51 protein-coding genes and 1 other annotated feature (1 of these 52 running past the window's edge) are annotated in these 57,671 nt (G+C 36.9%); of the genes, 36 read left to right on the forward strand and 15 right to left on the reverse strand.

Features of this window, described 5'->3' with window-relative positions; translation table 11 throughout:
• Positions 1–200: 200 nt before the first annotated feature.
• Positions 201–2,348, reverse strand: a complete 2,148-nt coding sequence (locus tag SNE38_RS13045; RefSeq protein ID WP_336046647.1) for a cell division FtsA domain-containing protein — start codon at positions 2,346–2,348, stop codon at positions 201–203.
• A 179-nt stretch (positions 2,349–2,527) separates the two neighbouring features.
• Here SNE38_RS13045 and SNE38_RS13050 point away from each other — a divergent pair, with 179 nt between their 5' ends.
• From SNE38_RS13050 to ccpA, 3 genes are all read left to right on the forward strand, one after another.
• Positions 2,528–3,613 carry a bifunctional 3-deoxy-7-phosphoheptulonate synthase/chorismate mutase gene (locus SNE38_RS13050; protein ID WP_191700610.1) on the forward strand — a complete coding sequence of 362 codons (1,086 nt, stop codon included), beginning with the start codon at positions 2,528–2,530 and terminating at the stop codon, positions 3,611–3,613.
• A 126-nt stretch (positions 3,614–3,739) separates the two neighbouring features.
• Complete coding sequence (locus SNE38_RS13055; protein WP_336046648.1) at positions 3,740–4,501, forward strand: 3-hydroxybutyrate dehydrogenase; 762 nt, start codon at positions 3,740–3,742, stop codon at positions 4,499–4,501.
• Positions 4,502–4,659: 158 nt separating this feature from the next.
• Positions 4,660–5,658, forward strand: coding sequence for a catabolite control protein A (gene ccpA, locus SNE38_RS13060; protein ID WP_191705492.1), 999 nt, complete (start codon positions 4,660–4,662; stop codon positions 5,656–5,658).
• A 70-nt stretch (positions 5,659–5,728) separates the two neighbouring features.
• On the opposite strand, the gene SNE38_RS13065 is transcribed toward ccpA, so the two are convergent.
• The 4 genes from SNE38_RS13065 to SNE38_RS13080 all read right to left on the reverse strand — a co-directional run bounded on the left by SNE38_RS13065 (position 5,729) and on the right by SNE38_RS13080 (position 8,713).
• On the reverse strand, positions 5,729–6,142 hold the full coding sequence (locus SNE38_RS13065; protein WP_336046649.1) for a universal stress protein: 414 nt from the start codon (positions 6,140–6,142) through the stop codon (positions 5,729–5,731).
• Between the two features lie 105 nt (positions 6,143–6,247).
• Positions 6,248–7,411: an acetoin utilization protein AcuC gene (locus tag SNE38_RS13070; protein WP_336046683.1), complete on the reverse strand. Its 1,164-nt coding sequence runs from the start codon at positions 7,409–7,411 to the stop codon at positions 6,248–6,250.
• Positions 7,408–8,055 carry an acetoin utilization AcuB family protein gene (locus tag SNE38_RS13075; protein ID WP_191705490.1) on the reverse strand — a complete coding sequence of 216 codons (648 nt, stop codon included), beginning with the start codon at positions 8,053–8,055 and terminating at the stop codon, positions 7,408–7,410. Before SNE38_RS13075 ends, SNE38_RS13070 begins: the two co-directional genes overlap by 4 nt.
• Before the next feature lie 25 nt (positions 8,056–8,080).
• A complete protein-coding gene (locus SNE38_RS13080) occupies positions 8,081–8,713 on the reverse strand; it encodes a GNAT family N-acetyltransferase (RefSeq protein WP_191705495.1) in 633 nt (210 codons plus the stop codon).
• Between the two features lie 164 nt (positions 8,714–8,877).
• On the opposite strand from SNE38_RS13080, the gene acsA reads away from it, so the two are divergent.
• The 5 genes from acsA to SNE38_RS13105 all read left to right on the forward strand — a co-directional run bounded on the left by acsA (position 8,878) and on the right by SNE38_RS13105 (position 15,034).
• Positions 8,878–10,605, forward strand: coding sequence for an acetate--CoA ligase (gene acsA / locus SNE38_RS13085; protein ID WP_336046650.1), 1,728 nt, complete (start codon positions 8,878–8,880; stop codon positions 10,603–10,605).
• A 261-nt stretch (positions 10,606–10,866) separates the two neighbouring features.
• Positions 10,867–11,901: an N-acetyl-gamma-glutamyl-phosphate reductase gene (argC, locus tag SNE38_RS13090; protein ID WP_336046651.1), complete on the forward strand. Its 1,035-nt coding sequence runs from the start codon at positions 10,867–10,869 to the stop codon at positions 11,899–11,901.
• A 19-nt stretch (positions 11,902–11,920) separates the two neighbouring features.
• Positions 11,921–13,144, forward strand: a complete 1,224-nt coding sequence (gene argJ, locus SNE38_RS13095) for a bifunctional ornithine acetyltransferase/N-acetylglutamate synthase (RefSeq protein WP_191705487.1) — start codon at positions 11,921–11,923, stop codon at positions 13,142–13,144.
• Positions 13,107–13,883, forward strand: a complete 777-nt coding sequence (argB, locus tag SNE38_RS13100; protein ID WP_336046652.1) for an acetylglutamate kinase — start codon at positions 13,107–13,109, stop codon at positions 13,881–13,883. The genes argJ and argB overlap by 38 nt, the downstream gene beginning before the upstream one ends.
• The gene (locus SNE38_RS13105) at positions 13,880–15,034 is read left to right on the forward strand and encodes an acetylornithine transaminase (RefSeq protein ID WP_336046653.1); all 1,155 of its coding nucleotides are present in this window, start codon (positions 13,880–13,882) and stop codon (positions 15,032–15,034) included. Before argB ends, SNE38_RS13105 begins: the two co-directional genes overlap by 4 nt.
• A 55-nt stretch (positions 15,035–15,089) precedes the next feature.
• Here the strand turns inward: SNE38_RS13105 and SNE38_RS13110 are convergent, their stop codons facing one another.
• Positions 15,090–17,933, reverse strand: coding sequence for a transglycosylase domain-containing protein (locus SNE38_RS13110; protein WP_191705484.1), 2,844 nt, complete (start codon positions 17,931–17,933; stop codon positions 15,090–15,092).
• A 102-nt stretch (positions 17,934–18,035) separates the two neighbouring features.
• Positions 18,036–18,243 (forward strand) — a binding site (T-box leader).
• Between the two features lie 74 nt (positions 18,244–18,317).
• On the opposite strand from SNE38_RS13110, the gene tyrS reads away from it, so the two are divergent.
• The 4 genes from tyrS to SNE38_RS13130 all read left to right on the forward strand — a co-directional run bounded on the left by tyrS (position 18,318) and on the right by SNE38_RS13130 (position 23,061).
• Positions 18,318–19,589 carry a tyrosine--tRNA ligase gene (gene tyrS / locus SNE38_RS13115; protein WP_191705483.1) on the forward strand — a complete coding sequence of 424 codons (1,272 nt, stop codon included), beginning with the start codon at positions 18,318–18,320 and terminating at the stop codon, positions 19,587–19,589.
• Between the two features lie 102 nt (positions 19,590–19,691).
• Positions 19,692–20,864 (forward strand): PstS family phosphate ABC transporter substrate-binding protein, encoded by a 1,173-nt coding sequence (locus tag SNE38_RS13120; protein WP_191705482.1) that lies wholly within the window; start codon positions 19,692–19,694, stop codon positions 20,862–20,864.
• 103 nt (positions 20,865–20,967) lie between these two features.
• A complete protein-coding gene (locus tag SNE38_RS13125) occupies positions 20,968–21,585 on the forward strand; it encodes a YIP1 family protein (protein ID WP_191705481.1) in 618 nt (205 codons plus the stop codon).
• A 145-nt stretch (positions 21,586–21,730) separates the two neighbouring features.
• A protein-coding gene (locus SNE38_RS13130; RefSeq protein ID WP_191705564.1) for an IS3 family transposase occupies positions 21,731–23,061 on the forward strand; the annotation gives its coding sequence in 2 pieces (ribosomal slippage) (positions 21,731–22,109 and positions 22,109–23,061; 1,332 coding nt in all).
• Positions 23,062–23,152: 91 nt separating this feature from the next.
• Here the strand turns inward: SNE38_RS13130 and SNE38_RS13135 are convergent.
• Complete coding sequence (locus tag SNE38_RS13135) at positions 23,153–23,311, reverse strand: uroporphyrinogen-III decarboxylase (protein ID WP_191702916.1); 159 nt, start codon at positions 23,309–23,311, stop codon at positions 23,153–23,155.
• Between the two features lie 252 nt (positions 23,312–23,563).
• Here SNE38_RS13135 and SNE38_RS13140 point away from each other — a divergent pair, with 252 nt between their 5' ends.
• Entirely contained in the window at positions 23,564–23,770 is a 207-nt protein-coding gene (locus tag SNE38_RS13140; RefSeq protein ID WP_191702915.1) for a hypothetical protein, read from the forward strand.
• 157 nt (positions 23,771–23,927) lie between these two features.
• Here SNE38_RS13140 and rpsD read toward each other — a convergent pair whose 3' ends face one another.
• A complete protein-coding gene (rpsD, locus tag SNE38_RS13145; RefSeq protein ID WP_191702914.1) occupies positions 23,928–24,530 on the reverse strand; it encodes a 30S ribosomal protein S4 in 603 nt (200 codons plus the stop codon).
• Between the two features lie 547 nt (positions 24,531–25,077).
• On the opposite strand from rpsD, the gene SNE38_RS13150 reads away from it, so the two are divergent.
• Positions 25,078–26,931, forward strand: coding sequence for a sensor domain-containing diguanylate cyclase (locus SNE38_RS13150; RefSeq protein ID WP_225223673.1), 1,854 nt, complete (start codon positions 25,078–25,080; stop codon positions 26,929–26,931).
• A 38-nt stretch (positions 26,932–26,969) separates the two neighbouring features.
• Here SNE38_RS13150 and SNE38_RS13155 read toward each other — a convergent pair whose 3' ends face one another.
• Both SNE38_RS13155 and hisJ read right to left on the reverse strand, forming a co-directional pair.
• The gene (locus SNE38_RS13155) at positions 26,970–27,452 is read right to left on the reverse strand and encodes a GAF domain-containing protein (protein ID WP_191702912.1); all 483 of its coding nucleotides are present in this window, start codon (positions 27,450–27,452) and stop codon (positions 26,970–26,972) included.
• 12 nt (positions 27,453–27,464) lie between these two features.
• The gene (hisJ, locus tag SNE38_RS13160) at positions 27,465–28,268 is read right to left on the reverse strand and encodes a histidinol-phosphatase HisJ (protein ID WP_191702911.1); all 804 of its coding nucleotides are present in this window, start codon (positions 28,266–28,268) and stop codon (positions 27,465–27,467) included.
• A gap of 140 nt (positions 28,269–28,408) precedes the next feature.
• Here hisJ and ezrA point away from each other — a divergent pair, with 140 nt between their 5' ends.
• The 9 genes from ezrA (at position 28,409) to SNE38_RS13205 (ending at position 38,223) form a co-directional block, all read left to right on the forward strand.
• Positions 28,409–30,112 (forward strand): septation ring formation regulator EzrA, encoded by a 1,704-nt coding sequence (gene ezrA / locus SNE38_RS13165; RefSeq protein WP_336046654.1) that lies wholly within the window; start codon positions 28,409–28,411, stop codon positions 30,110–30,112.
• A gap of 207 nt (positions 30,113–30,319) precedes the next feature.
• A complete protein-coding gene (locus SNE38_RS13170; protein WP_191702909.1) occupies positions 30,320–31,468 on the forward strand; it encodes a cysteine desulfurase family protein in 1,149 nt (382 codons plus the stop codon).
• Positions 31,465–32,676: a tRNA uracil 4-sulfurtransferase ThiI gene (gene thiI / locus SNE38_RS13175; protein ID WP_191702908.1), complete on the forward strand. Its 1,212-nt coding sequence runs from the start codon at positions 31,465–31,467 to the stop codon at positions 32,674–32,676. The genes SNE38_RS13170 and thiI overlap by 4 nt, the downstream gene beginning before the upstream one ends.
• A gap of 109 nt (positions 32,677–32,785) precedes the next feature.
• Positions 32,786–32,989, forward strand: coding sequence for an alpha/beta-type small acid-soluble spore protein (locus SNE38_RS13180; RefSeq protein WP_191702907.1), 204 nt, complete (start codon positions 32,786–32,788; stop codon positions 32,987–32,989).
• Positions 32,990–33,154: 165 nt separating this feature from the next.
• Positions 33,155–34,726: an acyl-CoA synthetase MbcS gene (gene mbcS / locus SNE38_RS13185; RefSeq protein ID WP_191702906.1), complete on the forward strand. Its 1,572-nt coding sequence runs from the start codon at positions 33,155–33,157 to the stop codon at positions 34,724–34,726.
• Between the two features lie 160 nt (positions 34,727–34,886).
• On the forward strand, positions 34,887–35,897 hold the full coding sequence (gene sppA / locus SNE38_RS13190) for a signal peptide peptidase SppA (protein ID WP_191702905.1): 1,011 nt from the start codon (positions 34,887–34,889) through the stop codon (positions 35,895–35,897).
• A 14-nt stretch (positions 35,898–35,911) separates the two neighbouring features.
• Entirely contained in the window at positions 35,912–36,403 is a 492-nt protein-coding gene (locus tag SNE38_RS13195) for an RDD family protein (RefSeq protein WP_191702904.1), read from the forward strand.
• Positions 36,404–36,585: 182 nt separating this feature from the next.
• Positions 36,586–37,092 carry a thiol peroxidase gene (gene tpx / locus SNE38_RS13200; RefSeq protein WP_191702903.1) on the forward strand — a complete coding sequence of 169 codons (507 nt, stop codon included), beginning with the start codon at positions 36,586–36,588 and terminating at the stop codon, positions 37,090–37,092.
• A 189-nt stretch (positions 37,093–37,281) separates the two neighbouring features.
• Positions 37,282–38,223: a class I SAM-dependent methyltransferase gene (locus SNE38_RS13205; protein WP_191702902.1), complete on the forward strand. Its 942-nt coding sequence runs from the start codon at positions 37,282–37,284 to the stop codon at positions 38,221–38,223.
• Between the two features lie 103 nt (positions 38,224–38,326).
• Here the strand turns inward: SNE38_RS13205 and SNE38_RS13210 are convergent, their stop codons facing one another.
• The gene (locus tag SNE38_RS13210; RefSeq protein WP_191702901.1) at positions 38,327–38,773 is read right to left on the reverse strand and encodes a universal stress protein; all 447 of its coding nucleotides are present in this window, start codon (positions 38,771–38,773) and stop codon (positions 38,327–38,329) included.
• Positions 38,774–39,097: 324 nt separating this feature from the next.
• Between SNE38_RS13210 and ald the strand changes: the two genes are divergently transcribed.
• On the forward strand, positions 39,098–40,234 hold the full coding sequence (gene ald, locus SNE38_RS13215; protein ID WP_191702900.1) for an alanine dehydrogenase: 1,137 nt from the start codon (positions 39,098–39,100) through the stop codon (positions 40,232–40,234).
• 76 nt (positions 40,235–40,310) lie between these two features.
• Here the strand turns inward: ald and SNE38_RS13220 are convergent, their stop codons facing one another.
• Complete coding sequence (locus tag SNE38_RS13220; protein ID WP_336046656.1) at positions 40,311–41,084, reverse strand: SH3 domain-containing protein; 774 nt, start codon at positions 41,082–41,084, stop codon at positions 40,311–40,313.
• Positions 41,085–41,573: 489 nt separating this feature from the next.
• Positions 41,574–42,662: a M24 family metallopeptidase gene (locus SNE38_RS13225; protein ID WP_191702898.1), complete on the reverse strand. Its 1,089-nt coding sequence runs from the start codon at positions 42,660–42,662 to the stop codon at positions 41,574–41,576.
• A gap of 121 nt (positions 42,663–42,783) precedes the next feature.
• Between SNE38_RS13225 and SNE38_RS13230 the strand changes: the two genes are divergently transcribed.
• Positions 42,784–43,464, forward strand: coding sequence for a metal-dependent hydrolase (locus tag SNE38_RS13230; RefSeq protein WP_191702897.1), 681 nt, complete (start codon positions 42,784–42,786; stop codon positions 43,462–43,464).
• Between the two features lie 170 nt (positions 43,465–43,634).
• Positions 43,635–44,942, forward strand: coding sequence for a DRTGG domain-containing protein (locus tag SNE38_RS13235; RefSeq protein ID WP_191702896.1), 1,308 nt, complete (start codon positions 43,635–43,637; stop codon positions 44,940–44,942).
• Between the two features lie 76 nt (positions 44,943–45,018).
• On the opposite strand, the gene SNE38_RS13240 is transcribed toward SNE38_RS13235, so the two are convergent.
• Entirely contained in the window at positions 45,019–45,330 is a 312-nt protein-coding gene (locus SNE38_RS13240; RefSeq protein ID WP_191702895.1) for a YtpI family protein, read from the reverse strand.
• Positions 45,331–45,422: 92 nt separating this feature from the next.
• Here SNE38_RS13240 and SNE38_RS13245 point away from each other — a divergent pair, with 92 nt between their 5' ends.
• The 9 genes from SNE38_RS13245 to SNE38_RS13285 all read left to right on the forward strand — a co-directional run bounded on the left by SNE38_RS13245 (position 45,423) and on the right by SNE38_RS13285 (position 55,585).
• Complete coding sequence (locus SNE38_RS13245; protein WP_191702894.1) at positions 45,423–46,367, forward strand: DHH family phosphoesterase; 945 nt, start codon at positions 45,423–45,425, stop codon at positions 46,365–46,367.
• Between the two features lie 19 nt (positions 46,368–46,386).
• Positions 46,387–49,461, forward strand: a complete 3,075-nt coding sequence (gene dnaE / locus SNE38_RS13250) for a DNA polymerase III subunit alpha (protein WP_191702893.1) — start codon at positions 46,387–46,389, stop codon at positions 49,459–49,461.
• 233 nt (positions 49,462–49,694) lie between these two features.
• Positions 49,695–49,931, forward strand: coding sequence for a FadR/GntR family transcriptional regulator (locus SNE38_RS13255; protein ID WP_336046659.1), 237 nt, complete (start codon positions 49,695–49,697; stop codon positions 49,929–49,931).
• A gap of 72 nt (positions 49,932–50,003) precedes the next feature.
• Positions 50,004–50,327 (forward strand): hypothetical protein, encoded by a 324-nt coding sequence (locus tag SNE38_RS13260; protein ID WP_336046661.1) that lies wholly within the window; start codon positions 50,004–50,006, stop codon positions 50,325–50,327.
• A gap of 33 nt (positions 50,328–50,360) precedes the next feature.
• A complete protein-coding gene (gene accD, locus SNE38_RS13265; protein WP_191702891.1) occupies positions 50,361–51,233 on the forward strand; it encodes an acetyl-CoA carboxylase, carboxyltransferase subunit beta in 873 nt (290 codons plus the stop codon).
• Complete coding sequence (locus tag SNE38_RS13270) at positions 51,226–52,182, forward strand: acetyl-CoA carboxylase carboxyltransferase subunit alpha (protein ID WP_191702890.1); 957 nt, start codon at positions 51,226–51,228, stop codon at positions 52,180–52,182. Before accD ends, SNE38_RS13270 begins: the two co-directional genes overlap by 8 nt.
• A 157-nt stretch (positions 52,183–52,339) precedes the next feature.
• Complete coding sequence (gene pfkA, locus SNE38_RS13275) at positions 52,340–53,299, forward strand: 6-phosphofructokinase (protein WP_191702889.1); 960 nt, start codon at positions 52,340–52,342, stop codon at positions 53,297–53,299.
• A 27-nt stretch (positions 53,300–53,326) separates the two neighbouring features.
• Positions 53,327–55,087 (forward strand): pyruvate kinase, encoded by a 1,761-nt coding sequence (gene pyk / locus SNE38_RS13280; protein ID WP_191702888.1) that lies wholly within the window; start codon positions 53,327–53,329, stop codon positions 55,085–55,087.
• Between the two features lie 108 nt (positions 55,088–55,195).
• Complete coding sequence (locus SNE38_RS13285; RefSeq protein ID WP_191702887.1) at positions 55,196–55,585, forward strand: FxsA family protein; 390 nt, start codon at positions 55,196–55,198, stop codon at positions 55,583–55,585.
• Here the strand turns inward: SNE38_RS13285 and SNE38_RS13290 are convergent.
• The gene (locus tag SNE38_RS13290; protein ID WP_336046664.1) at positions 55,569–56,546 is read right to left on the reverse strand and encodes an AI-2E family transporter; all 978 of its coding nucleotides are present in this window, start codon (positions 56,544–56,546) and stop codon (positions 55,569–55,571) included. The two genes, SNE38_RS13285 and SNE38_RS13290, sit on opposite strands and share 17 nt — an antisense overlap.
• A 252-nt stretch (positions 56,547–56,798) precedes the next feature.
• On the opposite strand from SNE38_RS13290, the gene citZ reads away from it, so the two are divergent.
• On the forward strand, positions 56,799–57,671 hold the 5' portion of the coding sequence (gene citZ, locus SNE38_RS13295; protein WP_191702885.1) for a citrate synthase. The gene runs 243 nt beyond the window's last position; only the first 873 of its 1,116 coding nucleotides appear in the window; it begins with the start codon at positions 56,799–56,801; the stop codon falls past the right edge of the window.

Below are 57,671 nucleotides of genomic sequence, written 5' to 3' on the forward strand. Positions count from 1 at the left end.
CGCAGGAGCGTAGCGACGAGGAGGATTGGCACCCGCCCGCGAAACGCGTCCCCTGGAATGGAAATCAACGGTTTTCATCAGTTAACTTTATTTTAAAACAAAAAAGACTGTAGGCAAACTCAAATTTCTTCGAGTTTGTCTACAGTCTGAGGCTTCCAATAAATGTTGGAAGCCTTTTTTATATTGTTAAAATTCTATGATTATTTAATTTCTGAGAGCTGAATTTCTAACTGGTCACCACCGAATATTTCCGCATCAAATGTAGAAGGCTGTCCATTTCGTAAAATCGTGAAAGAACCTTTAAATGCGGTAGGAAGCTGCCAAGTTGAAAAGCGGAAAACATCCTGGTAAATCCACTTCCCCGTGTCCTTTTCAATAATTTTAATCGTAGCACCATTTGGTACAGTTGTAGTGCTTTGAACAATTTGACCATTGACGTAAAACTCCCGAGCCGTTTTGGCAAGCTCTACTTTTTCCTGCTGAAACGTGACAATCACTTTTTCCTCCAAGAGTAAATTTAAGGATGCCGCTATTTGTTCTGCAGAAGGCGATGTAATTTGCTCAAAGGTAATTACATCCCCTGTTTGGATAGGGTAATGAGTTTTACCAGGCTTTCCATTAATAAAAAGTTGCGAAGAAAATTCTGGTAAATAGACGGGTTTACCATCTAGATGGACACAATAGGAACTAAACTGTTGGAGGTGCTTTGTATTATTCGTACTGCTGAAAGCGTCTTCTACCGTTGCAATTGTTTGAACAACAATAACATCACGATCCTGTATGGGTGTATCCAATTTTACTACTTTTTCATTAATGATTACTTTAGGCTCTATTATGTATTTTTCCTTACCTATAGTTATCTTTTTAACGGCTGCCTCATCAATAATTTCACGAACTGTGGCATAAGCATCAGCACCATCTTTTCCAGGAATAAGCTGAATTATATCGCCATTTTTTATTTGTGTTTTAGTGGAAGCTGTTTCCCCATTTAATACTATTTTTGCGGGCTGTCCATGTTCTCCCGGTACGAATACATTTTGACCATTCACTGTAATAGATAAACCGTGACCTAACTTACCATACAACTGTTTTGCACGGATATTCGCTGCTAAAAAGGCATCACCAACGGTCATTTCTTTTAATTCGAATAAACGAACTACTTGATCATTTACTGTGATAGACATGTAATGAATCGGTGATTTTTGTGCTGCGATTGCAATTCCAATCGGTGTTACGAGTTCAGGTGTTGCAGGAATATGTTCTGCACGTGTTAAATTCTGAATGGCATTTACATCTCGAACTGCTACACGATTCGCAGGCAAATTCAATACTTTTCCAAGCTCTTCCGGGAGATGGGGGGTTAAGCTTCCACCACCTACAAGCATAACGGCTTTAGGAGGAACATAATTATTTAAACGTAAAATTTCCTCACCAATAGATTTTGCTAGATTTCCAATTGCTGGATAAATTGCTTTTACGACTTCTGCACGCGGGATATATGCGTCAAACCCTAAAATATCCTGAATTAAAATTTCTTCACTTGTATGCATTTGACGTTTTGTTATTTCAGCTATCGGAAAGTCCAATAAGTAATGGTCACTTAAACTTTCAGTAATCTCATCGCCGGCAGTTGGGACCATTCCGTATGCAACAACAGTACTTTTATCTGTAATTGCAATGTCCGAAGTTCCTGCACCAATATCGACGAGCGCCACATTCAATCGACGCATTGTTGGAGGGATAAGTACATTAATCGCCGCAATCGGTTCTAAAGTTAATGCCTCCATTTCTAAATCTGCACGTTTTAATGCAGCTAGAAGTGATTCTACAACTACCCGCGGGAGAAATGTTGCAATAACTTCTACAGAAGCTTCGTCACCTTGTTGATCGAGTAGGCTACCAATTTCTTCACCGTCTAATCGGAAATATAAAACAGAATAACCGACACAATAATAATGATTGTTTTTTACATCGTCTTTATGCTGTAATAATTGCTGCTGGGCTTGTTGGACAGCTTGCAGCTCCAACCTATTAATATCCTCTTCAGTAAAAATCGGTCTGTTTTTAATTGAAAGTGTGACAAGTGCTTGCTCAGTTTTTAATGCTCGACCCGCTGCTGCAACACTGACTTTTTTCAATGGACCGTGGGTTTCTTCCAATATAATTTTTATCTCCTGTATGAGCTCTGCAACATACAGGACGTTATGTATTTGACCATCAACCATTGCACGTTCTTTATGTTCTTTCACTAAAATATCAGCGACATGATATTTATCTTCGTGTTGCTCTAGAATAATACCAACAACGGAGCGCGTTCCGATATCAAGTGCAAACAATTTATTTGTCATATGATAACGCTTCCTTTCAATTTATTATTAAAATATACTTTAGCGAGTTGAATCGCTAAATTAAAAAGACGTGACTTTCTACAGTAGATTGATTATAATAAGTTTATTACTTAAAAATGTATCATACTTTTAAGTTATCTGAAAGAGTTGGATACGTAAAGAAGAGGGGTAAGAGGAATATGAGTCAACAGGATTTAGAAAGCTTACGTAGTCAGATTGACAGCTTAAACTTGGAAATTTTACGATTGATTAACGAACGTGCAACCGTTGTAGAGGAAATAGGTAAAATAAAAGAGAAACAGGGCGTAAATCGCTATGACCCGTTACGTGAGCGCCATATGCTTGATTTAATTAAAAAGAATAACAATGGTCCATTAAATCAAATGACAGTTGATTATATTTTTAAACAAATCTTCAAAACAGCATTAAAACAATTAGAAGCAGAAAAGAAAAAAGAATTACTAGTATCACGAAAAGAAAAGTCAGAAGATACTGTCATTAATATTAACGGTGAGCTAGTTGGCTCAGGTACACCTTCTTTTGTATTTGGACCGTGTGCAGTTGAGTCATATGAGCAAGTTGCTGCAGTAGCTGCCTCTATCCAAGAAAAAGGATTGAAATTAATTCGTGGCGGTGCATACAAGCCGCGTACATCTCCATATGATTTCCAAGGTTTAGGGTTGGATGGACTAAAAATATTAAAAGAAGTCTCAAAAGAGTATGGTTTAGGGGTTATTACAGAAATCGTAACACCTTCAGACTTAGAGCATGCACTGGATTATATCGATGTAATTCAAATTGGTGCCCGCAATATGCAAAACTTTGAGCTATTAAAAGCAGCAGGCTCAACAAATAAACCTGTCTTATTAAAACGTGGTTTAGCAGCGACAATCGATGAGTTCATCCACGCTGCAGAATACATTATGTCAAAAGGAAATGAAAATATTATTTTATGTGAACGTGGTATTCGTACATACGAAAAAGCAACACGTAACACTTTAGATATTTCTGCAGTTCCTATTTTAAAGCAAGAAACACATTTACCAGTCATGGTAGACGTTACACACTCAACAGGACGTCGTGATTTACTGTTACCATGTTCTAAAGCGGCAATCGCTATTGGAGCAGACGGTGTCATGGCAGAAGTGCATCCAGACCCATCGATAGCATTATCTGATCAACAACAACAAATGGATATTCCTACGTTCAATGCGTATTATGATGAAATCTTAAAATTCATGAAGCAATATGAAGTGTCAAAATAATAATTTGAAAATGGCTATGTTGAATTTATTCAACATAGCCATTTTTTTACATAGCAATATATATTTGACGGAAGCTACATATTAAATTACAATTTTTTCTAAATAGTTTTATAAAGGGGAAGTTGTATGGAGCAAAAGATAGCATTAATTACAGGGGCAGCACAAGGGATTGGGTTTGAAATTGCGAAAGAACTGTCAAACAATGGAGTTAAGGTCATAATTTCCGATAAAAATGAAGAAAGATTAAAACAGGCAGTTGAAGAGCAGCCTAGTTTAGGCTATTTATTATGTGATGTCAGTGATGAACTACAAATACAACAATCGATTGACGCTGTAATTGCCCAATATGGTGCACTCCATATTGTTATAAACAATGCAGGCTTTCAACATGTGTCGATGATTGAGCAGTTTGATACGGAAATTTTTGAATTGATGCAGAAGGTAATGGTTGTCGCACCATTTATATTCATGAAATATGCTTTCCCCATTATGAAACAACAAAAATTTGGCAGAATAATTAATATCGCTTCTATCAATGGTTTAGTCGGTTTTGCAGGAAAAGCCGGTTATAATACTGCAAAGCACGGAGTTATTGGATTAACAAAAGTAGCAGCACTAGAAACAGCTACAAACGGAATAACGGTAAACGCTATTTGTCCTGGCTATGTGGATACTGAACTTGTAAGAAATCAATTTGAAGATTTAGCTAAAACAAGAAATATAGCGGTTGAGGATGTATTAGAGCAAGTGCTGTATCCTTTAGTACCACAAAAACGACTGATAAATGTTTCTGAAATAGCCGCATTGGTCGTATATTTATGTAGTGATGCAGCAAAAGGCATGACAGGACAAGCAATTGTCTTGGATGGAGGGTATACAGTGCAGTAAAATAGTTTTTTTGCAAGAATTTATAGGTAAAACTAGTTATTCACTAGGTTTTGGATTGAAAAAAGAAATAAAAATATTATATGATTAAACTATACATATTATTAGTCAATCAACTTTAAAAAATAAAAATCGTATAACATGATAAAGGGGGAGATTTTTTGACTGTCACAATTTATGATGTTGCGCGTGAAGCAAATGTTTCAATGGCAACGGTATCCCGTGTAGTGAATGGAAATCAAAATGTTAAGCCAGCTACAAGGAAAAAAGTGCTGGAAGTGATTGAGCGCCTTGAATATCGTCCAAATGCAGTAGCACGTGGCTTAGCAAGTAAAAAAACAACATCAGTAGGTGTCATTATCCCTGACATTTCGAATAATTTAAATGCAGAGCTTGCACGTGGTATAGAAGATATTGCGACAATGTACCGCTATAATATTATTTTAGCAAATTCAGATCAGAATGAAGAAAAGGAGTTAACATTACTCGATACAATGCTTGGTAAGCAAGTAGATGGAATTGTCATGATGAGTGAGGAAGTGACTGAAACCCTCCAACGGGCAGTTGAGGCTTGTCCAGTCCCAATAGTTTTAGCTGGATCGATAAGTTCTACTGAAAAAGTTGCATCAGTAAATATTGATTACTACAAGGCTGCTTTGGAAGCCGTTCAAATGTTAATTGACAATGGCCATACCCGCATTGCTTTTGTGTCGGGTCCTTTACAATACAAAGTAAATGGTGAACGGAAATTAGCAGCCTATAAAGATACCCTTCAAAAAGCAAATATTGCAATTGATGAAGCACTTATTGTTGCTGGGGATGGGTCATATGATGATGGATTGGAAAGTTGGACAAATTTAAGCGAATTAGAGAATCCACCTACCGCTATTTTTGTAGGGAATGATGAACTTGCAATTGGTTTAGTACATGGAATACAAGATAGCGGAAAAATGGTACCGGAAGATGTAGAAATTATTAGCTTCGAAAATTCAAAGCTTGCTCGTATGGTACGTCCGCAATTAACAAGTGTTGTATTACCTTTATACGATATAGGAGCAGTTGCAATGCGCTTATTGACGAAGTATATGAATAAAGAGGAAGTCGATGATCAGCGTGTTATTTTACCGCATCGAATAGAACAGCGCAATTCAAGTAAATAAGAAAACCGCCTGTTCCAATTTGTGGCAGGCGGTTTTTAGTTCTATAACAACAATTTTTGGGTAACAATAATTATTTCACTAATAAAGTAGAGCAATTAGCATTTTTTGATACATATGTACTAACACTACCAAATACCATTTCCTGCATTGAATTTAATCCACGGCAGCCGATAACTACTAAATCTACGTTGTGATAATTCGCATAGTTTGAAATCATACGACCTGCTGGCCCGTGTACAATTGTTAATTTTAAATGGGTATGATTACTTTTTACATAATCGATTTCACGTGATAATTTTTGAATATATTGTTCATCAGTTTGAGCGAGGGTCCCCATATGTAACGGTTCATTTGAAATAGCTTCCGTTGAAATGGAAGAAATAAGTTCAATCAACGTTTCCTCTGTGGCAATACCGACCGCATCTTTTGCAGCTCGAAGTGAATTTTCAGAACCATCGATTGCCAATAAAATATGTTTATACATGTCATAGCCCCCAATTTCCTTTATTCTATTATAGTATAAAGGAATATCCCTATATTAGGAAAATAAAAGCTATACAATCTTTGATCAAAGATTGTATAGCTTCTTTTAAGAACGATTTTTTTCTGTACGAATAATATGTAGCGCTTTTTCAAGCATTCGTGCATTTTTTTCTTCAATTTCTGCTTTACGAGGAATTGCATCATATAAAGGGTTTGGATCATTCCAAGTCGGAATAAGTGGAACAGGTGATTCCTGTTGCCATTTAGCAAGCCATTTTTGTGGCAGTGAACCAGTTGGGGTAGGTTGGTCAGTCATTTCTGTCCATATATGTGACCAGGCACGTGGTACTACACGCCAAATATCATATCCACCACCACCGACAGCTATCCACCGACCATCGCAATATTCATGGGCCAATTTATGGGCAAGCTTTGGGATTTCCCTATAAATATTCATCGTTCCATACAAATGGGTTAAAGGATCAAAATAATGCGCATCTGCTCCATTTTGAGTTAGTACTACATCCGGTTTAAAAAATTCAAATACTTCACGCATGCCTTGCTCATATATATTTAGGAAGCTCTCATCTTCTGTAAAGGCATCAATTGGAAAGTTAAAGGATGTACCATAACCCTCTCCATTACCGCGTTCTGTAATATTTCCTGTACCTGGAAACAAGTAGCGACCTGTTTCATGAATGGATAATGTACATACATTGGGATCATCGTAAAATGACCATTGAACACCATCGCCATGATGAGCATCTGTATCTACATATAATACACGAAGCCCATATTTCTCCTGGATGTATTTAATAGCAACACTGCTATCATTGTAAATACAAAAGCCGGAAGCTCTCCCACGGAAGCCATGGTGCAATCCGCCCCCCAAATTTAGTGCATGCTGTGATTTACCTTGCAAAACAGAGTCGACTGCCTGCAATGTACCTCCAACAAGCAATGCACTTGCTTCATGCATATTTTGAAACATTGGCGTATCCTCAGTGCCAATTCCGTATGGTTCACCTTGTTGCGCGGTTAATTCACCGTGACCGGCTTTTTTTACGATTTCAATATATTGAGGATCATGAGACAAAGCAATCTCTTCATCTGTTGCAACACGGGCTGGAACGATATCCTCGTCGTTTAATGCCCCGATATTTTTTAGTAAATCAATCGTTAAATGTAGTCGTTTATGATTAAACGGGTGTGTGTCCGAAAATTTGTAAGTAAGTTGATCTGGAGAATAAATAAATACAGCTTTTTTCATAGTGAAATGCCAGGTAAATTCGGCCATAGTACATCGTATCCTTGCTTACGCAAATCCTCGATGATATGAAGCGGATTTATTACTTGTAATCGGACACTTACTATACGAGATTTTGTATTATCACCATCTGGATATACAAGAACACTAACTACATTTGCTTTATTTTCCTGAAATACTTTTGAAATTTCAAAAAGCATTCCAGGTCGATTACTTACGCGGATATCGATTTTTGAACCGGGTTGATGTGCCCCTGTTAATTCAATATAGGTGTAAAGTAAATCTGTTGTTGTTACAATACCGACTAGTTTACCGGCAGAGACAATTGGCAAACAGCTGATTTTAGCATCATAAAATATTGATGCAACTTCTTCCACAAAATCTAAAGGATGACCTACTATTGGGTTTTTAACCATTATTTCTTCAATCGGTGCATCATAGATGATGGAATTTGGTTCTTCTCGCAAACATGATGGTAACGCGTTTTTTAAATCATGATCTGTAATTATTCCGACAACTGTATTGTCCGAGCTTACAATTGGTACGTGACGGACTTTTTCTTCACGCATAAGTCGGACGGCATCGCGTACCGTATTTTCAGGAAGGAGTGTATGTATTTCCCTTTTCATAATTTCTTCGACAATCATTTTTCAATCCCCTTTGTAATAAGAATTAATACATGAAACGACTTCTAAAGCGAAGTTTGTCAAATCTCTCAAGCGTCTCGGTTCCTACACGTGACCCGACACGAGCCATTAAACAGTTTGCAGGGTGGGACGTTATTTCAGGGTCATCTGTTGCATAATATTCAAAATTTGCGGTAGTCATCATTCTCTCCATCATATTTCGATAATCCCAAACCGATAAACCTGTTCCTTTGAGATCCCAATGCCAATAATATTCAGTCGTGATAACTAAATAATCTTCCATAGCATCATCCATGAAGGAAACTTCGATCAGTTTTTTTCCTGCACCGGTACCTCTATAAGATGGGATTACCTCAATAGCACCAAGTTCAATCATATTAGGAATACGATCTTCTGCCCAACGCTCTAAAGGGTCAGGATAAAGATATGTCACATAGCCCACGATAATATCGTCTTTCCTTATAACAATTATACGCCCTTCTTCTAGTGCGGCAATTTCGACAAGTGCTTTATGCTGTTGATGCGAAGGTCGAAATGCTTTCAAGTCTTCGTGTAACGTATAGGAAGCAAGTTTTTCTGAGGAAACGGGTCCTTCCACTAAAACATTACCATTCTTCGATTTGAATTCAAGACAATAGTATTTTTTCACATGATTCATAATCACACCACCTGCTTGTAATACCTCCATTATACTCTATTTAATGCGAAAATACGCTTTATTTTACGATAAATAACTAAATTATTAGAAAATTTAAAATGTTTTGCGCATTATAGTAATTTTATTGTAAAATGGTTGTATGTTTTATAGAAAGGGGAAATTTCATGGGGACAAAAACAGTTGAAAAACTAGCAGTAATTCCAGGGGAACATAATTTAAAAAATTATGAGGATATAGCTGCAAATCATGATTGGGGTAATACTGAGAAAGCATTTTCTTGGCATGAAACGGGAAAGATCAATATTGCATATGAAGCAATTGATCGACATGTCGATACACATCGGAAAAATAAAGTAGCACTCTATTATAATGATGGGCATCGAAAAGAAACATATTCTTTCTTTGACATGAAACGCAACTCGAATAAAGCGGCAAATGTATTGAAAGAGAAAGCAAATTTGCGAAAAGGGGATCGTATATTTGTATTCATGCCACGCACACCAGAGCTTTATTTCAGCTTATTAGGGGCGTTAAAAATAGGGGCAATTGTTGGACCATTATTTGAAGCATTTATGGAGGGTGCCGTTTATGACCGTTTATTGGATAGTGAGGCAGTTGCAATTATTACAACACCATCATTATTAAATCGAGTACCTATAGAGAAGCTTCCACAACTAAAGACTATCTTTGTAGTTGGGGAAGATGTTGAAGAAACAGATAAAATATTAGACTTTAAAAAATATTTCAAAGAGGCATCACAAGATTTTGACATTGAATGGGTCGATAAAGAGGATGGCTCCATTTTACATTATACATCTGGCTCTACCGGTACTCCAAAAGGTGTATTGCATGTACATTATTCAATGGTACAGCAATATCAAACAGCCCAATGGGTACTTGATCTAAAAGAGAACGACATTTATTGGTGTACAGCTGATCCAGGGTGGGTAACAGGGACAGCTTATGGTATTTTTGGACCGTGGCTAAATGGAGTCACTAATTTAATTATTGGCGGCCGATTTAGCCCGCAAGCGTGGTATGGTGCGATTGAAGAATATGGTGTAACCGTCTGGTATAGTGCGCCAACTGCATTCAGAATGTTAATGGGTGCCGGTCCAAGTCTGATTAGTAAATACAATTTATCTTCATTGCGACATGTTTTATCCGTTGGTGAACCTTTAAACCCTGAAGTAGTAAAATGGGGAATGGAGATTTTAAGTCACCGTATACATGATACGTGGTGGATGACAGAAACAGGCGGACATATGATTTGCAATTTGCCTGCGATGGAGATCAAACCAGGATCCATGGGAAAACCGATTCCTGGAGTTTATGCTACGATTGTAGATGATCAGGGAAATGAAGTACCGCCATACACAATGGGGAATTTAGCAATCAAAAAAGGCTGGCCAGCAATGATGCGCCAGATTTGGGGAAATCCTGAACGTTATAATTCTTATTTTTTAAAAGGAGAATGGTACGTTTCAGGTGACTCAGCATATAAGGATGAGGACGGATATTTCTGGTTCCAAGGGCGCGTAGATGATGTGATTATGACGGCAGGTGAGCGAGTTGGTCCGTTCGAGGTAGAAAGTAAATTACTCGAGCATCCGGATGTAATAGAAGCTGGTGTCATCGGAAAGCCGGATCCTGTCCGAGGGGAAATAATTAAAGCATTCGTTTCATTGCGTGAAGGGGTAGAACCAAGTGAAGCACTTGAAGCAAATATTAGGGATTTCGTAAAAACAGGTTTATCTGCCCATGCTGCACCACGTGAAATCGAATTTAAAGATAAGCTGCCAAAAACACGAAGCGGAAAAATTATGCGTCGTGTATTGAAAGCGTGGGAATTGAACTTACCAACAGGCGATTTATCAACTATGGAAGACTAATTCTTTTCACATTTGCATATGCTATGGGGCGCTTACATATGTAGGCGCTTTTTTTTACTATTATTAGTCCTCATTCCTTAATAGGAATAGTACGTGGTACTTTCTACCTCAAATAAACAAACAATTGAACGATAATTTGGAATTATCTATGATTATATAAAAATACAGTTGACTAAATAAATATACATAACTATACTTATTTTTATCTTTTAGATTTCGTTGATGTATTTTTTGGCAATAAAAAATTATGAGGTGACAAAGATGAAAGTAAGTATTATTGGTGCCACAGGGTATGGCGGACTGGAATTATTGCGATTCTTACATAATCATAAAGAAGTAGTAGAAATCGGATTATTTACATCATCTGAGGAAGGAACAGTGTTCTCAGATAAATTTCCTCACTTAACAAATATTTATAATCAACCGTTATTAAAAATAGATTACGATGTATTAGCAAAATCCGATGTTGTCTTTGCAAGTACACCGTCTGGGGTATCTAGTACTCTATTTCCACCTTTAGTAAATTTGGGGCCAAAGTTAATTGATTTATCAGGAGATTTTCGATTAAAAAACCTTGAAAGCTATGAATCTTGGTATAAAAAAAAGCCGGCACCGAAAGAAGTAGTTGAAAAAAGTGTATATGGATTAACAGAGTGGAATGAAGCAGCCATCAAGAAATCGGAATTAATTGCAAATCCAGGATGCTATCCAACAGCAGTTCTCTTATCCATTCTTCCTCTAATAAAGCATCAGCTGATTGATCCAAGTTTTTTAGTCATTGATGCAAAGAGCGGAATATCCGGCGCAGGCAATAAACCTTCAAACACTACACATTACAGTGAAGTAAATGAAAGCTTTTCGATATATAAAATTAATGAGCATCAACATATTCCTGAAATTGAACAAGCAATTTCGATGTTTACGGATACCGAAACAACTATTACGTTTAACACACATTTAGTGCCGATGACAAGGGGAATTTTAGCTACTTCCTATGCACAGGTAACAGAAGGTGTTACACAACAGCAATTAGTTGATTGTTTAACTTCAACGTATGAGAAACACCCCTTCGTCCGTGTCATTCAGGAAGCGTCATCTATTGGGACAAATCGCGTAAAAGGTTCAAACTATTGCGATATTTATGTGAAGCTCGATGAACGGACGAATCGGGCAACAATTATAGGGGTAATCGATAATTTAGTAAAAGGGGCTGCAGGGCAGGCTATCCAAAACATGAATGTTCAATTTGGTTTACCTCAGCAAACAGGCCTACAACTTGTACCGTACTTTATTTAATCATTAGGAGGAACATCAAATGGCTTCAACAATTGAAATGAAAAAACTATCCAGCAAAAATATCGTATCACCAAAAGGCTTTACTGCAGCAGGCGTTCATTGCGGTATTAAACATAAGAAAAAAGATTTAGCGATATTAGTCAGTGATGTACCAGCAAGTGTAGCGGGAGTATTTACAACAAATGCTGTTCAAGCAGCGCCCCTTAAAGTAACAAAGGAAGTTGTATATGAAACGAAAAAAATGCAGGCGATGATTGTGAATTCAGGAAATGCTAATGCATGCACAGGTAAACAAGGGCTAGCGGATGCTTATGAAATGCAAAGACTTGCTGCTCTAAAGCTAGGCATTTCAGAAAATTTAGTTGGGGTAGCATCAACAGGTGTTATAGGTGAAATTATGAAAATGGAGCCCATTCAAACAGGGATGGAAAAGTTGATTCCGGATTCCAAACTTGAAAATGGAATTGATTTTTCACAAGCTATTTTAACAACAGATACGGTAATGAAAAATACGACTTACTCTACAATCATAGATGGCAAAGAAGTAATAGTATCCGGAACGGCAAAAGGCTCTGGCATGATTGAACCGAATATGGCGACAATGCTAGGCTTTATTACGACAGATGCAAATATTGAATCGGATGAATTACAAAAAGCGTTATCTAATGTAACGGATTGTACATTCAACTCAATTACAGTAGATGGAGATACATCAACTAATGATACGGTCGTAGTAATGGCAAATGGTTTAGCGGGTAATGAACCATTATCACCTGCACATCCGGATTGGGAGAATTTTTATACAGCATTACGCTTAGTATCAGAAGACTTAGCAAAATCAATCGCTCGTGATGGAGAAGGCGCAACAAAATTAATTGAAGTTGAGGTCGATGGTGCCATTTCGGACGAAGAGGCACGAAAAATCGCAAAAACAGTTGTCGGTTCCCCTCTTGTAAAGACAGCAGTTTTCGGATGTGATGCAAACTGGGGTCGTATTATCGCAGCAGTTGGCTATTCAGGAGCTGTAGTAGATCCTGATAAAATTACGATTAAAATTGGCGGAGCGACAATGGTTGAAAACGGTGAACCAATCAAGTTCTCAGAAGAAGTACTGATTGAAATTCTGAAACAGCATGAAGTAAAAATCTATGTATCTTTAGAAGTTGGAGAGGGGCACGGATTTGCATGGGGGTGTGATTTAACTTATGACTACGTTCAAATCAACGCATCATACCGTTCGTAAAATGGTCATAAAGCTTGGTGGCAGTACATTAGAAGGTCTTAACGAGGCCTTCTTTCGTAATTTCAAAGCCCTTCAAGAACAGGGGATTCAACTCATAATTACCCATGGCGGGGGACCAGCAATCAATCGAGAATTAGCAGCTGCTAATATCAAGTCCCAAGTTGTAAATGGCTTACGGGTAACGAACGAAGAAATGATTGGAATTGTCCAGTCCACATTGATCGGCAAAGTTAATCCTGCATTAGTACATGAGCTCAATGCTGCAGGGATTAACTCTGTAGGTTTAAATGGTTTTGATCAAACCCTACTAGAAAGTGAATTTTTAGATTATGAAACTTATAAATATGTAGGTAAGGTAAAAAATGTTAATGTTAAATTATTAAATACATTAACTGAAAGTGGTATTGTCCCTGTAATTGCATGCATTGGCGCAACAAAGGATGGGCATGCACTTAATATTAATGGAGATACAGTGGCAAGTGAAATTGCATTGGCAGTCGGTGCAGACCGTTTACTCCTCGTTACAGATGTTGCAGGTATTCGTATTAAAGATAAATTTCAAACAGAGGCCACACCAAATTTAATTAAGCAGTGGATTGACGAAGGGGATATATACGGCGGTATGATACCGAAAGTGCAGGGGGCTTTAAATTGTTTGCAATCGGGAATACCATCTGTTCAAATTGTCAATGAAACATTAACGGGTACAACTATTTTAAGTGAGGAGCTAGTAAAATGAGTGCATTATTTCAAAATTACGCAAGAAGACCTTTCGCTATTGTCGAAGGGAAAGGAACTGAAGTATTCGATACAACAGGAAAACGCTATTTAGATTTTACGAGTGGAATAGCTGTCTGTAGCTTAGGTCATGCCAATCCTGCAATTGTAGAGGCAATTCAGCAGCAGAGTAAGAAGCTATGGCATATTAGTAACTTATTTGAGAGCCCAGGGCAAGAGCAGCTGGCGGCAGCGTTAGTGAAAGATTTACATCTATCCTACGCTTTTTTCTGTAATAGTGGAGCAGAGGCAAATGAGGCTGCGATTAAATTGGCTAGAAAGCATACAGGGAAGCATAAAATAATCGTTTTTGAACAAAGCTTCCATGGACGTACATTCGGTGCAATGAGTGCGACAGGTCAAGATAAAGTACGTAACGGCTTCGGACCATTAGTGAGTGAATTTATCACATTACCGTTCAATGATGCAACTGCATTAAAAGCGGCAGCAGACTCTGAAACAGCAGCTATTATGCTGGAAATGATTCAGGGTGAAGGTGGGGTAAATGCCGTATCTGACGAATTTGCGCAAGCTATTCACGATATTCAGCAAACAACGGATATTTTAGTAATTGCAGATGAAGTACAAACTGGAATTGGACGTACCGGTACACGTTTTGCGTTTGAACAGACTGTAATAAAGCCTAATATTGTATCAATGGCGAAAGGTCTAGGAGGCGGTTTTCCAATTGGAGGTATTCTCGGTACAGAGGAACTATTTAATACGTTTAATGCAGGAACACACGGCACGACATTCGGTGGGAACCCATTAGCGGTGTCAGTAGCACAAACAGTTATTGATCATATATTTAATGATGAATTTTTACAATCAGTAAAACAAAAATCTGAATACTTTATAAATAAACTAAAAGAAGCGTTCCCAGACAAAAACTATACTGTTCAAGGTAAGGGTTTAATGCTTGGTTTAGGGCTAGGTGGAGAAGATGTAGCGCCTTATGTAGCAGCTCTAGATGAAGCGGGGCTGTTAACTGTAGCAGCAGGTCCGAAAGTAATACGATTATTGCCTCCGTTAACTGTAAGTGAGCAAGAAATCGATGAAGCTATAAACATACTAAAAGGTGTATTACAAGCAGACAAAATAACATCTCCATAAATAATTTAAAAACCTCCTCAACTATATGATAGTTGGGGAGGTTTTGTTTTACAGATTAATCAATAGTTGTTTCTGGATCGATTTCTATATCGTCTAAATCTTCTTCTATAATCTCTCCTGGAACAGTATTCTCTTCATCTTCAATTGGTGGAATAGTATAAACTTCCCCAACTTCATTCGAATAACCAGATTCCAGACCTGTAATATCAACAGCTACAACAACATACCTAACGCCTTCTGACACAGACATTTGGAATCCTTCGTAAGATTTTAATGATCTTACAAGTGATGTGCCTTCATCAGTAATACTGTAGACACGGTAACCAACCACATCATTTGATGCAGAAGCCGTCCATGACAATGAACCATTTGCCAAAGTCGCAAATACAGCTTCAGGTGGAGCACCATCCGCTTCGAACGGGGCACCTGATACAACACCATTACCAGTACTGAATGGCAATAACTTTGATGCATCCCCGCCGAGTCTACCTAGCATACGGTTAATAAAGGCTTGATTCAATCCGTATCCACTCGTTTGGACGAATTCAGTAGGTGTGTTTGGTAGTGCCGCATAAGTACTGCCGTTAATTACAACAGAAGTGGATGAAACGAAACTATCATCTGGCTGTGTAGGTAAAAATACATTTTTGTTAAATAAATCGGAGACAACTAAACCAGCATTCGAACAAGATGTGGAAGCAGCTAGTCCGGATATTCCACAAAACGACTGCGTAACAACACCTTCTGGCTTTTTGAATGTTTCCTTTGTACCAATTAATTCTGGATCGATATCATAAAGAGTATTTAAATAACTTGCCCATAATCGGTTCACACGATTACTAGGGTGCTGATAACGATTATTAAACGCATAAAGAGTACGCGGCTGATCATAACCTAACCATACACCGATTGAGATATTCGGATTATAGCCTACTAGCCAAACGTCTTTATGGTCTTGAGTCGTACCTGATTTTGCAGCAAAGTCAGAAGAGAACTTTAACTGACTTTTCGCTAAAGTTGCAGTACCGCCTTGTTGAAGTACACCACGTAACATATCAGTCATCATATAGGCAGTTTCTGGACTAAATACCTCCACCGGCTCTACTTTATGTTCAAAAATAACATTGCCATCTAAATCCTCGATACGCTCAATCATATAGGCATCAATGAATTTCCCTTCATTTGCAAATGTAGTATACGCATTGGTATTCTCTTCGACCGTTGCACCATGAGTAATACCACCAATGGCTGTAGATAAATGGACGTAATCGCCTTCTGTTAACTTGGAGAAGCCCATTTTGTCTAAATACGTTGCAGGACGGCGATCTAAAATAGAGTCATACAAACGTAATAAGGCTAAGTTTTGGGAAGAGGCAACAGCCTGACGTGCCGGAATAATACCCAATTCCTGTGTAGGAATATAGTTTACAGGTTCGTAATCATCATAATCACGTTTAAATTTAACATCCACTACCGGACTACCTGCCCCGATTACACCATATTCCAGTGCCGGTGCATAAGCAAGTAATGGTTTCATAGTTGATCCGTTTGATCGATATGCTTGTGTAGCGTGATTTAATTGTTCCAATTGATGGTCACGTCCACCAACGAAACTTAAAATACGACCTGTTTTATTATCGATAATGATGCTTCCTGTTTGTACAGGCACATTCACTTCGATTTCTTCACCTGTTTCCGGATCTTTTTCTTTTTTCTTATATGTCTGACCATACAGGGTAAATTCTTCTGTTACATTCCGCATAGCATCATACATATCTTTATTGATGGTCGAATAAATACGATATCCTCCTGAACGAATAGTACGGTCTGCCAATATGGAGTATTTTTCATTTAAGTTCTTTTCTTCTTTTAAACGGTCTGGATCAATTCCGTCTTTTTCAGCAAGTATTTTTGCAAAAATTTCTTTTGCGCGCATTTCAAGCTCAGCTGTTAGCCAAGGATATTTGTCCTCTGGTCGTTCTTCATAGCCTTTCAAATCTTTCGTAATATCATAGGCTATTGCTTCGTTGTATTCTTTTTCAGAAATATAGCCAACTTCCTGCATACGGTATAATACTGTTTTCATACGGTCGATACCTGGTTTTATGCCTTCAGCGCTCTTTTGCTCACCCTTATTTGTGAATGGTGTGTATTTAAAAGGAGCTTGTGGAATACCGGCTATATAAGCAGCCTGTGGTAAGTTTAATTTAGATGCTGAAATACCGAATATACCTTGGGCTGCTGTTTCGATGCCAGCAATATTACGACCAGAAGAATTACGGCCATAAGGGATAATATTAAGGTATGCTTCCAAAATTTCTTCTTTGCTCATAAACTTCTCAAGCCGGAAAGCGAGTAATATTTCTTTTGCTTTACGCTCATACGAAACTTCATTTGTAAGTATTTGGTTTTTTATTAACTGCTGTGTTAAAGTAGAGCCACCAGTTTGTGTAGAAGAGTTGGATACATCCTGCAGTAACCCACGTAAAACTGCTTTTGGCACAATTCCTTCATGCTCTCGGAAATATTCATCTTCCGTAGCAAGGACAGCATTTATAACTGTTGGAGATATATTAGCAAGCGATGTTTCACGTCGGTCTAAGTCTGTTCGAATTTTTCCTATGTAAATATCGTTTGCAAAGTAAAGTTCACTTGTTTCTTCATAGCTGAATATTTGCTCGCGCATCTCTTCTTTTGATCGCAAAGGTTCATCCTTAGTTAATGATGCGAAGTAACCTGCACCTACACCCCCAACGAATAACAGTGTAGTAGCGACAAAAATTACCGCTAATAAAGTTAAATTCCAAAATACACCACCAGTAATTCGTACGTAGCGCATCTGTTTTGAAGAAGCAAGGGATTCGATTTTTTTATTAAATTTTTCAAGCCATTCTTTCACAACATCGCCCTCCTAAAATCTTGTTTATTATAGCATATTTGTTATGTAAACAAATATATTTATTGACAACAACTATTTTCTAGGTAGAATAGAAAATATAAATTTCTGGCAAAGAAGAGTTTGCAGTAATAAATGTGTTCCCTGATTAGAGAGCTGGCGGTTGGTGAAAGCCAGAGAAAACGCATTTATGAATTACGTACTTGGAGCTGGAACGGGTCGTCACGTTATAGACGCTTAAAGTGGAAGAAAAGTTTTTGTTTTCTTCAAGCTGGGTGGTACCGCGTTAAATGAAAAATTTGACGTCCCTGCATGCATTTGCGTGTAGGGACGTTTTTTGTTTCCTTACATAGCGAATAACAACACATGTAAAAGGAGAGAAACAACATGACAAACGATTTACTGCAAGATTTAGAATGGCGTGGCTTGTTATACCAACAAACAGATGCAGAAGGTATGGAAAAACTTTTAAACGAGGAAAAAGTTTCGTTATATGTGGGTGTAGACCCAACAGCAGATTCCATGCACATCGGTCATATCGTACCACTACTTACATTACGCCGTTTCCAAAAAGCGGGTCATACACCGATTTTATTAGTTGGGGGAGCTACAGGTACTGTTGGAGATCCGTCAGGACGTTCTGAAGAGCGCCAACTACAGACGATGGAGCAAATCGACAAAAACGTTCAAGGTCTAAAAAAACAAATGGAGCGTTTATTCGATTTCTCATCAGATGCAGCAAACGGTGCTGTATTAGTAAATAATAATGATTGGGTTGGCCCAATGTCATTAATCGATTTTTTACGTGATTACGGGAAATTAATTAATGTAAACTACATTTTAAATAAAGACACAGTAGCATCACGCTTAGATTCAGGTATTTCATTTACTGAATTTGCTTACACATTAATTCAAGGAATCGACTTCAACCATTTATACGATCACCATAATGTTCGTATTCAAGTAGGTGGCTCGGATCAATGGGGCAATATTACGACTGGTTTAGAAATGATTCGTAAAACACACGACGAAAATGCAAAAGCATTCGGAATTACAATCCCACTTGTAACAAAAGCAGACGGTACAAAATTCGGTAAAACAGCAGGTGGCGCAGTATGGCTGGATGCTGAGAAAACATCACCATATGAGTTCTACCAGTTCTGGATCAACACTGCAGATGCAGACGTTGTAAAATACCTTAAAATCTTTACTTTCTTAACACGTGATGAAATTGAAGCATTGGCTGTAAGTGTGGAAGAAGAGCCGCATTTACGTAAAGCACAAAAAGCTTTAGCTGAAGAGATGACACGCCTTATCCACGGTAAAGCTGGTCTAGAAGCAGCGGAGCGTATTACAAAAGCATTATTCTCAGGGGATTTAAAAGCACTATCAGTAGATGAAATGAAAGTGGCATTTGCTGGCGTTCCATCTGTAGAGGTAGCAAAAGAAGACAAAAACATTGTTGAATTAATTGTGGAAGCCGGCATTTCATCGTCAAAACGCCAAGCACGTGAAGATGTAACTAACGGTGCGATCAGCGTAAACGGAGAAAAGGTTACAGAGTTAGAATATGTGATTGATGGAAAAGACCGATTAGAAGATGCATTCGCGATTATCCGTCGAGGAAAGAAAAAATATCACATGGTGAAATTTGTTTAACTAAATGGTTTTGAAACGTCTTGGAAATAAGTTTTCCAAGGCGTTTTTTAAAAGGGATTTTAGGAATTATAAAGAACGTAATAATGAGAAGGGAGAGATGATATGAAGAAAAAATCGTATTGGGGACAAATTGGAATGTCCATTTTTGTACTGCTAGGAGCAAGCTTTTTCACGTTTGTTATTGTTTTCACGTTTCTACTGGCGGGCAACATTCATTACATACCGCTAATAATTGCAGTAGCTTCAATTTTATATATAGGTTTTGTCCTTCAAATTTTTGATGTATTTTACCAAAAGAAAAAACGTGTGAAAGTGTATTGGGGACTAGCAGCAATTATTATCGCCATTACATGTATTCAACCAATCTATAAGTGGTTGGATAGCAGGGTGCCAACTGTTGATGCTGAGGTTAATATTTATCAGTATGAACCGTTCGTAGAAGGCAATCAATTAGTGGAGCTGGAACAAACTGCGTCCCTGAAATTAGAGGAACCTTTACCGATCATAGATGGTGCGACGGCATTGTATCCACTTTATGCGGCAATCGCTCAAGAAGTATACCCTGAAAAAAATTATAATCCATATAAGAGTGAGGTAATGGTCAACCAAACACATGAAGCCTATACGAATCTAATTTTAGGAAGGGCGGATATGATTTTTGCGGCGGGACCATCTGAAAATCAAAAAAAGCGAGCGGAAGATAAGGGTTTTGAATTGGTATTAACCCCTATTGGAAAAGAAGCATTCGTATTTTTTGTAAATAGTAAAAATGATATTAACGGTTTATCGTTGGAACAAATTAAAGGAATATATTCCGGTGAAATTACAAATTGGTCTGAAGTTGGTGGAGGAAATGATGAAATCCGTGCCTTCCAAAGACCGCAGGATAGCGGGTCCCAAACTGCTTTACAACGTTTAATGGGGGATACGCCTTTAATGGAAGCCCCAACTGAAGATATTGCAACTGGTATGGGCGGAATAATTAATGAGGTATCCCAATATAAAAATTATAAAAATGCAATTGGTTATACATTCCGCTATTACTCAAATGAAATGGTGCGGAATAAAGAAATAAAACTATTGGAAGTTAATGGGGTGGCTCCTACAAAAGAAACAATTCGTTCCAATGCCTATCCAATTGCTTCGGAATTTTATATTGTGACGGCCGGTGAGCCAACTGGCAATGTAAAAATATTAATTGATTGGATATTGTCAGAAGAAGGTCAATCTTTAATAGAAAAAGCGGGGTATGTTTCCTTAATTTCAGAAGAATAACGGTTGAAAAATAAGAGAATCATATTTAAGTACAATAATTTTGAATCGCCCACAGTATGCCAGTATAATAGAGTATAGACATATTTTTTAGGGGGATTTTGTTTTGAATGAGCAGTTGGCACATGCAGTCGATGATCGACATGCGGTATTAAGTATTGCTACCAAACCTCGTGATACCATTCGTTATGTTCTAACACATAAAAAGTTATCTTATTTCATTATCGTAGGTATTATCGGTATGTTTGCAAGCAATTTAATTAGCTTTATCGGTTCGGATTTTACAGGGGCATATACTTTAGGTGATATCGTTTATTCGACATTATTATCAAGTTTATTGCTATACTTTCTTTCTACAGCATTATCAGCGGGTGTTTTAACACTATCAGCAAAAGCATTCGGCGGGGTAGGTAAGTTTAAAGAAATGTTCCGCATGATTAGTGTAACGATGATTCCTTATATTTGGATATTACCGATAATATTGTTTTGGATGCAATTTGCGCCGCAATCTTTTTTTAATATTACTTATATTGAAACATCATTAAGTGATTTAATCCTGCAGTTTGTATGTGGTACGTTTATAATTATCGCCAGTTTATGGACATATGTAATTACAGTAGTTGGTATTTCAGAAGTGCACCGTATCTCAACATGGAAAGCATTTTTCGCTTCCTTTATCGTGATAATAATATTAATGGTAAGTGCTGGTTATTTCTTGTTTTAAATAAAAAGACATTCACATTGTAGCATGAACTGAACCCCGAATAGTGGACACTTTAAAAAAAGTGGACCTATTCGGGGTTTTTCTATTTTCTTCACCGAAAAATCCCGTTATACTGACCATACAATTTAAGAACGGGAGAATCATCATGAGTAAAATAATTTTTAATGAACATCAACGCAGACAAATTGAAGTGAATCCAAATGTTGCATCAGTTTCAGATCGAGCGATTCAATATACAGCAGAATTTAAACTAAAAGCTATTCAAGAAAATCAATCAGGTAAGGGCCCAGCTCAAATTTTTAGAGAAGCTGGATTTGATTTAGAAATCATTGGACTAAAAAAAGCTCAAAGCGCAATTAAGCGTTGGAAGAAAACCTATCAAAACCTTGGGGAACAAGGATTTTTAGAGGAACGTCGTGGAAAAGGCAGTACAGGTCGCCCTAGCACTGAAAAACTATCAGCGGACAAAAAGTTAGAGAAAGCTGAAGCGCGTATTCGACTTTTAGAAGCTGAATTAACACTTCTAAAAAAGCTCGACGAAATGGAAAGGCAGGCGAAGAAGAACCGGTTCTAACACCAAGAGAAAAATACCAAGCAATTAACGAAACGATTCGACTGTATCAACTCAAAAACATGACACGCTATTTATGCAAAGTAGCGAATGTCAGTCCAAGTGGTTACTATAAATGGCTTCAAAATGCAGATAAGGATGCACTTCGTGAAGAATCAGATTATCAAGATTACTTATTACTGAAATCGATTTATGATAAAGAGAAAGGAAAGGTTGGCTATCGTGGATTTTATATGGCATTAGTTGATGTATTAGACCAACCCATGAATCATAAAAAGATTCTTCGTTTAATGCGTAAATTTAATTTATACGCGAAAATTCGCCGTGCGAACCCCTATCGCCATTTAGAAAAAGCGACAGCGTCACACCGCCGTATACCGAATCATTTAAATCGCGAGTTTAACCAAGATGAGCCTGGAAAAGTATTCTTGACCGATATTACATACTTACAATATAGAGGTGGTCAAACGGCTTATTTATCTTGCGTAAAAGACGTAGCTACAAGAGAAATCGTTGCCTATGTGCTATCAACAACACTTAAAATGTCAATTGTGTATGAGACACTTGAACAATTAAATATTCATCTAGATGGTAATCTTCATCCAGAAGCAATGATTCATTCAGATCAAGGTTTTCATTATACGCACCCAGGATTTCAACAGCTTGTGAAAGAAATGGACCTGAAACAGTCGATGTCACGCCGAGGAAACTGCCTAGACAATGCGCCAATGGAATCGTTCTTTGGGCATTTTAAAGATGAAGTCGATTATAAGGAAGCTGAAAACTTAGCTGAATTGCATACACTAGTCGTTGATTATATGAATCATTACAACCATACAAGAAAACAATGGACATTAAAAAAGATGACGCCGGCAACATACCGAAGTCATCTAATCGCAGCTTAAGCACAACTACATGTCTTTTTATTATACTGTCTACAAAATAGGGTTCAGTTCAGCATCTTGTGAGTGTCTTTTTATTTTGTATAGCAAAACATTAAGAAGGGTTGATTACATCAGGACTGTTACCATTTTGAATTTGACTGTTTGATCCGGAAATGTCATAAGCAATTAATGTTACGTCCAACTTTTCTTCCAGTTGTTTGATTGCATTGAGTTTTTCATTATTCAGTTCGGCAAATTTTGCATCTTCCAAAAAATCACATCCTTTAATAAATTATAAATTAAGTATGTGAGATATTTTAATGTTTATTCGTTTGCAGAAATGAGATATTGGGGTATACAAATAGTAACGCAAGATAAGTTATATAAAGTAGATTAACCCCACAACAATACAAAATATTTTTCTCTGAAGTTGAATAAGAAAAAGTAAACTTATCAGATTAATAGTTTGTCCTTTGGTTTCTTATTTGCGTGCAATTGTAGGTAGAAGTTGGGAGGTGTAACAATGGATAAATCTTACAATGTTACTATTTTAGTAGATGGTTTAGGTCCTAATTTAGATAAAAAAGTTAAAGATAATATAAAACTTGATTATCAAACATTAGATTTAATAATCAAATCTCAAGGAGTTTGGTTTGATGAGAAAAGCCATTCAGTTTCAAGTGTTCATATAGGTTTAGAAAATGATGCAACTATTTATATTTCTGAATAAAAAAATTTTTCGTCTAGCCACACCTAATACGGTGCTGGCTTTTTATTATGTATTAAAGGAGGTCACCTTATTGCAAAATACAATAAAAAAACCTAGAAAACATTGATTTAACAACGTTTCTAGGCTTTTCCGAACTACTCTTTGCAGAGCAATCAAATTAACGAGAGTAGAACTCTACGATTAATTGTTCGTTGATTTCAGCAGATAATTCAGAGCGCTCTGGCATACGTACGAAAGTACCTACTTTAGAGTCTGCATCGAATGATAAATATTCTGGTACGAAGCTGTTAACTTCCATTGATTCAGATACTACTGAAAGGTTAGCTGATTTCTCACGTAAAGAGATCGTTTGACCTGGTTTTACTGAGTATGATGGGATATCAACGCGTTTACCATCAACTAAAATGTGGCCGTGGTTAACTAATTGACGAGCTGCACGACGAGTGCGAGCTAAACCTAAACGGTATACTAAGTTGTCAAGGCGAGTTTCAAGTAAGATCATGAAGTTTTCACCTTGTACGCCTTGTAATTTACCAGCTTTAAGGTAAGTATTTTTGAATTGACGTTCAGTCATACCATACATATGACGTAATTTTTGTTTTTCAGTTAATTGTAGACCGTACTCTGATTTTTTACCGCGAGAGTTCGGGCCGTGTTGACCTGGTGCGTAAGGACGTTTTGCGATTTCTTTACCTGTGCCGCTTAATGAAATACCAAGACGACGAGATAGTTTCCAAGATGGACCTGTATAACGAGACATAATTGTGTCTCCTCCTTTAAATTTGGTTTTTGTTGTAAAAGAAAAAACCAGTTGTACCCGACATTAAACGGTATTCTATTTTCATGTATCTTCGCCCATGCAGCCGAGAGGGTTACACAATACACCATTCTAACTAAGATAGAAGGAACAAAATACACGATTAAGTTATACAACTACTGCATTCATTTTACACAAAGGCTATTGTATCTTTTTTTTAACAATACGTCAACAAATAGTAATATTACAGTGAAGCAGTAAATTCCAAGTATGAAGTACTAGGAGAATAAAAGAAGTATAAATTAGAGGAAAGAATATCAATTGGAATAAGTAATCTCACAAAAAGAAAGGATTAGGTAATTATACATATAAGGGAAAATGGTTATGAGGCAGAAAATAATCGTTTTTCCAATAAAAACGATACTATTAGAGGTGTTTATTAGAAAAATATTACAAAAATTAATAGTCAATTAGGCATAAAAAGTGTATACTTAAGAATAAGTATTAAGAAACTGACAATGGTAATAGTGAAAGAAAAGGTGATTTAATGATGGAAAATCAACTGAAGATTGATCAATTTAAATCGAATATCCTGAACCTATATATGAATTCAAATATACAACAAAATAAACTTCAGGACTATTTTCTACTATTGGAAGAGAGCCTGAAAGATTTTTTCAATATGGAAGATTGTTTTTTATTCCATTTGATTGATAATAGCCTAAAACCGGTAAACAATATGGATTGTTATAATATCGATTTTAATTTATTATCCCCTTATTTAAAGGGAAATAAAGTTGTAGAATTACCCAAGTTTCTAGAGGAACTTTCGTATTTCAGAAACCATACGAATTTAATGCCACTTATTAGTAACGATAAAATGGATGGAATCATTGTTTTTAAATATAAAAAAACAACTACCCCTTTCGAAATACAATTAACAGATGACATTATAAGCAATATCTCCTCCATTCATAAATTTTTAGTACAAAATCATGAAGTACATTCAAATGAGCAAAAATACCGTAAACTTTATGGAATGACTGACCTTTTTCATTCCACAATGGATATTGATGTAATTTTGCAAAATGTACTCATTACGATTGAAGATAATTTTTCGGATTTAGAAGTAGAACTGATATTATCAAATGATCAGGATCGTCAAACGAAAATCCAGATGAAGCCGTTTGATTACTTATCAGAGCGACCATCAACAATTGAGGCATTTGTGTCTGGAGAGTTGAAAGAAGATATAGCTACTGAAATGGACTGTCGTTTATTAAATGTACCAATTAAAGGTAAGCAAGCAATATACGGCATTTTACAGGTAAAAGCCCCTATTAACTATTCCTTTACCAATTCAGAAAAAGAGTTCATAAAAATGCTTGCCCAGGCATCGGGCAATTCATTGGAAAATGCCAAACTGTATCATCAATCACATCGTTTAATCAGTGATTTGCAGTTAATTAACGAAACTTCACATCGTTTAAATATGAAGCTGACAATTAACGAAATGCTATTATTTTTACAAAAACAATTATTAAAGTCATTCCAACCGATGGAAGTCGGGTTTTTATTTAAAAGGAAAGATTACTATGAAATGACTGAAGTCTGTACCCCTTATTTTAATAAAGAAGAATCTCAAGTATATATTCAATATGTAGAAAAGCACTTTAAAGTAAAGCAGGATCCATTATTTATCGCTGATTTCAGTCGACTTATTGCGGAGGATATTGAATATAAGTCAGTGATGGTTATCCCAATGATTGTTGAAGAAAAGATAATTGGGTTTAGCATTGTATTGCATCAAGAACCGTATTTCTTCTCCTTCGATAGTTTTAAGTTGATGCAATCCCTTATTCATCATTCCTCTTTAGCCATTTCCAACTCTGTTTTAAGAGAGCAATTACAGGAAATGGTGGATCGTGACCATTTAACAAAACTTTATGCGCGTAGTTATTCCGATACGTATGTTGAAAAATCAATTCAAAAAGATGATTCAGGTATGTTTCTACTAATTGATATTGATAATTTTAAAAAGGTCAATGATAGCTTTGGACATCAGATTGGGGATAAAGTGCTCGTTCAAATTGCTGTTCAACTAAAAAAGAAAATTGGTTTGAGAGGAATCTGTTCGCGCTGGGGCGGTGAAGAGCTCGCTATATATATTCCGAATATTCTAGATAATGAGGCATTAAAAGTTTCGAAAGAGCTTGTTGACATGATACCGAAAGTAACGAATCCATCTGTAACAATTTCGGCCGGCATGGTTACATGGTATAAAAGAAATCGACCGGATTTTCAACATATCTTTTTACAGGCGGATACAGCGTTATACAATGCTAAAAGTAACGGGAAAAATCGCGTTTGTGTGTTTGAAAGTTCAATGGAGCTAAAATGTTAAAGGGAGAACCTGGAAAATAATTCAGGGTCTCCCTTTTTTTACTTAATATGTTTTATGAGCACACTGACAAATCGCTCTAATCCTTCTTTATCTTCCGATGTAAAGCGTGCCTCAATCGGGCTATCAATATCTAAAACTCCAAATACCGTTCCATCTGCAGTTAAAGGAATGACGATTTCCGATTTTGATGCTGCATCACAAGCAATGTGTCCAGGGAAAGCATGGACATTATCCACCATAATTGTCTCATTGTTTACAACGGCAGTCCCACAAACACCACGTCCAACAGGGATGCGAACACAAGCGGGTAATCCCTGGAATGGACCAAGCACTAATTCGCCATCCTTCATTAAATAAAAGCCAACCCAATTTATATCTTCTAAAAAGTAATTTAATAAAGCTGACGCATTGCTTAAATTTGCAATGAGGTCGTTTTCCCCGTCCAATAATGCATCAAGATGTTTTGCAAGTTGTTCGTACTGCTCAGTTAGCGTTCCGCTGTAAGTAATATTTGAAAACATTTAAACCTCCGATTAAAAAATAATTTTTTGCTGTAAAACCTCATAATGCTGATGTAAATGCTGTGCAGTATGTGCGTCAGATCCAAAAATAATAGGAATTTTTAATTCTTTTGCGAATTGTACAAATGGTAATGGCGGATAGGGCTCCTTGCAGAATGGTTTACTTAAACCGGCACTATTGAAATCAAGTTCATAATGATGCTGCTTCATTAATATAAGAATTTCCTTAATTTGCAAGGAGTCATCAATTTGTTTTGAATGAGCCAGCTGAAATTTATGAATTAATGTTGGATGACCTATCCGCTTCGGCTTGAATGGACCCAGGTCTGCCAAAATCGATTTTTTAACCGTTTCATAATAGAGTTCATACATAGGGGCGATTCCGCCTACCTTATTAGCAAATTGTAAGTATACTTCGTCGGAAAAGTCAATGCAGACATACTCATCTGCTGTCTGTAAAAAGTGAACTGATAAAATGGCATCATCCAGGAAAGGTCCAAATTCATTTAGAAATTGACGTGTTTGCTGTTCAAAACCGATAATATAATCAACTTCCAAACCGATATTAATAATAATCTTTGATTGATAGTGCTCTTTTAGTGTTTTCAGCTGATGAAGATAGTTTTTCAAATATACTTTATCCATGCCACTGTCCTTATCGGGTGTGGGATCGATAAAGCCATCAGGGAGTGGGGCATGTTCTGTAAAAGATATTTCTTTGAATCCACTTTCAATTGCTTTCTCAATATATTCCTCGAATGAATCTGTGGAGCCATGTGGGCAAAAAGGGGTATGTATATGACCATCGCGCATCATTTTATGCGACCTCCTTCAAAAATATGGGATTTGCAGTAAAAAAACCTGCAAATAGTTCAACAAATAGATTAAAACATGTTATTATTAATAAGACGTATATAGGTAATTTATTGATTTTAATTGGGATTAGGGGGCTTACAATGATAAATTATATCATCATTATTGTCGTCATACTATTAGCATTATTGATTGTAGGGTTGGTAGTACGACGCAAGCATAATGCAGAAATAGGACGATTAGATAAAGAAAAGTTACAAATCCAACACTATCCAATTTTTGAAGAGTTAGCTAAAGTAAAAGCGCTAAATATGAATGGGCAAACAGAAGAGCTATTTGAAAACTGGCGTAATAGATGGTTGGATGTTGTGGATAAACAAATTCCGAAAATTGACGAATTGTTGTTTGATGCGGAAGAATTTATTGATCGTTTCAAATTCAACAAAGCTACACATGCAGAACGGGAAATTGATCAGGAGCTTACAAAGTGCGAGCAAGTTCGTGTACAAATTATTACAGAGCTAGATGAATTAATTGGCAGTGAAGAAAAAAACCGTATCGAAATTGAGCAGTTAAAAGAATATTACCGTTCTGCTCGTAAAACGATTTTGGCACATCAACATTCATTTGGTCCCGCTCTAGAGGAATTGGAAAAGAAGCTTGAGCAGTTTGTACCAAAGTTTGAAGAGTTTGATGAGTTAACGAAAGACGGTAACTACCTACAGGCTCGTGAAATTGTACTTCAGCTGAATGATGAAGCTCAAACTATATTCAACCTACTGAACGAAGTACCAACATTACTTACAGAAATACAGACAAAAATTCCGACAGCGATTCATGAGTTGCGTAATGGGCAGCGTGAAATGGAAGAGCAAAACTATTATTTGCGTCATTTAGAGCTGACAGAATACTTGGATGGGCTTGAAAAAGAATTAGACGTATTGAAGGAAGCTATTGCCGAGTTAAACCTACAGACTGTATTGCCTCGCATTCAGACTATTAATGATGAAATTGATCATTTCTATAATTTACTAGAAAAAGAAGTAATGGCAAGAAAATATGTCGAACGCAATTGTACGGGTATGTATAGTACGATTAATGAAGTGATGCGATTAACAAAAGATATTAGCGATGAAGTGGCCTATATTCAGCATAGCTATCGATTGCAAGACAAAGAGGCTGAAATTCCAAAAGTCGGTTTGAAGCATTTGGAAGTTTTACAAAGACGCTATGAATTATTGTCTACACGTGTACAGGAAGAAAAGTCCGCATATTCAAGCCTTCAGGAAGAATTGAAGGAAATTACGGATGAAATTGAGCGCATTGCAGAAGAACAAGAGAGCTTTTCAAATAAATTAAAGAATTTACGGATTGACGAGAATAAGGCAAGGGCTGAATTGGAAACTTTAAAGCGTTTGCTGCAAAATACAGAACGCTTGCTAGGGCGCGCTAATATTCCTGGGATACCAGAGGAGATGGATGCGCGATTGGAAGAAGCGGCAGAACGTATTTTTGTGGTGGTGCAAAGTTTACAAGAAGTACCATTAAATATTGTACAGGTAAATCAACATTTACTAAGTGCAAAGCAATCCATTGAAGAAACACATGAAAAAGCACAGGAAATGATTGAGAATGTTTTAATAATCGAGCGTCTCATTCAGTTTGGAAACAGATATCGCGCAAATAATCGCCAAGTTCATGAAAGTTTGCTTGAAGCAGAGGATGCATTTAAAAAGTTCCGCTACATAAAGGCATTGGAAGACGCAGCTAGGGCAGTTGAAATTGTAGATCCTAATGCTATTAATCGTATTGAAGAGCTTGTACAAGAACAACTGATTTCAAAATGATAAGCATAACGGTTACATGTTGAACGATTTAGCGTTATAATAAATAAGCAAATTAAAGAGGTTGTGGTAATGGTTTAATAGACTATTACCACAACCTCTCTGCTTGATATGAAATTATCTATAAAGCATTGCGTTGCATTGATTAGGGGATCTCCTATCCATCCTTGTCGTAAAGCTGAATAGTTTAAAAAAGAAGGTAGAGTATAGATGATTTATTTAGATAATAGTGCCACAACAAAACCACACGAGGATGTTCTAAAAACATTCTTGGCAGTGAATGAGCAATATTTTGCAAATCCGGCTTCCATCCATCGTGCCGGTGTTGAGTCAAATGCGTTATTAACAAAAGCTCGTGAGCAATTAGCAAATATTTTGCATACTGAAGAAAAAAACATATTATTTACTTCTGGGGGAACAGAGTCAAATAATGCCGCAATTTTTGGTCTTGCAAAATCAAGTAATTTTAGAGGCAAGCATATTATTACGACTGAAATAGAGCATCCCTCGATTTTGGAAGCCGTTAAGCGTTTAGAAGAAGAAGGCTATGAAATCGACTATTTAAAAGTAAATAAATATGGGATTATATCTTTAGAGGAATTAAAACAAAAACTTCGTAAAGATACCATTATCGTGAGTATTATGCATGTAAACAATGAAATGGGTGCAATACAGCCAATTAAAGAAGCAGCACAAATAATTCATAAACAATGTCAAGCGATGTTCCACGTTGATGCGATTCAAAGTTTTGGTAAGTTGCCTGTATTGTTTGAAGGCGATGAAGGTCCGGATGTTATTTCTGTTTCAGGTCATAAAATCCATGGTCTAAAAGGGAGCGGTCTGTTAGCATTTCGTAAAAAACCACAACTGAAGGCATTTATCGTTGGCGGGGGACAAGAATTTGGTTTACGAAGTGGAACGGTTCCAGTACCACAAGCTGCTGCATTGGCAAAAGCGGCGCGTTTAGCTGTTGAGAATATGCCTGTACATGTCCAGAACTATAAAAAATGGTCAGCAGAACTTCATCATTTCTTTGAGCAATTTGACCAAGAGGTATATATACTTTCGCCAAAAGACGGAGCACCACATATTTTGTCGTTTAGTGTAAAAGGTTTAAAAGGTGAAATTTTAATTAATGCATTACAAAAGCGTGATATTATCGTTTCAACATCAAGTGCTTGTTCATCTAAACAAACGAAAACAAGCCATGTTGTGGAAGCGTTGAATATCGATAGTCGATACAAAAACGGCGTATTGCGTCTAAGCTTCGGCACAAATAATACAGACGAAGATATTGCTGCTTTTAAAAAGCAATTTTCAGTCGTTATGAAAGAGTTAAAAGGAGAAATTACGCAATGATTTTTAAAGAAATTTTAGTTCGCTACGGCGAATTATCAACAAAAGGACGTAACAAAAAAGATTTTATTAGCCGTTTACGGGATAATGTACGTTATTCATTCAATGATATTGCACCACTGAAAATTCGTGCAGAACGTGATCGCATGTTTATTGAAATTGAAAACAAAGAAAAATTTGCTGTACTAATGGACCGTTTACCAAATGTATTTGGTATCCAATCTATCAGCCCTGTTGCATCTTGTGAAAAAGATTTAGATGTAATGAAAGCATTAGCAATGGAAATTTTAGAAGACTACCGCGAACGAGGTGATTTAACGTTTAAAGTGGAAGTGCATCGTACAGATAAAACATTCCCACTGGATACGCATGAATTGCAGCGTGAAATGGGTGCAGCTCTATTACCAAACTTCCCTAACTTTAAAGTACAGGTGAAAAATCCGGATGTTGCACTACGTATTGAAGTACGTGATGATGCAATCTATATGATGGCACAAGTAATTCAAGGTGCTGGAGGAATGCCAATCGGTTCAAATGGCCGAACACTGTTAATGCTTTCCGGTGGTATTGATAGCCCCGTTGCTGGGTATTTAATGATGAAGCGTGGCGTTAGATTAGATGCCATTCACTTCTTCAGTCCACCATATACGAGCGATAATGCATTGCAAAAAGTAAAAGAACTTGCAAATGAATTAACTAAATTCGGTGCAAATATTCGTCTGCATGTCATTCCATTCACAGAATTACAAGTAGCTGTAAAAGATGCGGTTCCAGATAATATGTCTATGACTTCCACTCGTCGTATGATGATGAAAGTTGCTGATAAAGTTCGTGAAGAAATTGGTGCACTAGGAATCGTAACAGGTGAAAGCCTAGGGCAAGTTGCTTCCCAAACTTTAGAAAGCCTAACTGCTATTAATGATGTGACAAATACGCCAATTTTACGTCCGTTAATTTCAGCTGATAAAAATGACATTATTAAAATTGCGAAGGATATCGGCACATATGAAACATCAATACAGCCTTTTGAAGATTGCTGTACGATTTTTACACCATCTAGTCCGAAAACTAAGCCAAAATTAGAAAAAGTACTTCATTTTGAAAGTTTTACGGAATTTGATGATTTAATTGAGCGAGCAGTGAAAAACCGCGAAGTTCATGTGTTTCCACAAAAAGAAGTAAAAGAAGATAAATTTGCTGATTTACTATAAGTTTATACTATAGAAATGATTTCCTAATCGAACTATAAATTACCTGCCTTTTTTGTGTATTAAACTTTTCTCCTGGTGCATTCTAATGTCACAAGGAGGTGAGCAACACATGGCAAACAACAATAGTTCAAACAAATTACGTGTACCTGGTGCACAACAAGCGCTTGACCAAATGAAATACGAAATTGCACAAGAGTTTGGTGTACAATTAGGAGCAGAAGCATCATCTCGTGCAAACGGATCTGTAGGCGGAGAGATTACGAAACGCCTAGTTCAGATGGCTGAGCAACAATTACGTGGTGGAAACCAATAATAAAATTTATGAAAAAGGACCGTTACTTTATGTAGCGGTTCTTTTTTATTTTGCAGGTAATAAAAAAATTTATCCATTAAAAATGGCGGAATATTTTGATATTAATGATTTTCATTATTATACTAAATGAGTAAGATCTTTTTTAAACAAAGGGGAGATTTAAAAATGAATCAAGACTATTTAGTAGCACCGGCAAATTATAATATTGTGGATGAATTTGAAAAGCACGAAAATAAAGCGAACAAAATAGCATTGATTTTCCAGGAGGAAAATGGAAAGGAAAGTCGATATACATATGAAGAACTTTTGCTGCAAGCAAATCAAGCAGCAAATGCCTTTTACGCGAAAGGCTTAAAAAAAGGTGATGTTATTTTAATTATGTTACCACGCTGTCTGGAAGCATATGTTTCTTATATCGGCGCATTAAAAGCAGGACTAGTAATAATTCCAAGTTCAGAATTACTAAGAGCAAAGGATATTGAATATCGATTGAATCATTCTGAAGCAAAAGCAATTATCGTAATGGAGCAGTTTGTAAAAGAATTTGAAGGTGTTGAAAGTTTATCTAATGTTGAACGCTTTATTGTTGGAAACAGCAAAGAAGGCTGGACTTCGTTAATGGAGCTTGCTCAGCAACAATTAAAAGAATTTAATTCTGTTAATACATCATCAAATGACTTAGCATTTTTAGCTTATACATCCGGTACAACGGGAAATCCAAAAGGTGTAATGCATTCACATGGATGGGGATATGCGCATTTACGCACGACAGCGGCAGAGTGGCTTGGTGTACAGGATGGAGATACAGTTTGGGCAACAGCTGCACCTGGTTGGCAAAAATGGATATGGAGTCCGTTCTTGGCGGTGTTAGGGAGTGGCGCAACAGCATTTGTATATAAAGGGAAATTTGAGGCTAAGCAATATTTGCATTTAATTGAGCAGCATAAGATAAACGTGCTTTGCTGTACACCAACTGAATACCGAATGATGGCTAAATTAGATCAATTAGGTTCATTTGATTTAAATTCATTGCGAAGTGCAGTATCAGCTGGTGAACCGTTAAATCGGGAAGTAATTGAAACATTTAAGCGGGAGCATAATTTAGTAGTGCGGGATGGATATGGGCAAACGGAAAACACATTGCTAATAGGAACATTGCTAAATACAGAATTACGTTCCGGCTCAATGGGAAAACCAACGCCAGGTAACATTATTGAACTGGTAAATGAGGAAGGTGAGCCGGTTCCAGTAGGTGAAGTTGGGGATATTGCTGTACACAAATCAACTCCAGCGCTATTTAAAGGCTACTATAAAGACCCAGAGCGTACAGCAATTCAATATCGTGGTGATTGGTATATTACAGGTGACCGTGCTACGAAAGATGATGACGGTTACTTTTGGTTTGAAGGGCGCAATGATGATATTATTATTTCTTCTGGCTATACTATTGGTCCATTTGAAGTGGAAGATGCTTTAACTAAGCATCCTGCTGTACAAGAGTGTGCTGTTGTGGCAAGTCCTGATGAAGTACGGGGAAATATTGTAAAAGCGTTTATTGTACTAAAAGACCAATCGTTGAAAGATAGCCCAACAATCGTAGAAGATTTACAAAATCACGTTAAACAACTGACAGCACCATATAAATATCCACGTGTTATTGAATTTCTAGATGAATTACCTAAAACAATTTCAGGGAAAATACGTCGTGTCGAATTGCGTTTAAAAGAGTTGAAATAACAATTTCCGATATTATTTCCTGGGGAATATTGAAAAAAGGTGGCGAATATTGCCGCCTTTTTTTAGGAAATAACGATGGATATAAAACTCTAGTACTGAATTATCTTTTCATTGAAACTTTTTTAATATACCATCGTACATATAATAAGGAGGCGAAGGCATGAATACAAAACGAGTAGTAGCTTTAATAATAGCTGCCGTATTATTATTTTTCTCAATTGGGATTAATACGATTATTACTATTTTTAAAACCGATTTCTTTAGTAGCTTTGATACTATGATGGGGTCAGGTGCTCTTACATATGAAAATGTAATCGAATCAGGTGATTTTACGGAGCGCATTGCCAATTTGAAAGTTGATGGTGTAATTCAGGATGTTGGAGAACCAAGTATTTGGGAAACTGTTGATTATAATCATCAAGCATTTCTGGAACAGTTGGACGCTGTTTTAAAAGATGAAACGGTTAAGGCAGTTCTTTTAACGGTTAATACACCAGGTGGTGGTGTAATCGAATCAGAAGAAATATACCAAAAGTTATTACAAATTAAAGAAGAAAAACAAATACCGATTTATGTAACGATGGGGGCGATGGCTGCTTCTGGTGGCTATTATATCTCAGCACCAGCAGATAAGATTTTTGCCCAGCGCGAAACGATTACAGGATCAATTGGTGTAATTATGCAGTCAATCAATTATGAGAAATTAGCTGAAAAAATCGGAGTCGAATTTGAAACGATTAAATCTGGCGAGCATAAGGATATGTTCGGAGGGTCACGCCCATCTACTGAAGAAGAGCTAGCAATGCTTCAAGAGATGATTGATGAATCTTATGAACATTTTGTCGATATTATTGAAACTGGACGTAATATGTCGGAAGCAGAAGTGAAAAAGGTTGCTGATGGTCGTGTATTAGGTGGTTCACAGGCATTAAGAGCAGGCTTAGTAGATGAAATCGGTAATGAAGAAGCAGCTATCAATGCATTACGTGCAGACTATAGTTTGGAAGATGCAGAGTTGTTTGAATATACGATGGATACATCGAGCTGGGGGTTATTTTTAGGTGCCAAATTAGGCTCAATGTTCAGCCCATCAGCAGAATCACAAGTTTTATCTAAAATTATTTCATCAACGAATTCACCGCGTATGATGTATTTATACGGTGACTACTAATAGGGGGGAAAGCAATGACTGAAGCAATCGAAGTAGTTGATACAACATCTGCCGAAGAGCTGCCTTCTATTAAACAAAAAACAGCGGGTTTTTGGATGCGTTTTTGGGCTTTTGTATTGGATTCCCTTGTCATTAGTGCAATAGTAGGTATATCTATAAAGCCAATATTTGCTTTAATGGATTGGGACACAGCTAGCAATGTTTGGTATGCGCCAATGACCATTATATCTGGAATTATTTTTTATGCTTATTTTGTCCTGTTGACGAAGTTCTTTAAGCAAACATTAGGGAAAATGGTTTTTGGCATAAAGGTTGAAAAGGAAAATGGCGAATCATTGGACTGGATGACTATTCTGTTTCGTGAAGTAGTAGGCAGATTTATTAATGGAACATTATTGTACTTACCATATTTAATCGTCGCTTTTTCACCGAATAATAAAAGTATTGCAGATTATTTTGCGGATACTGTTGTCATTCATGAAAGAATTTATACTAAAGATGTTTAAAAAATATTAGAAGGGGAATTGTAAATTATCGACACCTTCTATAGAAAAGAAAGGGTTGCTTCGTGATCAATTTGATACCGAGCAACCCTTTTCTTTATTTAGTAAGTGAATGTAAGCTCAGTTAGTTGCATTTTTCAAATCATGTTTAGTAATATTAGGGAATATAAAGGAGGCGTATAGTTATGGCACAAGTAACATTTAAAAACGGTCCGGTAACATTAATCGGCAATGAGGTAAAAGTAGGGGATCAAGCCCCAGATTTTAAAGTATTAGCAAACGATTTATCAGAGGTAACACTAAAGAACTCTGAGGGTAAAATTCGCTTATTTTCAGTTGTACCATCATTAGAAACAGGTGTTTGTGACAAGCAGACACGTACATTTAATGAAGCAGCAGCCAATTTAGGTGAAAATGTAGTCATTTATACAGTTTCAATGGACTTGCCATTTGCTCAAAAACGCTGGTGTGGAGCAGCAGGTATTGACAATGTCGTAACCGTATCTGACCACCGCGATGCATCTTTTGGTGAAGCGTATGGCGTACATATGAAAGAATTACGCCTATTAGCACGTTCAATTTTTGTAGTTGATGAAGCAGGCAAAGTAACTTATGTAGAATATGTTCCAGAAGGTACAGACCACCCTAACTATGACGCAGCAATTGAAGCTGTAAAAGCCATTTCAAAATAATTTCGTTTTTTACGATTTTGTTGTAAAGTAAATAAATGAAGATGGATACCCACTCAATGATTATTGAGTGGGTTGTTCATTTGTGGATTGGAAAATAGATTTCAAAAGAGAATCCACAGTAAAGAGGTGGTGTCTCACTTTTTAGTGGGTATCGTTTCTTTGATGAATAGGAATGAGGGAGTTATTTTTATGGAGAAGTTTGAACAAATCTTTAAATACATTAATGACCATGCTGAAACTATTGTTGCCCAAGAAGAGCAGGATTATTTAGAAGCGTTGTTACAAACATTGGAAGAAACACTTGATGGGAAATTTGAGTGGCAAGTAGAAGGTGCAACTAAGGAAGATATGCGTAAAGCTATCCAAATTGCGATTCTTAAAGGTATGCGTAAAAGTGCTCAGCCAAATCACCAAATGACCCCTGACACGTTAGGACTGATTGTGAGCCATTTTGTGGAGCGCTGCTTTGAACAGGAACTCACTGAGCGATCAATATCAATAGTAGACCCAGCCTTAGGGACAGGAAATTTACTGTTTACATTAATGAATGCGTTTGAAGGTAAAGTGGAAGCTACTGGGGTAGAAGTTGATGATGTGCTAATTCGATTAGCCGCAGCAACTGGAGACTTAGTTGAACAACCTGTAACACTATTTCGCCAGGATGCACTCGAGAAGCTACTAGTCGATCCGGTAGATGCAGTGGTATGTGACTTACCTGTAGGTTATTATCCGAACGAAGAGGTAGCACTTGATTATGAATTATGTGCAGCAGAAGGAATGAGTTATTCACACCACTTATTTATTGAGCAATCGCTGAATTATACAAAAGAAGGCGGCTTTGCATTTTTCTTAGTTCCATCTAACTTATTTGAATCTGACCAAGCAAAGCAATTGCATCAGTATATTAAGGGCCATGCGTGGATTCAGGCTGTCATCCAGCTCCCTGAAAATCTATTCGCTTCAAAAGCACATGAGAAAAGTATTTTAATTTTACAGAAGCAAAGTACACAACTAAAAGCACCACGTGAAGTTTTATTGGCAAAAGTACCTAATATGTCCAATAGAGAAGCGTTGGCAATGTTTTTTGAAAAGGTACGTATGTGGAAAGAAAGCAATAATCAAAAACGTTAATATACATCATGATGTTAGTTTAACTGAAGAAACAGATATTATAGAGCCAAAAATGCCATCTACTCAATGTGAGAAGATGGCATTTTACTTTTAAACTATGAAATCATTCTGGAGTACGAATTACTAATACGTCACATTTAGCAGTACGAACGATTGATTCTGAAACTGATCCGATTAAGAAACGTTCTACAGCGTTTAAACCAGTAGCTCCACAAATGATTAAATCTGCTTCTACAATATTTGAAAGGTCTTTTGTAATAATATTTTTAGGAGAACCATACTCGATGATAAGATTTACATTCTCAACACCATCTTCTTCTGCTTGCTTTTTATAGCCATTCAGTAGTTCTTCAGCATGTTGTTGAGCACGCTCAGCAATTGAACGATCATAAGCTTCGATAGCAGCAAAAGAACGTGTATCGATAACGTTTACTAAATTAATTGTTGCACCTTCATTGCGTTTTGCTACATCAATTGATTTACGGAACGCATATTCAGCCTCTTTAGAACCGTCTACCGCTACTACAATGCTTTTATAATGATTTGCCATTTCCATTACCTCCTAATTTTTCTATGACTTCATTATAACAAATGTTTTTCGAATAGAAACACCTAACCCCGAAAATTAAAAAAATTACCATTGTTATGTCACGATTTAGGTTGGAAATGTACATAATTTGTTCAAATACTATGATAATATATTTTTATTACAATATTTAATATAATTTCTAATTTAAATATTGTCAGTAAAGCGTACTATTCTGAATAAATTTTATATTTAAAATAAATCTACTATTTTTGTGTTAAAGTTGGTAGAATGGATTTGAATTATGTTATGCATTTTTCTAAGCGATGTTTATAGGGAGGAATTACGTTGAAAATCGGGGTACCGAAAGAGATAAAAAATAATGAGAATCGTGTGGCAATGACACCAGCAGGAGTATTGTCATTAATTGCTAATGGTCATGAAGTGTATATTGAAAAAGGTGCTGGGTTAGGTTCAGCATTTACAGATGATGACTATATTGCAGCTGGCGCAAAAATTGTAGATACAGCTGCAGATGCATGGAATGCGGAAATGGTTCTGAAAGTAAAAGAACCTGTTAAGAGTGAATATAGTTATTTCCGTGAAGGTTTAATATTATTTACTTATCTACATTTGGCACCAGAACCAGAACTTACAAAGGCTTTACTAGAAAAGCGTGTTACAGGGATTGCATATGAAACGGTTCAATTACCAAACCGTTCATTACCATTATTGACACCGATGAGTGAAGTGGCAGGTAAAATGGCGACTCAAGTTGGTGCGCATTATTTAGAGAAATACCAAGGTGGAAAAGGGATTTTACTTGGGGGTGTCTCAGGTGTTCCACGCGGGAAAGTAACTGTAATTGGTGGCGGTATTGCTGGTACAAATGCAGCGAAAATTGCAGTAGGTATGGGCGCGGATGTAACAGTGATTGACTTAAGCCCAGAACGTTTACGTCAGCTTGAAGATATATTCGGTCGTGATGTACAAACTTTAATTTCTAACCCATACAATATTGCTGACGCTGTTCGCTCGGCAGATTTAGTTATTGGATCTGTTTTAATTCCTGGAGCTAAGGCACCGAAATTAGTTACAGAAGAAATGATTAAATCTATGTCACCAGGATCAGTTGTAGTTGATATTGCGATTGACCAAGGTGGTTGTTTCGAAACTTCTGAAAAGGTTACGACACATGACAACCCAACATTCGTTAAACATGACGTAGTTCACTATACAGTTGCAAATATGCCTGGTGCAGTGCCACGTACATCTACACTGGCATTAACAAATAATACAGTGCCATATGCACTGCAAATTGCCAATAAAGGATTTATTAAAGCGTGTTTAGACAATACAGCATTAAAGCTTGGTTTAAACACGGTAGATGGGCATGTTGTCTATGAGGCGGTAGCAGATGCACAGGGATTACCTTATGTAGCTGTAGATGACGTTTTAGGCGTATTGACAGGATTAAACAGCTAAAAGTAATATAAAATGTTTTAAACAAAAAATACTCGGATGTTAACCAATTAACGTCCGAGTGTTGTTTATTGATTATTTAATTCACCGAAACAAGCTCTGCTGTAATTTCACCTTCAAAGTTTTTAACTCGAATTATACCGTAATCTTTTGCTAAATAAAGTTTAGATCCATTTGGATATTTGATGACTACAACATTCTTAAAAGTCCCTGCTTTAGTCTTTAAAGTAGTCGATGTACTTTCAACAACTACTTCTGTTTTCGTATTCGATTCAATTCCATAATCCGTATCATAAATTGTCGACTTTTCCTTCATCGGATAACTTAAAGAAAAGAAGAAAACATCAGAATAGGCTACACCAAGTTCGAAACTATTTTCATTTTCGATATATGTGTATCCAATAAAATCTTCTTCCATTAAGCTAACGGAATTCCTTATATCTGGATTGATGGAAGCTTTATACGTAGTTTTTGCTCCTCCTTCAAAAGAAGGTTCATACGTATAGTTTCGATTAGCTTTAGGGAGTAGACCATTCGTAATAACAGGTGATTTTTTAGGTTCAAATTTTTCCGGTTTTTCCGTCGTTAAAGTTTTTGAATGAATATAACCTTTATTGCCGTTATGTGTTATATAAGCCCATTGTCTATCTTTTGAAAGTACGGTAACTTTAGAAAAGTTTTCAATGAGTGATAATTGTTTTGCACTAGGTGATGGCGCATCACGTAAAAAAATATTTTCTTCTGCATTAATAAACTGAGTCGACTCGGCATGTGCTGGCTGCGTTTGTAATAAACTAAATGGCATTAGAAGCATAAGCAGGATGATTAGCATAAATAACGATAATTTTTTCATGATGCACTCCCTTTCTTGATTTTAATTTTCTCTATAAAATACCTATTCCTTAATTTTACCTATAGAAAACGAGTAAAAATATGGGAATAACCTTAAAAGTATATAAATCCGAGTAGTTCAATATCGCGAAAACATTGATATGCCTTCACTTAATAACAACTCCTCACAGCGAAAGATTATTATCAAATCCCCTACAAAAAATATTCTCATGGACAATTATATTACTGAGACTTTTCTTTATTCCTACTTTATTTTAAAAATAAAATACTAAATATGTTCTAAATCTTATAAGTGCCTAAGATTGAATAATTGCGGAAATAGAGGAATAGCATAATGTCTCTCACAAAAAAGGGTTGTATTGAAGTCCAAAATGAACTAACAATACAACCTTTTATGTGTTAAATATTTTTTTGAACGATTGCTGCTAAAGCGAGGACTGTGTCAAAGCTGTTACCTGGGAATTCAGCTATGCTGACATAGCAATTAGATTTATAAAATTACTAATTCCTTAGTAAACTTCGTTAATATTTCTACGCCGTCGTTTGTTACGACTACATCATCTTCAATACGAACTCCGGCTGCGTCTGATTTATAAATCCCTGGTTCGATTGTAAATACTGTACCGGGCTGTAAAGTCATTTCATTTGTTCCTGTAATTGATGGGAACTCATGGACTGAAATTCCAAGCCCATGACCTAAACGGTGAGTGAAATATTCACCATATCCTGCATCAGTAATTATATCACGGGAAATTTTATCTAGATCCATTGCGCGAACACCTGGTTTTACTGCTTCGATTGCTGCTTCATTAGCGTGGCGTACTGTATTGTAGATTTTCATTTGTTCTTCATTTGGCTGACCGAATGCTACTGTTCGTGTAATATCTGAACAATACCCTTCATAAATAACACCTAAATCGAATAATATGAAGTCACCTTTTTGAATTTTGCGATCACCCGGAGTACCGTGTGGAGAAGCTGTTTTTTCACCTGCAAGTACCATCGTATTGAAGCTCATCGCATACCCTTTTGCCTTAATGGCAGATTCAATTGTATTTAAAATTTCCATTTCTGTTTTGCCTTCAGCGATTGCGTCACAGCCTACTTCAATTGCAAAGTCTGCTAATTGTGCGGCTTTACGTAATTTCACAAGCTCTTCTTCGTCTTTACAAATACGGAGTGCATTTACCTTTTCGTCGATATTTGTAAATTTCAAAGTATCAAAACGATCTTGGATTGCTTCTAAACGTTCAACTGTTAAATGGGATTTTTCGATTGCCAATGTATTAAATGCTACGTTTCGTGCTCGAACGGCCTTTGCCACAACATCCCATGCATTTTCAGTATCTTCATGTCCAATTACTTCATAAGACCATCCCGCTGCTACAACGTCTGGTATTTCCATTTTTGGACAAATTAAAAAAGGCTCTGCGTTTTTAAATACCATGACACCGAGTAAACGTTCATGCGGATCACTTTTAAAATTAGAAAAGTAAAACACATTATCGGGAGTAGTGATAAAAGCAGCATCCCACTCATTTTCTACTAAATATTGCTGTAATTGATTTTGCTTTGACATATTAAAAATCCCCTTTATTTCCTAAGATTGAATTCATAATAAGCATATCAAAAAAAGGAGATTTATGCATAAGTATCGAATAGATCAGAGGTGACAATATATCTTTTAGGAGGGTAATTTTATGAAAGTTTCATATCATGGGCATTCAGTTATAAAAATAGTAACGAATGGTACAACTATTTTAATAGACCCTTTTATAAATGGAAATGGTCTTACAGATTTAAAAGTTGCAAACGAAAATCCGGATGTTATTTTATTGACACACGGCCATAATGATCACGTAGGAGATACGGTTGAATTGGCCAAAAAGAATAATGCGCTTGTTGTTGCACCAAATGAGCTAGCCGATTATTTAGGCTGGCAAGGGTGCAATGTTCATAATATGCATATCGGTGGCGCGCACGAATTTGAATTTGGGAAGGTTAAGTTTACACAGGCTTTCCATGGTTCTTCATATGTAACGGAGAATAAGGAGATTATTTATACGGGCATGCCTTCAGGAATTTTATTTACAGCAGAAGGAAAAACAATTTACCATGCTGGTGATACGGCATTGTTTGGAGACATGGAACTGATAGGAAAACGACATCCAATTGATGTGGCTTTCCTGCCAATCGGGGATAATTTTACAATGGGACCAGAAGATGCAGCGTATGCAGTAACATTATTAAAACCAAAAATTGTTGTCCCGATACACTACAATACATTCCCACCAATTACACAAAACCCTGGCGAATTTGCGAAGCTTGTAGAAGGGGCGGAAGTCCAAATTCTAAAGTCAGGTGAATTTGTAGAATTTTAATATAAAAAAGCAAACTGCCCAACCTTGTAAACCTGGTTGGGCAGTTTGTCTTATTTTTTGTTGTTTTTTATAAGCAAAAATGGGGGTATAGATATGGAATATATATAATTGCAACGTTTAAATATGGTACACTAAGGACATAAATGAATGATGAGAAATAGGTGATGTAATTGTCAACAAAACACGAGAAAATATTACAATACATTGAATCACTACCAGTTGGCGATAAAATATCTGTCCGTCAAATTGCAAAGGAAATGCAAGTAAGTGAAGGGACAGCTTATCGTGCGATTAAAGAAGCTGAAAATCGTAGGCTAGTTAGTTCAATTGAACGTGTAGGAACCATTCGTATTGAAAAGAAAAAGAAAGAAAATATTGAACGATTAACATTTGCGGAAATTGTAAATATTATTGATGGTCAAGTGTTGGGTGGGAAGTCAGGTCTACATAAGACGTTAACTAAATTTGTAATCGGTGCGATGAAGCTTGACGATATGATGCGATATACAGATGCAGGAAGCCTTCTGATTGTTGGAAACCGTACACAAGCTCATGAATATGCATTAAAAACCGGTGCGGCCGTATTAATTACAGGTGGTTTTGATACGACGGATTTGAATAAAGCATTGGCTGATGAATTGGATTTACCGATTATTTCAACAACATACGATACGTTTACAGTAGCTACAATGATTAACCGTGCTATTTATGACCAATTAATTAAAAAAGATATTTTACTTATTGAAGATGTATACGTACCAATGGAGGATACTGCCGTACTAAGAAATAGTGATACCATTGCAGACTTCCATAGACAGAATCGCCGAACAACACATGGGGCATTCCCTGTTTTAACACATCAAAATAAGCTAGTTGGTATGATTACGAGTAAAGATGTTATTGGGAAAGAAGAGTCAGAACCGATTGATAAGGTTATGACAAAGAATCCAATTGCTGCTTCCATGAAAACAAGTGTAGCCTCTGCAGGCCACCGAATGATTTGGGAAGGGATAGACTTGCTTCCGGTCATAGATGAAGATGGGCTGTTAAAAGGGGTTATTAGCCGTCAGGACGTTTTAAAGGCGATACAATTAGCACAGCGTCAGCCACAGCACGGAGAGACAATTGATGATTTGGTTAAAAATGAGATGCGTGTTATGGGTGAAGAAGAAATCGCTGTGGAGTTTACAGTCACACCGCAAATGACAAATCAATTTGGCGCGATTTCCTATGGTGCCTTTACCATTTTACTTTCGGAAGTTGGAGCTTTTGCATTGAAACGTCGTAAGCGTGGAGAAGCTGTTGTAGAAAATATGAATATTTACTTTATCAAGCCTGTACAGATGGAGAGTGTGTTAACGGTCCGTCCAAGAATTTTGGACATGTCCCGTAAATTTGTGAAGATGGATTTTGAAGTATTTAGTGGAGCAAATCTTGTTGGAAAAGCGATGATGACTTTCCAACTATTAGAACGATAATGTAAAAGTGTTATTGAATTTAAATAATAAAAAGGGGTGTCCTCAAGGTCAACACCTTTAGAAACACCCTTTTCATTTACTTATTTAATTCATATTCTTCATGTACGTAACGTCCTTCATGACGCATACGTTTATAATTGTTTACACCTAAACCGGCACCTAAAACAATAAATACTGCTGCAATGGCAAATCCAATTATATCGGGATATAAGATTATTGCATTAAGGCCGAAGAAAATCAAAAATGATGCAAGTGAAACACCTGCTTTTGCAGTATACCATTTTCGGCGAATAGGCAAAGTAGAGCGGAATTGCTTCGTTTTAAAATAAAAGTAAAATACAAGTGATGCTACAATACCAGCAACGAACAGAAAATTTAAATAGACCATAGTGAACCTCCTAGTAGCCAAACTACTAAATATTGTAACGATTTTTCATAAAAAATGATATAGGTTTTCACTATGTACGAGGGGGAAATGTTGTGAAACGTCAAATAATTGACAAAATTAAACAATATGACACAATTATACTTCACCGCCATGTACGACCAGATCCAGATGCATATGGATCTCAAATTGGTTTGGCAGAATTAATACGTGCGAATTATCCGGAGAAAGAAGTATTTACAGTCGGTGAACATGATCCGTCTTTATCGTTTTTAGCTTTCCCGCAAAATATAGAAGATACGAAGTTTAATAATGCACTCATTATTGTAACTGACACAGCAAATACAGAGCGTATTGATGACGAACGCTATAAAAAAGGTGACTCTATTATTAAAATCGATCACCATCCAAATGACGATGCATATGGTGATTTACTATGGGTTGATACTAATGCAAGCTCATGCAGTGAGATGGTTTATGAACTTTTTGAAGAAGGCAGAGAGTATGCCAATTGGCAAATGTCCGATGCAGCAGCACGACTCTTATTTGCAGGCATTGTTGGAGATACGGGTCGTTTCCTTTTCCCAAGTGCGAGTCCAAAAACATTTGAAACTGCAGGTCAGCTAGTCCAATATAATTTCGACCGCAATCAAGTATTTGATGGTATGTACGAGATGGAACGCAAACTTTTAAATTTACAAGGGTACGTATACCAGCATTTTGAAATGGATGAAAACGGCATGGCCTACATTAAATTGCCTTCATCTATTTTAAAGCAATATGATGCTACACCTTCCGAAACATCCCTATTAGTTGGCTCGTTGGGCAATGTGAAAAATATCCGTGCATGGGTTATGTTTATCGAAGACAATGATACAATTCGTGTTCGTTTACGTTCGAAAGGTCCGATTATCAATGGGCTGGCAAAAAAATATAATGGCGGAGGACACCCGTTAGCATCCGGTGCAACAGCCTATACTTGGGAAGAGGCAGATCAAGTAATTGATGATTTAAAAGCTATTTGTAAAGAATATAAATAATATGTTGGAGGGATGAAGCGTGACTGTATATCCACAAATACGGACAAGTGCCGATTTATTAAAAAGTACAATTCGTCTTGAAGAGCTCATCCCTTTTTTACATCAACAAAAGGCAAAAAGCTGTGCAATCGTCAATACGAAATTGTACGGACTTTTGCCTTTTTGGTTTGAAATGAAAAGGGCCGGCATACATCCGGTAATTGGGTTGACAATACAGCTAGAATGGACAGAAGAACAGTCATTGCCGCTTGTATTATATGCGAAAACAAACGAAGGCTATCAAAATCTATTGAAGATTTCCAGCAGTATTGCGATTCGATCGGATCAAACAATTCCTTTAAGATGGTTGCTGGCCTATGGAAAAGGAATAGTCTTTATGATTCCCGCTCTTGATTTACAAGGAAGATGGCTGCAGCAAACGGCTGAGAATACATTGCTGGAGATTAAAAATGCTTATTCTAATGAGCTATATATTGGAATATCACGTGGATCAAATGAAGGCCCATTTGAAAGACAAGCTGTAGAATTTGCAGTGAAAAATGGGTTGCCAATTGTTGCGACACATGAATCACTATTTTTGAAAGAAGAGGATTTTTTTTCATATGAAGTTGCCCAAGCCATCGAAACAGGTGTGAAACTTAATGAAGCAGCAATAAACAATAAACAGGAAAGCTATGTATTAACTGCAGAGCAATGGCAAGGGAAGTTCCAGGATGAACCACAATGGCTCTTACAAATGGAAAGTTTATTAATGAGCTGTCAAGTTCAATTAACTACGAATGATGTTTATATGCCAAGATTTCCTCTACAGAAAGGGGATACGGCAGAAAAGATATTGCAGCAGCAAGTAGTTGCTGGACTGCAGCGCAGATTAAAAATGGATTCATTGCCGAGTCAGTATTTGGAACGGATGAACTATGAGTTGGACGTCATTCAATCAATGGGGTATTCTGATTATTTTTTGATTGTTGCTGACTTTATGCGATTTGCACGAGAGGAACAAATATTAACAGGTCCAGGACGAGGCTCTTCTGCGTCATCGCTCGTTGCCTATGCACTTGAAATTACACAAGTAGACCCTCTACAATATGATTTACTATTCGAGCGCTTTTTAAATCCTGAGCGCATAACTTTACCGGATATCGATATTGATTTTTTGGATACGAGGCGTCATGAAGTAATTCAATATGTGGCGAAAAAATATGGGAAGCAGTATGTCGCGCAAATTATTACGTTTGGTACGCTATCGGCAAAAGCTGTTGCACGAGATGTCGCCCGAATGTTCAATTTTGAAAGTGAAACATTGGAGATGATTTCAAAACTTATTCCAAATAAACCAGGTATTACGTTACAGGAAGCATATTCGAAATCCGAAAATTTGAGGGAGTGGATAGCAGCAGAGCCAATACGCCAAAAGTGGTTTAAAACGTCGCTTCGATTGGAGGGGCTACCACGAAATGCTTCGACCCATGCAGCGGGCGTCGTATTAAGTCCGGTCCCATTAGTAGATATCGTTCCGATTGAAGAAGGTCATGAAGGAATTTATTTGACACAATGGCCAATGCTTGAAGTTGAGCAAACAGGCTTGTTGAAAATTGATTTTTTAGGACTGCGCAATTTAACGATTCTTGAACAAATTAGGAAATCTATTCAGTTTACACATGATGTTCGACTGGATTTTAATCAAATTCCACTTAATGACGGGAAGACATTTGAACTCCTACAGCATGGAGATACTGCTGGTATTTTCCAGCTCGAATCAGATGGAATGAAAAATGCTCTACGGGAAATAAAACCAACTCACTTTTTAGATATTGTGGCAGTAAATGCATTATATAGACCCGGCCCAATGGAATTTATCCCGCTTTATGCAAGAAGGAAGCATAAAAAAGAGCAGGTAATGATGCCGCATCCGGATTTAACGCCAATTTTGGAAGAAACACATGGGGTTATCATTTACCAAGAACAAATTATGCGTATAGCCAATGTAATGGCAGGCTTTTCGTTTGGACAGGCTGATTTGCTCCGCCGTGCTGTAAGTAAAAAGAAGCGGGATGTGTTGGAACAGCAGCGTGCATCTTTTGTGAAAGGTGCAATGGCAAAAGGCTATACAGAGCAAGTAGCAGAAGAAGTTTATGCATTAATTGTACGCTTTGCTGATTATGGTTTCCCAAAAAGCCATGCAGTAGCATATAGTATCATTTCGTATCAAATGGCATATTTAAAAGCAAATTATCCTGTTAATTTCTATGCTGCTCTTCTTACAAATGCAACGGGCAATACAGAAAAGCTTGCACAAATTTTAATGGAGGCAAAAGCAAGGGGCATTGAAATTCTGCCGCCATCGATTAATCGAAGTATGCGCCATTTTAAAGTAGAGGGCGGGAAGATTCGTTTTAGTTTTTCTGCGATTAAAGGAGTACCTCAGCCATTTTTGCAAAAGTTGTTAATTGCCCGTGAAGAAAGACAAAAACCGTTCGAATCTATATTTGATTTAGCGGTTACGATGACGACAGCGAATTTCAACCGTAAAATAATCGAACCGTTGATTAAAGCTGGGGCACTTGATGAATTTGGAAAAGATCGTGCTACATTACTTGCTACAATTGAAGGAGCACAAAAACAAGCTGATTTTGTGCGACCGGGCGGAGATGATTTATTTGAAGGCGCTCTACTTGCATTTGGTAAGCCGAAATACAATGAAACATCACCGATACCGGAAAAAATAAAGCTACAATACGAAAAAGAAGTACTCGGTTTTTATTTATCAGATCATCCAATTGTTAAAGTACGCAAACATTTCCCGGAAGTTACAGCAACAGTTCAAACATTATCCCAACTGAAAGAAAATGCTTACGTAAAAATGATTGGCCAAGTTCAGGAAATGCGTCAGCTTCGTACTAAGCGAGGAGAACTGATGGCATTTGTCCAATTGGAGGATGAATATGGGGCGGTCTCTTTAACACTTTTTCCGAAAGAATACGAGAAAGTCGTTGGTAAATTACAGGAGGATACTTTGCTCTATATTGAAGGGTTTTTCGAACATCGCTTTAATAAATCACAAATAAAGATCAAGGAAATTATTATAAAATAAATAGTATTATAGAGCGTTTCTAATAAAATTAGAAACGCTCTTTTTATATTACTTCATCAAATTTTATCGAAAAAACATAAAAATAGTTATATATTCGCAAATTTTATTATATATAAGATTATAGTTTTATAATTTCCCTTTACAACTTCAAAAACATTTTGTATCCTTACTGTATAAACTGGTCTGACCACTTTTGATAAATTATGAATGTTGGACCCGATGAGGTGAAAAGTGTGGAAGAAAAGCCCGCAAAAAAAATATTCATACAAATTGTAAAGCAATTGCATGATTTAATAGCTGAACAAAATATTCAGGAAGGGCAAAAGCTGCCTTCAGAAAGAGTGTTAAGTGAACAGCTACAAGTGGGAAGGTCTTCTGTCAGAGAAGCTTTACGTAGTTTGGAATTGCTTGGTTTAATTGAAACAAGACATGGTGGAGGTACTTATTTAGCCAGCATGAAGCACCATTAATTCGTTGAAATTGTCGGTTCGTTTATTCTGCAGGATGAGAAATCTATAGCTGATGTCCATGCGACAAGACAAATGCACGAAAAAGAAGCAATTCGTATCATTTGTCAGTCTCCTGTTTTCTGCGCATTACCGATTTGGAAAAGTTTTTTTGTGAAGGTGGAGCTTGGGGAATCATTAAAGAGAGAAGATATACTTCGAGAATGTATTGTTATTTCCGGGAACCGACTTTCATTAAAAATTTGGCTGCAGCTCCTTGCATTTAGCGACAAGCTGCTCGCGACTGATATAACTGCCGAAGAGAAAAGGGAAGTAAAGACTTTACTAGCTTCTATGCAGATGGGGTATTCACAGGAAGCACTTGATGCATACGAAAACTGGATGGCCATTATAAAATAAACATTTTTCAAATCAATTCAAAGGGGGATTACGATGTCAATTCGTGATTTATTTACAATTAGCCGCAAAAAAAATACAGATAATATAACAAAAAGAGAAGATGAAAAAGCCTTTCCAGAAGGCATCGTTACAAAATGTCCAAAATGCAAAATGATTCATGTAACAAAGGAAATAGAGAAAAACCTGAAAGTATGTACGAAATGCCAGCATCATTTTAGTTTGACAGCAGAAGAAAGAATTGCATGCTTTCTAGATAAAGGGTCATTTGTGTCAATGGATGATCATCTTCAAACGACAAACCCTTTAAATTTCCCTGCTTATGTGGAAAAAATAGAAATCGATAAAAAGAAAACAGGTTTGAATGAAGCAGTTTTAACAGGGGTAGGAGCATTAAAAGGCATGCAGGTCGTCGTTGCAGTAATGGATTCACATTTCCGTATGGGGTCGATGGGATCTGTTGTAGGAGAAAAAATTACGCGAGCTGTAGAAAAAGCAACAGAACTTAGAGTGCCATTTATTATTTTTACTGCCAGTGGTGGAGCTCGTATGCAAGAAGGCGTACTTTCCTTGATGCAAATGGCGAAAACGAGTGTTGCATTAAAACGTCATAGCGAAGAAGGCTTGCTTTATATTTCTATTATGACGCATCCTACAACAGGAGGTGTTTCTGCAAGTTTCGCATCGATTGGGGATTATAATATTGCCGAACCCCAAAGTTTAATTGGCTTTGCAGGGCGTCGTGTCATCGAGCAGACAGTAAGGGAAAAGTTGCCTGATGATTTCCAAACGGCAGAATTTTTATTGGACCATGGTCAACTTGATGCCATTTTTAATCGATTGGAAATGCGAGATAAAATTGCAACAATTGTGAAGTTACATGTACAAGGAGGCGTATCCCATGTCTAAATTAATGGCGTTTGAAGAACCAGTTGTGAAGCTTCGAGAAAAAATTGTGGAGTTAAAAACGATTGCAACAGAAGCGGAAGTCGATATGAGCGGTGAAATTGAGAAGCTAGAATCGAGATTGCAGGAGTTGGAGAAAAATGTTTATGCGAATATGGAGCCATGGGACCGAGTGCAAGTAGCCCGACATGCTGAACGCCCGACAACTCTTGAGTATATTGAACGGATATTTGATGATTTCATTGAACTGCATGGGGATCGTACATTTAAGGATGATGCATCAATTGTTGGGGGGATTGCCTCATTTAATGGGCAGGCAATTACGATTATTGGTCACCAACGCGGAAAAACGACGAAAGAGAATATTCGACGTAATTTTGGTATGCCACACCCGGAAGGATATCGTAAAGCATTGCGATTGATGAAGCAAGCGGAGAAATTTAATCGTCCTATTATTTGTTTTATTGATACGAAAGGTGCCTACCCAGGGAAAGCAGCTGAGGAGCGCGGTCAAAGTGAAGCTATTGCACGCAACTTATTTGAAATGGCTGGTCTCCGGGTACCGATTATTAGTGTTGTTATAGGGGAAGGCGGTAGTGGTGGTGCACTTGCATTAGGCGTAGCGAACCAAATTTTAATGCTTGAAAATGCGACCTACTCAGTTATTTCTCCAGAAGGAGCGGCATCGATTTTATGGAAAGATGCAAGCTATGCTAAGCAAGCAGCAGAAGCTATGAAAATAACAGCCCTTGATTTAAAGCAGCTTGAAATTATTGATGGCATTATTCCGGAAGTTGCCGGAGGAGCGCATAAAGATAAGGAACAGCAAGCTATAATAATGAAAGAATACATTACAAATACTTTAAACGATTTAAATAAAGAAAGTGCCGAGCAATTAGTGGAGAATCGTTATACAAAATTTAAGAACATCGGTCAATATATTGAACAATAATATTGTTTAACTAATGATTGAAGAGCTAAGAATGCGTGAAAGCGCATTCTTTCGTTATTTTCAAATGCTTTACATTTTTGTTTTCTAGAATAGTTACATATAAGTGGGTTTTCTGTTAATGTGAATAGTAACAGTCGTAATAGGAGGAAAAGGTAGTATGAAGAAAATTGCGGTTTTAACGAGTGGTGGAGATGCACCTGGGATGAATGCTGCTATTAGGGCAGTTGTTCGTAAAGCACGTTTTCACGAGGTAGACGTTGTCGGAGTTTATCATGGCTACGAAGGTCTTTATAATGGGAAATTTGAACTTTTAGATATTGGTTCGGTTGGCGATATTATACAACGAGGCGGTACGAAATTGTACTCTGCACGTTTCCCTGAATTTAAACAGGACGAATTCCAATATAAAGCAATTGAACGTATGAAAGAAGAAGGTATAGAAGGCTTAGTAGTGATTGGTGGAGATGGTTCTTATCGTGGAGCAATGCAATTAACTGAAAAAGGGTTCCCTTGTGTCGGCATACCTGGAACAATAGACAATGACGTACCTGGAACAGAATATACGATTGGCTTTGATACCGCATTGAATACAGTTGTTGATTCAATTGATAAAATTCGTGATACTGCAACAAGCCATGAAAATACATTTGTTATTGAAGTAATGGGACGTGATGCGGGCGATATAGCACTGTGGTCAGGTTTAGCAGCAGGCGCCGAATCTATTTTGATTCCTGAAGAATCATTTGAAATAGAGGATATTGTAATCCGTCTTGAACGAGGGGCAGCTCGCGGCAAGCGACATAGTATAATAATTGTAGCTGAAGGTGTAATGAATGGACATAAGCTGGCGAAGCAACTGGAAGAACGTACAGGTGTAAAAATTCGTACATCTGTTTTAGGTCATATACAACGCGGTGGTTCTCCATCTGCCCGTGATCGTGTGTTAGCAGGAAGATTCGGTGCAAGAGCGGTTGAATTGTTATTGGAAAATAAAGGCGGTAGAGCAGTTGGCGTGAAAAATCATGAAGTTATAGATTATGATTTAAGGGAAGCATTTGAAACAAAGCACAAGGCAGATTTAAGTTTGTATTCATTATCAAAAGAACTTTCAATTTAAAGTGCATAAAATGGAGATGACAAAACTATGAGAAAAACTAAAATTGTTTGTACAATCGGACCAGCAAGTGAATCACCAGAAATGTTAAATAAGTTAATCGAAGCAGGTATGAATGTAGCACGCTTAAACTTTTCACACGGAAACCATGAAGAACACGCTGCTCGTATTGCAGCCATTCGTGATGCGTCAGAACGAATGAAACAACCGGTAGGAATATTATTGGATACAAAAGGCCCGGAAATTAGAACACATTCGATGGAAAACGGAGAGTTGCACTTAGTTTCAGGACAAGTTATCGATATTTCAATGACAGAAGTGTTGGGAAATGAATCACGATTCTCAGTGACTTATGATCAATTAATAGAAGATGTTGACCAAAACGATAAAATTTTATTAGATGACGGTTTAATTGAACTGCGCGTGTTGGCTAAAGACTTGGAACAAGGATTAATCCATACAATCGTAGAAAATGCCGGAGTTTTGAAAAATAAAAAAGGTGTTAACGTACCGGGCGTATCTGTCAAATTACCAGGTATTACGGATAAAGATGCAGCGGATATTCTATTTGGTATTGACCAAGGGATTGATTTTATCGCTGCTTCATTCGTACGTACGGCGAAGGATGTTCTGGAAATCCGTGAGTTACTGGAGCAAAACGAAGGAGGTCATATTCAGATCATTCCTAAAATCGAAAACCAAGAAGGTGTAGATAATATTGATGAAATTATCGAAGTTTCTGATGGTTTAATGGTAGCTCGTGGAGATCTAGGTGTAGAAATTCCAGCAGAAGAAGTACCACTAGTACAAAAATCATTAATTCGTAAATGTAACCAAGTAGGTAAACCTGTAATTACGGCTACCCAAATGCTAGATTCTATGCAACGTAATCCTCGCCCTACTCGTGCTGAAGCGTCCGATGTTGCGAATGCGATTATGGATGGTACAGATGCAATTATGCTTTCAGGAGAAACGGCTGCCGGTTTATATCCTGTAGAGTCGGTAGCAACGATGAACAAAATTGCAAACCGTACAGAAAATGCCCTCGATTACCGAGCAATTGTCGCACAACGTAGTCGTGAAAAAGAAGCGAACATGACAGAAGCAATTTCTCAAGCTGTTGCCTATACATCGATTAACCTAGGAGTTAAAGCAGTATTAGCCCCAACAGAAAGCGGCAATACAGCTAAAATGATTGCAAAATACCGTCCGGGTGTATCCATTATTGCTGTGACAAGCCAACCTTCTACAGCTCAGAAATTGACGTTAGTTTGGGGTGTTAAACCAATTTTGACACAACGTGTTTCAACGACAGATGAAATTTTGGAGCTTTCGGTAGACGAAGCATTACAATATGAATATGTTAGCCATGGAGATGTTGTTGTTATTACAGCAGGAGTTCCGGTAGGGGAAGCTGGTACTACAAACTTAATGAAAGTCCATGTGATTGGAGACCTATTGGCTCGTGGGCAAGGCATTGGGAGACATTCTGTAGTCGGTAAGGCAATTGTCGCAAAAAATGCAGGCGAAGCTTTAACTTATGATACAGAAGGTGCAATCATTGTCACAGTCGGTTCAGATCGTGAAATGATGCCGGCAATAGAAAAATGTGCGGGTATTATTACTGAAGAAGGCGGCTTAACATCACACGCAGCAGTAGTAGGCTTAAGCTTAGGCATTCCAGTAATTGTTGGGGTGAAAGAAGCTACAACATTAATCCGCCATGGTCAGGAAATTACAATGGATGCTGAAACAGGTGTCATTTATAAAGGACATGCAAGCGTTCTGTAATAAAATGAATGAAAGCTACTCTGTTAAGTGTAAACTTGCAGAAGTAGCTTTTTTTTGAAACTTTTTCACTTTTTAAACGTATTAAATAGAAGAAGAGGGGGCTATTTTGTGAGAAAATTTTTATTTGGATTACTTGCACTCGTAATCGCTGAAATTGCCTTATTTATCGTAATTGGTAAAGCAATCGGTGTTTTATATACTTTACTATTGATCATTTCCACATCTGTAGTTGGGCTGCTTATTGCAAAACAACGTGGGACAAAATCCGTACAGGATATTCAGAAAAGTTTGCAGCAAGGACAACCTCCTGCTGTTGCAATGATTGAAACATTCATGATTTTTATTGGTGGAGCTTTATTAGCGTTACCAGGCTTTATTACAGATATTATCGGGTTGTTTTTCGTATTGGGAGTTACACGTAATTTATTTAAACCAGTTGTTTTTTACTTTTTACGCAAAAGAATGAAAAAAGGACAGGTTGTCATCTTGCAAAGGTAGGATGTTGCTTTAATTTAATCGCAACCATCAAAAGTATTGGGCTGACGATAATTCCATAAAAACCAAATAATAAAACTGAGGCAGCGCTGATTAAAAAGGTGTGGATCATACGTAGATGCAATGTATGGGACCAAAGCATCGATTCAGTTAGCTGTCTTATTGTTTGTACAATAAAGTAAATGCCTAAAATAGTTGCTCCCATAAGTGGATTGCTGATAATAAAATAATAGATGGCGACTGGTATTAAAAAAATACCGATTCCTAAAAAAGGCAAGCAGTCTGCTACAGCAATTAAAAATGCTTTTATAATAAATGATTCAAAATTTAAAAAGTAAAATGAACCACAAAGAAGCAAAAATGTCATAGTAAATAACTGTAATTCCACAACGATAAAGCTTCCAATAAGCTCCATGCCTTTTTGGAAATACCGTGACCAGGCATCCCGATATGCTTTAGGGATATAAGCAAAAAACCATAGCCTGTTTTTATAGCTTTCAAATAAGGCAAAATAAAATGTTACTACGAATATAAAAAATTCAAACAACGATTGAAAACTGTTTTTCAGCATAGTAACAATTAAAAATAAAAATTCATTTAAAAAATTTTGAAGTTTTTCTATGATAAATGGAAGCAGAGGATGCTTAATATAATTGTCTTCCAAAGATAGAAGTGTTGATTGTATTAGAGGCAGTAAGGTTATGAAGCTATGAATTAGTAACAGGATAATCGATACTACTACTGCAAATATAAAAACAGATAAAATAATTACAACAAGAAAAAACGGAAGTTTAAATTGTTCTTTAAAAAAAATGAAAACAGGATATAATAAATAAGCAAAAAATAGTCCGAAAATTATAGGCGGTATGAAATAAAAAAGGACAAAATAAAGTAGAAGAATGATAATATTCCTACTTTTTACTAGCAATTGATTTGTTTTATTTGTATAATCCACATATACCACTCCTAAATTATGCCATATATATCTCGTTGTTAACGATAAATTCTCTTTCGGACGCTAAATCTATCATCTATGCTATTTTTTCTTAAAATCCGAGTAATTCATTCACAAAGCCGTCAAAATTTATTATAATAAAATATGTAAGCGATTTACTTATAGGTTCAACTGAGCAGAACAATATGAGTGTGCCTCTTTTTAATAGACTGAAAAGAAAGCACTTACAAAATTAATTTATTAAGTGAAGGAGCGATTTTTATGTCAGCAACTAAAGGTTTAGAAGGTATCGTAGCAGCAGAATCAAAAATTTCTTCAATTATCGATGATACACTTACATACGTAGGTTATGGAATCGACGATCTTACTAACAATGCAACTTTTGAAGAAGTAGTATTCTTATTATGGAACACACGTTTACCGAACGCTGAAGAATTAGCTAACTTAAAACAAGAATTAGCTAACAACATGGATATCCCGGCGGCAATTACAGATTTATTCAAATCTATGCCTTTAAACACAGTACACCCAATGGCTGCATTACGTACAGCTGTATCAATGCTTGGCGCATTTGATGAAGAAGCAGATGTTATGGATGCGGAAGCTAACTACCGTAAAGCAATCCGTTTACAAGCGAAAATTGGTACAGTAGTAACTACTTTTGCACGTGTACGTCAAGGTAAAGAACCAGTTGCTCCAAAACCTGAATTAGGTTATGCAGCAAACTTCTTATATATGTTAACTGGTGAAGAGCCAGAAGCAATCGCAATTGAAGCATTCGATAAAGCGTTAATTTTACACGCTGACCACGAATTAAATGCTTCTACATTCACAGCTCGTGTATGTGTTGCTACATTATCTGATGTTTATTCAGGTGTAACTTCAGCTATCGGCGCATTAAAAGGTCCATTACATGGCGGTGCGAACGAGCAAGTTATGAAAATGTTAACTGAAATCGGTTCTATCGATAAAGTTGAAGCTTGGGTACAAAACAAATTAGATAACAAAGAAAAAATCATGGGCTTCGGTCACCGTGTATACCGTGGTGGAGACCCACGTGCACCTCACTTACGTGTAATGTCTGAAAAGTTAACTAAATTAACTGGTAAACCAGAGTTATATGATATGTCAGTT

Origin of the sequence: Solibacillus ferritrahens (assembly GCF_037027585.1) — a bacterium.
Classification (GTDB): Bacteria; Bacillota; Bacilli; order Bacillales_A; family Planococcaceae; genus Solibacillus; species Solibacillus ferritrahens.

Bases quoted from the DNA above. Each gene is read 5' to 3' on its own strand.
- ezrA (WP_336046654.1), top strand. From the start codon at position 28,409: ATGATAAATTATATCATCATTATTGTCGTCATACTATTAGCATTATTG.
- pfkA (WP_191702889.1), top strand. From the start codon at position 52,340: ATGAAGAAAATTGCGGTTTTAACGAGTGGTGGAGATGCACCTGGGATG.
- SNE38_RS13055 (WP_336046648.1), top strand. From the start codon at position 3,740: ATGGAGCAAAAGATAGCATTAATTACAGGGGCAGCACAAGGGATTGGG.
- SNE38_RS13170 (WP_191702909.1), top strand. From the start codon at position 30,320: ATGATTTATTTAGATAATAGTGCCACAACAAAACCACACGAGGATGTT.
- accD (WP_191702891.1), top strand. From the start codon at position 50,361: ATGTCAATTCGTGATTTATTTACAATTAGCCGCAAAAAAAATACAGAT.
- SNE38_RS13140 (WP_191702915.1), top strand. From the start codon at position 23,564: ATGGATAAATCTTACAATGTTACTATTTTAGTAGATGGTTTAGGTCCT.
- SNE38_RS13105 (WP_336046653.1), top strand. From the start codon at position 13,880: ATGAGTGCATTATTTCAAAATTACGCAAGAAGACCTTTCGCTATTGTC.
- argB (WP_336046652.1), top strand. From the start codon at position 13,107: ATGACTACGTTCAAATCAACGCATCATACCGTTCGTAAAATGGTCATA.
- SNE38_RS13260 (WP_336046661.1), top strand. From the start codon at position 50,004: ATGCACGAAAAAGAAGCAATTCGTATCATTTGTCAGTCTCCTGTTTTC.
- tyrS (WP_191705483.1), top strand. From the start codon at position 18,318: ATGACAAACGATTTACTGCAAGATTTAGAATGGCGTGGCTTGTTATAC.
- SNE38_RS13075 (WP_191705490.1), bottom strand. From the start codon at position 8,055: ATGATTGTCGAAGAAATTATGAAAAGGGAAATACATACACTCCTTCCT.
- SNE38_RS13050 (WP_191700610.1), top strand. From the start codon at position 2,528: ATGAGTCAACAGGATTTAGAAAGCTTACGTAGTCAGATTGACAGCTTA.
- SNE38_RS13150 (WP_225223673.1), top strand. From the start codon at position 25,078: ATGGAAAATCAACTGAAGATTGATCAATTTAAATCGAATATCCTGAAC.
- thiI (WP_191702908.1), top strand. From the start codon at position 31,465: ATGATTTTTAAAGAAATTTTAGTTCGCTACGGCGAATTATCAACAAAA.
- SNE38_RS13230 (WP_191702897.1), top strand. From the start codon at position 42,784: ATGAAAGTTTCATATCATGGGCATTCAGTTATAAAAATAGTAACGAAT.
- rpsD (WP_191702914.1), bottom strand. From the start codon at position 24,530: ATGTCTCGTTATACAGGTCCATCTTGGAAACTATCTCGTCGTCTTGGT.
- SNE38_RS13220 (WP_336046656.1), bottom strand. From the start codon at position 41,084: ATGAAAAAATTATCGTTATTTATGCTAATCATCCTGCTTATGCTTCTA.
- SNE38_RS13240 (WP_191702895.1), bottom strand. From the start codon at position 45,330: ATGGTCTATTTAAATTTTCTGTTCGTTGCTGGTATTGTAGCATCACTT.
- SNE38_RS13080 (WP_191705495.1), bottom strand. From the start codon at position 8,713: ATGAATCATGTGAAAAAATACTATTGTCTTGAATTCAAATCGAAGAAT.
- hisJ (WP_191702911.1), bottom strand. From the start codon at position 28,268: ATGATGCGCGATGGTCATATACATACCCCTTTTTGCCCACATGGCTCC.
- argJ (WP_191705487.1), top strand. From the start codon at position 11,921: ATGGCTTCAACAATTGAAATGAAAAAACTATCCAGCAAAAATATCGTA.
- SNE38_RS13065 (WP_336046649.1), bottom strand. From the start codon at position 6,142: ATGTATAAACATATTTTATTGGCAATCGATGGTTCTGAAAATTCACTT.
- SNE38_RS13155 (WP_191702912.1), bottom strand. From the start codon at position 27,452: ATGTTTTCAAATATTACTTACAGCGGAACGCTAACTGAGCAGTACGAA.
- SNE38_RS13070 (WP_336046683.1), bottom strand. From the start codon at position 7,411: ATGAAAAAAGCTGTATTTATTTATTCTCCAGATCAACTTACTTACAAA.
- SNE38_RS13225 (WP_191702898.1), bottom strand. From the start codon at position 42,662: ATGTCAAAGCAAAATCAATTACAGCAATATTTAGTAGAAAATGAGTGG.
- tpx (WP_191702903.1), top strand. From the start codon at position 36,586: ATGGCACAAGTAACATTTAAAAACGGTCCGGTAACATTAATCGGCAAT.
- SNE38_RS13045 (WP_336046647.1), bottom strand. From the start codon at position 2,348: ATGACAAATAAATTGTTTGCACTTGATATCGGAACGCGCTCCGTTGTT.
- SNE38_RS13210 (WP_191702901.1), bottom strand. From the start codon at position 38,773: ATGGCAAATCATTATAAAAGCATTGTAGTAGCGGTAGACGGTTCTAAA.
- SNE38_RS13195 (WP_191702904.1), top strand. From the start codon at position 35,912: ATGACTGAAGCAATCGAAGTAGTTGATACAACATCTGCCGAAGAGCTG.
- SNE38_RS13120 (WP_191705482.1), top strand. From the start codon at position 19,692: ATGAAGAAAAAATCGTATTGGGGACAAATTGGAATGTCCATTTTTGTA.
- sppA (WP_191702905.1), top strand. From the start codon at position 34,887: ATGAATACAAAACGAGTAGTAGCTTTAATAATAGCTGCCGTATTATTA.
- acsA (WP_336046650.1), top strand. From the start codon at position 8,878: ATGGGGACAAAAACAGTTGAAAAACTAGCAGTAATTCCAGGGGAACAT.
- mbcS (WP_191702906.1), top strand. From the start codon at position 33,155: ATGAATCAAGACTATTTAGTAGCACCGGCAAATTATAATATTGTGGAT.
- SNE38_RS13180 (WP_191702907.1), top strand. From the start codon at position 32,786: ATGGCAAACAACAATAGTTCAAACAAATTACGTGTACCTGGTGCACAA.
- SNE38_RS13205 (WP_191702902.1), top strand. From the start codon at position 37,282: ATGGAGAAGTTTGAACAAATCTTTAAATACATTAATGACCATGCTGAA.
- SNE38_RS13270 (WP_191702890.1), top strand. From the start codon at position 51,226: ATGTCTAAATTAATGGCGTTTGAAGAACCAGTTGTGAAGCTTCGAGAA.
- argC (WP_336046651.1), top strand. From the start codon at position 10,867: ATGAAAGTAAGTATTATTGGTGCCACAGGGTATGGCGGACTGGAATTA.
- pyk (WP_191702888.1), top strand. From the start codon at position 53,327: ATGAGAAAAACTAAAATTGTTTGTACAATCGGACCAGCAAGTGAATCA.